This is a genomic window from Photobacterium sp. Hal280 (genome assembly GCF_037162255.1).
GTDB lineage: Bacteria > Pseudomonadota > Gammaproteobacteria > Enterobacterales > Vibrionaceae > Photobacterium.
In genome coordinates this window covers 633493-691163 of the sequence record NZ_JARLUO010000005.1, presented here as the reverse complement: position 1 = coordinate 691163, position 57671 = coordinate 633493, and the positions used below count along the sequence as shown (strand labels likewise).

42 protein-coding genes, 3 tRNA genes, 3 rRNA genes, 3 pseudogenes and 1 other annotated feature (2 of these 52 only partly in view) are annotated in these 57671 nt (G+C 53.5%); of the genes and pseudogenes, 22 read left to right on the top strand and 29 right to left on the bottom strand.

The annotated features are described in order from the left end of the window. From P4S53_RS12465 to P4S53_RS12450, 4 genes are all read left to right on the top strand, one after another. Positions 1-326, top strand: partial view of a DUF3549 family protein gene (locus P4S53_RS12465; RefSeq protein ID WP_337112915.1) — the end only. 721 nt of this gene lie to the left of the window's left edge; the window shows 326 of its 1047 coding nt (coding positions 722-1047); its start codon lies beyond the left edge, outside the window; it ends in the stop codon at positions 324-326. 35 nt (positions 327-361) lie between these two features. Beyond that, positions 362-664, top strand: a complete 303-nt coding sequence (locus P4S53_RS12460; protein WP_337112914.1) for a DUF3301 domain-containing protein — start codon at positions 362-364, stop codon at positions 662-664. A gap of 1548 nt (positions 665-2212) precedes the next feature. After that, positions 2213-2443, top strand: a complete 231-nt coding sequence (locus tag P4S53_RS12455) for a DUF2789 domain-containing protein (protein WP_337112913.1) — start codon at positions 2213-2215, stop codon at positions 2441-2443. Positions 2444-2474: 31 nt separating this feature from the next. Beyond that, positions 2475-2762, top strand: a complete 288-nt coding sequence (locus tag P4S53_RS12450; RefSeq protein WP_337112912.1) for a hypothetical protein — start codon at positions 2475-2477, stop codon at positions 2760-2762. An 88-nt stretch (positions 2763-2850) separates the two neighbouring features. Here P4S53_RS12450 and P4S53_RS12445 read toward each other — a convergent pair whose 3' ends face one another. Together P4S53_RS12445 and syd are read right to left on the bottom strand one after the other, a co-directional pair. Next, on the bottom strand, positions 2851-3621 hold the full coding sequence (locus P4S53_RS12445) for a Zn-ribbon-containing protein (RefSeq protein WP_337112911.1): 771 nt from the start codon (positions 3619-3621) through the stop codon (positions 2851-2853). 3 nt (positions 3622-3624) lie between these two features. Next, positions 3625-4179, bottom strand: a complete 555-nt coding sequence (gene syd, locus P4S53_RS12440; RefSeq protein WP_337112910.1) for a SecY-interacting protein — start codon at positions 4177-4179, stop codon at positions 3625-3627. 67 nt (positions 4180-4246) lie between these two features. Between syd and queF the strand changes: the two genes are divergently transcribed. From queF to xni, 5 genes and pseudogenes are all read left to right on the top strand, one after another. Then, on the top strand, positions 4247-5092 hold the full coding sequence (queF, locus tag P4S53_RS12435; RefSeq protein WP_337112909.1) for an NADPH-dependent 7-cyano-7-deazaguanine reductase QueF: 846 nt from the start codon (positions 4247-4249) through the stop codon (positions 5090-5092). A gap of 107 nt (positions 5093-5199) precedes the next feature. Next, positions 5200-7464 carry a tetratricopeptide repeat protein gene (locus P4S53_RS12430; protein ID WP_337112908.1) on the top strand — a complete coding sequence of 755 codons (2265 nt, stop codon included), beginning with the start codon at positions 5200-5202 and terminating at the stop codon, positions 7462-7464. Positions 7465-7693: 229 nt separating this feature from the next. After that, complete coding sequence (locus P4S53_RS12425; protein WP_337112907.1) at positions 7694-9220, top strand: GGDEF domain-containing protein; 1527 nt, start codon at positions 7694-7696, stop codon at positions 9218-9220. A 226-nt stretch (positions 9221-9446) separates the two neighbouring features. Beyond that, positions 9447-10819: pseudogene (gene ppnN, locus P4S53_RS12420) on the top strand (nucleotide 5'-monophosphate nucleosidase PpnN). A gap of 59 nt (positions 10820-10878) precedes the next feature. Beyond that, positions 10879-11652: a flap endonuclease Xni gene (gene xni, locus P4S53_RS12415; protein WP_337112906.1), complete on the top strand. Its 774-nt coding sequence runs from the start codon at positions 10879-10881 to the stop codon at positions 11650-11652. A 23-nt stretch (positions 11653-11675) separates the two neighbouring features. Here the strand turns inward: xni and rlmM are convergent, their stop codons facing one another. The 4 genes from rlmM to P4S53_RS12395 all read right to left on the bottom strand — a co-directional run bounded on the left by rlmM (position 11676) and on the right by P4S53_RS12395 (position 14890). Further along, positions 11676-12758 (bottom strand): 23S rRNA (cytidine(2498)-2'-O)-methyltransferase RlmM, encoded by a 1083-nt coding sequence (rlmM, locus tag P4S53_RS12410; RefSeq protein ID WP_337112905.1) that lies wholly within the window; start codon positions 12756-12758, stop codon positions 11676-11678. A gap of 9 nt (positions 12759-12767) precedes the next feature. Further along, a complete protein-coding gene (locus tag P4S53_RS12405) occupies positions 12768-13142 on the bottom strand; it encodes a DUF423 domain-containing protein (RefSeq protein WP_337112904.1) in 375 nt (124 codons plus the stop codon). 39 nt (positions 13143-13181) lie between these two features. Further along, positions 13182-13847 (bottom strand): alpha/beta fold hydrolase, encoded by a 666-nt coding sequence (locus tag P4S53_RS12400; protein WP_442958661.1) that lies wholly within the window; start codon positions 13845-13847, stop codon positions 13182-13184. Between the two features lie 110 nt (positions 13848-13957). Then, positions 13958-14890, bottom strand: coding sequence for a transcriptional regulator GcvA (locus P4S53_RS12395; RefSeq protein ID WP_337112903.1), 933 nt, complete (start codon positions 14888-14890; stop codon positions 13958-13960). A gap of 380 nt (positions 14891-15270) precedes the next feature. Here P4S53_RS12395 and csdA point away from each other — a divergent pair, with 380 nt between their 5' ends. Further along, positions 15271-16485: a cysteine desulfurase CsdA gene (gene csdA, locus P4S53_RS12390; protein ID WP_337112902.1), complete on the top strand. Its 1215-nt coding sequence runs from the start codon at positions 15271-15273 to the stop codon at positions 16483-16485. 15 nt (positions 16486-16500) lie between these two features. After that, a complete protein-coding gene (gene csdE, locus P4S53_RS12385) occupies positions 16501-16941 on the top strand; it encodes a cysteine desulfurase sulfur acceptor subunit CsdE (RefSeq protein ID WP_337112901.1) in 441 nt (146 codons plus the stop codon). A gap of 25 nt (positions 16942-16966) precedes the next feature. Here the strand turns inward: csdE and tcdA are convergent, their stop codons facing one another. Together tcdA and mltA are read right to left on the bottom strand one after the other, a co-directional pair. Then, positions 16967-17773: a tRNA cyclic N6-threonylcarbamoyladenosine(37) synthase TcdA gene (tcdA, locus tag P4S53_RS12380; protein ID WP_337112900.1), complete on the bottom strand. Its 807-nt coding sequence runs from the start codon at positions 17771-17773 to the stop codon at positions 16967-16969. A gap of 54 nt (positions 17774-17827) precedes the next feature. After that, on the bottom strand, positions 17828-19024 hold the full coding sequence (gene mltA / locus P4S53_RS12375; protein WP_337114475.1) for a murein transglycosylase A: 1197 nt from the start codon (positions 19022-19024) through the stop codon (positions 17828-17830). 339 nt (positions 19025-19363) lie between these two features. Here mltA and P4S53_RS12370 point away from each other — a divergent pair, with 339 nt between their 5' ends. After that, positions 19364-19591: a hypothetical protein gene (locus P4S53_RS12370; protein ID WP_337112899.1), complete on the top strand. Its 228-nt coding sequence runs from the start codon at positions 19364-19366 to the stop codon at positions 19589-19591. A 24-nt stretch (positions 19592-19615) separates the two neighbouring features. On the opposite strand, the gene P4S53_RS12365 is transcribed toward P4S53_RS12370, so the two are convergent. After that, positions 19616-19999, bottom strand: coding sequence for a DUF2850 domain-containing protein (locus tag P4S53_RS12365; RefSeq protein ID WP_337112898.1), 384 nt, complete (start codon positions 19997-19999; stop codon positions 19616-19618). A gap of 217 nt (positions 20000-20216) precedes the next feature. Here P4S53_RS12365 and argA point away from each other — a divergent pair, with 217 nt between their 5' ends. Further along, positions 20217-21542: an amino-acid N-acetyltransferase gene (gene argA / locus P4S53_RS12360; protein WP_337112897.1), complete on the top strand. Its 1326-nt coding sequence runs from the start codon at positions 20217-20219 to the stop codon at positions 21540-21542. A 52-nt stretch (positions 21543-21594) separates the two neighbouring features. On the opposite strand, the gene recD is transcribed toward argA, so the two are convergent. The 4 genes and pseudogenes from recD to P4S53_RS12340 form a co-directional block, all read right to left on the bottom strand. After that, positions 21595-23736, bottom strand: coding sequence for an exodeoxyribonuclease V subunit alpha (recD, locus tag P4S53_RS12355; protein WP_337112896.1), 2142 nt, complete (start codon positions 23734-23736; stop codon positions 21595-21597). Then, on the bottom strand, positions 23736-27386 hold the full coding sequence (gene recB / locus P4S53_RS12350; protein ID WP_337114474.1) for an exodeoxyribonuclease V subunit beta: 3651 nt from the start codon (positions 27384-27386) through the stop codon (positions 23736-23738). Before recB ends, recD begins: the two co-directional genes overlap by 1 nt. A 330-nt stretch (positions 27387-27716) precedes the next feature. After that, positions 27717-31159 (bottom strand): annotated as a pseudogene (recC, locus tag P4S53_RS12345) (exodeoxyribonuclease V subunit gamma). Between the two features lie 104 nt (positions 31160-31263). Further along, complete coding sequence (locus P4S53_RS12340) at positions 31264-32235, bottom strand: TDT family transporter (RefSeq protein WP_337112895.1); 972 nt, start codon at positions 32233-32235, stop codon at positions 31264-31266. Between the two features lie 137 nt (positions 32236-32372). Here P4S53_RS12340 and P4S53_RS12335 point away from each other — a divergent pair. Then, a pseudogene (locus P4S53_RS12335) lies at positions 32373-33310 on the top strand (LysR substrate-binding domain-containing protein). Here the strand turns inward: P4S53_RS12335 and P4S53_RS12330 are convergent. After that, positions 33257-33940, bottom strand: a complete 684-nt coding sequence (locus tag P4S53_RS12330; protein WP_337112894.1) for a DNA-3-methyladenine glycosylase I — start codon at positions 33938-33940, stop codon at positions 33257-33259. The pseudogene P4S53_RS12335 and the gene P4S53_RS12330 sit on opposite strands and share 54 nt — an antisense overlap. Positions 33941-34036: 96 nt before the next feature. Here P4S53_RS12330 and P4S53_RS12325 point away from each other — a divergent pair, with 96 nt between their 5' ends. Together P4S53_RS12325 and dapD are read left to right on the top strand one after the other, a co-directional pair. After that, complete coding sequence (locus tag P4S53_RS12325; RefSeq protein ID WP_337112893.1) at positions 34037-34339, top strand: YebG family protein; 303 nt, start codon at positions 34037-34039, stop codon at positions 34337-34339. 257 nt (positions 34340-34596) lie between these two features. Further along, a complete protein-coding gene (gene dapD, locus P4S53_RS12320; RefSeq protein ID WP_337112892.1) occupies positions 34597-35628 on the top strand; it encodes a 2,3,4,5-tetrahydropyridine-2,6-dicarboxylate N-succinyltransferase in 1032 nt (343 codons plus the stop codon). A 63-nt stretch (positions 35629-35691) separates the two neighbouring features. On the opposite strand, the gene P4S53_RS12315 is transcribed toward dapD, so the two are convergent. From P4S53_RS12315 to rluD, 13 genes are all read right to left on the bottom strand, one after another. Next, positions 35692-35886 carry a hypothetical protein gene (locus P4S53_RS12315; RefSeq protein WP_337112891.1) on the bottom strand — a complete coding sequence of 65 codons (195 nt, stop codon included), beginning with the start codon at positions 35884-35886 and terminating at the stop codon, positions 35692-35694. Then, complete coding sequence (locus P4S53_RS12310) at positions 35853-36017, bottom strand: hypothetical protein (RefSeq protein ID WP_337112890.1); 165 nt, start codon at positions 36015-36017, stop codon at positions 35853-35855. The genes P4S53_RS12315 and P4S53_RS12310 overlap by 34 nt, the downstream gene beginning before the upstream one ends. 86 nt (positions 36018-36103) lie before the next feature. Continuing rightward, positions 36104-37306, bottom strand: a complete 1203-nt coding sequence (locus P4S53_RS12305) for a multidrug effflux MFS transporter (RefSeq protein WP_337112889.1) — start codon at positions 37304-37306, stop codon at positions 36104-36106. A gap of 139 nt (positions 37307-37445) precedes the next feature. Continuing rightward, the gene (locus P4S53_RS12300; RefSeq protein WP_337112888.1) at positions 37446-37763 is read right to left on the bottom strand and encodes a hypothetical protein; all 318 of its coding nucleotides are present in this window, start codon (positions 37761-37763) and stop codon (positions 37446-37448) included. A 220-nt stretch (positions 37764-37983) separates the two neighbouring features. Next, positions 37984-38060, bottom strand: a tRNA-Asp gene (locus P4S53_RS12295). A 41-nt stretch (positions 38061-38101) separates the two neighbouring features. After that, a 5S ribosomal RNA gene (rrf, locus tag P4S53_RS12290) occupies positions 38102-38217 on the bottom strand. Positions 38218-38457: 240 nt separating this feature from the next. Continuing rightward, a 23S ribosomal RNA gene (locus tag P4S53_RS12285) occupies positions 38458-41347 on the bottom strand. A gap of 293 nt (positions 41348-41640) precedes the next feature. Further along, positions 41641-41716, bottom strand: a tRNA-Ala gene (locus P4S53_RS12280). A gap of 45 nt (positions 41717-41761) precedes the next feature. Then, positions 41762-41838 (bottom strand) — tRNA-Ile (locus tag P4S53_RS12275). A 71-nt stretch (positions 41839-41909) separates the two neighbouring features. Continuing rightward, positions 41910-43474 (bottom strand): 16S ribosomal RNA (locus P4S53_RS12270). Together the 16S, 23S and 5S rRNA genes with 3 tRNA genes alongside form the textbook arrangement of a ribosomal RNA operon. Positions 43475-43889: 415 nt before the next feature. Continuing rightward, positions 43890-46463: an ATP-dependent chaperone ClpB gene (clpB, locus tag P4S53_RS12265; protein ID WP_337112887.1), complete on the bottom strand. Its 2574-nt coding sequence runs from the start codon at positions 46461-46463 to the stop codon at positions 43890-43892. 135 nt (positions 46464-46598) lie between these two features. Next, positions 46599-47327 (bottom strand): peptidoglycan editing factor PgeF, encoded by a 729-nt coding sequence (pgeF, locus tag P4S53_RS12260; protein WP_337112886.1) that lies wholly within the window; start codon positions 47325-47327, stop codon positions 46599-46601. A 1-nt stretch (position 47328) separates the two neighbouring features. Further along, positions 47329-48303 (bottom strand): 23S rRNA pseudouridine(1911/1915/1917) synthase RluD, encoded by a 975-nt coding sequence (gene rluD, locus P4S53_RS12255; RefSeq protein WP_337112885.1) that lies wholly within the window; start codon positions 48301-48303, stop codon positions 47329-47331. A 140-nt stretch (positions 48304-48443) separates the two neighbouring features. On the opposite strand from rluD, the gene bamD reads away from it, so the two are divergent. From bamD to pheA, 3 genes are all read left to right on the top strand, one after another. Next, positions 48444-49169 carry an outer membrane protein assembly factor BamD gene (gene bamD / locus P4S53_RS12250; protein WP_337114473.1) on the top strand — a complete coding sequence of 242 codons (726 nt, stop codon included), beginning with the start codon at positions 48444-48446 and terminating at the stop codon, positions 49167-49169. A gap of 362 nt (positions 49170-49531) precedes the next feature. After that, the gene (gene hpf / locus P4S53_RS12245; RefSeq protein ID WP_192015694.1) at positions 49532-49891 is read left to right on the top strand and encodes a ribosome hibernation-promoting factor, HPF/YfiA family; all 360 of its coding nucleotides are present in this window, start codon (positions 49532-49534) and stop codon (positions 49889-49891) included. A gap of 122 nt (positions 49892-50013) precedes the next feature. After that, positions 50014-50134 (top strand) — a sequence feature (Phe leader region). A gap of 38 nt (positions 50135-50172) precedes the next feature. Next, positions 50173-51351, top strand: a complete 1179-nt coding sequence (gene pheA, locus P4S53_RS12240; protein WP_337112884.1) for a prephenate dehydratase — start codon at positions 50173-50175, stop codon at positions 51349-51351. A 75-nt stretch (positions 51352-51426) separates the two neighbouring features. On the opposite strand, the gene tyrA is transcribed toward pheA, so the two are convergent. Next, positions 51427-52554 carry a bifunctional chorismate mutase/prephenate dehydrogenase gene (gene tyrA, locus P4S53_RS12235; RefSeq protein ID WP_337112883.1) on the bottom strand — a complete coding sequence of 376 codons (1128 nt, stop codon included), beginning with the start codon at positions 52552-52554 and terminating at the stop codon, positions 51427-51429. 15 nt (positions 52555-52569) lie between these two features. Continuing rightward, positions 52570-53640 (bottom strand): 3-deoxy-7-phosphoheptulonate synthase, encoded by a 1071-nt coding sequence (locus P4S53_RS12230; RefSeq protein WP_337112882.1) that lies wholly within the window; start codon positions 53638-53640, stop codon positions 52570-52572. A 217-nt stretch (positions 53641-53857) separates the two neighbouring features. Between P4S53_RS12230 and P4S53_RS12225 the strand changes: the two genes are divergently transcribed. The 3 genes from P4S53_RS12225 to P4S53_RS12215 form a co-directional block, all read left to right on the top strand. Then, on the top strand, positions 53858-55537 hold the full coding sequence (locus P4S53_RS12225) for a sensor histidine kinase (protein WP_337112881.1): 1680 nt from the start codon (positions 53858-53860) through the stop codon (positions 55535-55537). Continuing rightward, positions 55534-56247 (top strand): two-component system response regulator BtsR, encoded by a 714-nt coding sequence (gene btsR / locus P4S53_RS12220; protein WP_337112880.1) that lies wholly within the window; start codon positions 55534-55536, stop codon positions 56245-56247. The genes P4S53_RS12225 and btsR overlap by 4 nt, the downstream gene beginning before the upstream one ends. 269 nt (positions 56248-56516) lie before the next feature. Beyond that, a protein-coding gene (locus tag P4S53_RS12215; RefSeq protein WP_027253531.1) for a carbon starvation CstA family protein crosses the window boundary here: on the top strand, positions 56517-57671 show its 5' portion. 333 nt of this gene lie beyond the right edge of the window; 1155 of the gene's 1488 nt are visible here — the first part of the coding sequence; its start codon is at positions 56517-56519; its stop codon lies beyond the right edge, outside the window.

Here is a 57671-nt window from a genome sequence, read left to right as displayed (position 1 = left end):
TGCTGCGCGCCCTGTCCGGGGCCGAGACGGCAATGCTGAACCGTGAGATCCAGAACATACTGGCAAAACCTGAACTCTGCCACCCTGAAATGCTGGTCGCCATTGCCGGCCGATGCTGGAAGGGCTTGGCTGACACCGATACAGCCAGTCAGTTTTTACTGCGCCTGGCCCAGACGCAGGATCAGACTTTATTCAACCAGCTGTTTGCCGATCTCGTCATGCTGCCAGCGCTGCGCGGGACCATGCTGCAGGTGCTGCACAGTTCAGCCAATGCCGAGCTGACCGAGGCCATTACCCGGTTGCAACAAGCCACTCGCGGCCAATAAAAAATGAAACGGAACTGAAGAAGGAAATCCCACGGATGGATAATTTACTTGGCATACTGGCGCTGGCCATACTGGGCTACCTGTTCTGGCAGCAGAGGCGCCAGAGCGAGCTGGCCCAGCAATTTATTACCCAGCGCTGCCAGCAGTTAGGATTGCAGCTGCTCAGTGTGGCCAGAGGATCGCACCGCCTGAAAGATGACGCAGGCAACTGGTGCTGGCAAACCCTGTACTTATTTGAGTTTTCAGCGGACGGTGCTGATGCCTATGAGGGCTGCGCCACCTTCAGAGGACTGCGTCCGGTCCAGTTTTATGTGCCGCCGCATCATATGCCGGGCTGAAGGGTTGCCCGCGCCGGTTTTATACCAATCAAAGTAAGTAAATGATCAGAAATAGCGCAGGGAAAATGTTTGAGAGCAAGGCAGATTTTTTAGATCAGTAGTGATTCTACAATCAAAAAATCTAACGCAGTTATCGAATATTTGAACAAGCTAGGATGACCAGTTATTTACTGCGATTGGTATTACCACACCACAAAATAAAACGGGCGCAACTTTCGTTGCGCCCTTAGGTCTTACTTGCAGCTATCCTGCTACGCATAGGCTCCCTGCCTCAATCCTTTGATGCGCCGGAATCCGTCGGCGATTTTCCATTGAACGCTCATCCTGAACGTGTCCGTTGATCTCCTGATCCGTTACTTCATCCTGAAATAACTCACTTCGACCTTCCTGGCGGTGTCCCTGCTTTCGTTCTGAAAGTATCCCTGTCTCTTCCTGAGCAGTCTCATCCTGAATACTGCAGCCGGCATCCCGCCATGTCCTGAACTGTCCTTAGCGTGAAAGCTATCCTCGCCTTCACTATCATCCCTAACCGACCCTGCTCCCTGGCCGTTATCCTGTTCCGTATGTCAATTCCTTCGACACTTCTAAGACTACGATAATTACGCGCCAGGCACAGTACCGTCTTTCACTTGCACATTGCCCGAAGATCAGGCCGCGAGCAATCGAGAGCATAATTAATTGAATTTAAAGTTAAATTTATCTATTTGTGCGTCGGGATAGATAACAGAAAACGCATATTTCTCACGATTTTGTGAGAGATCACTTACAAGATGACAGGCAAAATATGAAGCAGGGTTAATCGTAAACCGCCGTCGCAACTCAGAACAGCCGATACAGGGGATGAGACAAGGGCGCAGAAATGAGCTGGCTGTCAGCTTGCGGGCGCACAGCCGCCAGATTGCCACAGAACAGATATAAAAGAATGGGCGCAACTTGCGTTGCGCCCTTAGGTCTTACCTGTAGCTTCCTACTACGATGGTGCTCCCTGCATCATTCCTTTGTATGCTGTATCCTTCAGCGCTTCCCTTGTTGAACTTCATCCTGAAGTGTCCTGGTCTCCTGACCCGTTACCCATCCCGGGTGAACTCTCAACAGCCATCCTGGCGGTGTCCCTGGCTTCTTCCTGAAGCGTCATCCTTGTGTCATCCTGACGGCAAACATCCTGCTTGCACTGACTCCATCCTGCAGTCTCCGAACTGTCCATGTCAGCCCTCATCCTGAAGACCGTGTCTCTTCCTGAGACTGCCAACTCCGTGGCTCATGTTCCTGTTCCGTGTCAGCTCCTTCCGACAGGGTTAAGATTACGCGATATCCCGATGCGAACAAGCGCACATTGAGCCTCAGTGATCGCGCCGCATTGAGTCCGGCACGACAAAATAACATAAGCACTTGATAATAAGGAGTTATTTTTATGTTTTTAGGCTAACTGCCATAGCAAGACTTCAGTATGTCTTACAGGCTTGTAAGCGATCTCTCACAAACCACAGAGACGAATTGACGACTATTCCCCACTATACTTATGGCAAACACCAATTGGGGGATAGCAAAATGGAAACATTCAGCCACGACTTACACAGTTTATTCAATCAGTTAGGAATGAATTCGTCCAAGGAATCGATAGAAGGCTTCATTCGCGAGCATCACCTCAAACAGGACGAAACCATCGCCCAGGCTGATTTCTGGCAACCCGCCCAGCGCCGTTTTCTCAAAGAATCGATTGCGGAAGATGCCGATTGGTGCGAAGTGATTGATCAACTGGACGCTTTGCTACGAAAATAAGTGAACCCGAGCCACACTTTCAGGAAGAAGTATGTCATCTGCCATTACCGATGCGCTGGAGCGCGCCATATCCACACTCATCGCCGAAGGGAAAGAGCCCAGTGTCGCGCTGGTGAAAGCCCGCCTGCGCGAGCCTTTGCCTATGCCTGTGATCATTCAGGCCCTGAAAAGCTGGAAACAGCATGCCAAAGTGCCTGACATTAAAGCCAGTCAGGCTGCACCGGCCAGAGACAGCGAGCGCATTGCCGCGCTGGAGCAGCAAGTCGCCAGCCTGACCGCACGCCTTGCCGCCCTGGAACAGGCCCAGCAAGATAAATAACCTGTCTTGATCAGCAGTCACCGCCCGTTGCTTTGTGGTCACAGGCGGTGACTGCGTCGAACGGCGCATGGCGCCAACCGAGATTGAGCTACTGATAATCCCAGGACAAGTTAGACACCAGCCGGCACGGGTCGCATTTAAAATGGAAAATACCGTGGATCGGCTCATCCACCCGCCAGGCTTGGCCGCATTTAGGGCAAGGACGATCCGCCTCATCTGCCAGACTGATTCCCCCCACCCTGTACTGATAATAATAGGTAGGTACTTTGGTCAGGTATTCAACCCTGCCGCGTAAATCCCAGCCACGACGGAACAAATCACTGTCAGCATCACGGATTTCATGCAAAGCCGCGTGTTCAGCCTTACAGCCGCCGGCCATCTGTATTTCATCACAGGCTTGCCATTCAGTCTGCCACTTGACCAGGGCTTTATGATCCCCGTTAAAGGTCGCCGGTATCCGGTACAAAGGGATCGGCAATAAGCTGTCACCGCTGCGCAGCGGCGAGCAGGTGTGCACATAAGTGGTATACAGCACCTGCCAGTCCGGCGCTTCTTCGGCCGTGGCTTCCGAATTGATATCCCGTCCCAGCACTTTGATTTTCGGCGCCAGCAAACTGGCTTGTGTCAGCCGGTTGAGACCCGCTTTGACCTGCGGGCTGTGAAACTGGCTGTGCAGACTGGTTTTCTCCGGACACACAGCCCGTACTTTAAACACAGCTTCATCCATCACAACGGGGAATTCCCGCCCCAACACCTGACCGTTGTAGCGCAGCGCATCCATCAGGCCATTGATCGCCTGCTCCACTGCAGCAATCGTGGTGTTGTCAAAGCATTCAAATTGTAGCTCAACGACATACATGGCTTAACTCACCTTCACAACCGGTTCGAGCTGACGGATAAAAGTCTCGACATCGTACGCCAGCACCTCCCGGTCTGATTTGCCCAGCGTCTCGAGAATGACGTTGCCGGTCAGATTACAGATCGCAATCACCTGATCTTCTGCATCCATGACCCCGATAAAGACCGTCGGCTTGAGTTTCAGCCGGCGCTGAGTGACCAGATGACCCAGAATGTTCTCCTGCAGGCGCTCATGATCCGACTCGCTAAACACCTGCAGCAGGTCAAATTCCAGCGCGTTAAAGCGGGCAGCCATATCACCACTGAAAAAGCTGCCGTAAAACGCGGTAATATCCGGATGCAGGCGAAGCTCAATCCCCGTTTCAACGGCATCAAAACGGCCAGCAGGCTCACGCGCGACCGGCTTCCAGCTCACGGTATCGCCATTATCCTTTTCAATACAAGGGGATGTAAGGCCAATCAGATCGCTGCTGCAGGGCAGACTAGCGCGCTGATCGTGCCACACGTGAATAAAACGGGAAGAAAATTCAGCCAATGCGGCCGTTACAGGATGATTCATTCGCAACCTCAAGCAAGATTCAGTAAACTTTGCCTATTCTAATCCAAGTGTGTGTGTCCAGGACAATATGAGCAAATACAAAGACGCGAAAGAACTAGCCGGTTTAACTCTTGGCCAAAAAAGCGAATACAAAGATCAGTACGATCCCACGCTGCTGCAGGCCGTGCCGCGTAAGCTGAACCGTGATGATCTGTCGCTGGGCGACGACCTGCCATTCACCGGGTATGACATCTGGACCCTGTACGAGCTGTCCTGGCTCAACAGTAAAGGACTGCCTCAGGTGGCAATTGGTGAAGTGCGTCTGCCCGCCAGCAGCCCGAACCTGATTGAATCCAAATCTTTCAAACTCTTCCTGAACAGCCTGAACAATACCCGTTTCAGCAGCTGGCAGGAAGTGGCAGATATTCTGCAGAAAGATTTATCCGCCTGCGCCGGGATGGATGTGGATGTGACCATTCAGCCACTGAGTGACTTTACCGATCAGCCTATCGTGGATTTTGCCGGCCAATGCATTGATGAGCAGGATATTGAGATTACCAGTTTCGATTTTGAACCTGAGCTGCTGAGCAATGCCGCCCGTGGCGAGGTGGTTGAGGAAGTGCTGCACAGCCATCTGCTGAAATCGAATTGCCTGATCACCAGTCAGCCAGACTGGGGCAGTGTGCGGATTGCCTATAAAGGCAAGCAGATCGATCGTGAGAAACTGCTGCGCTACCTGGTCTCTTTCCGCAATCACAATGAATTCCACGAACAATGTGTTGAGCGGATCTTCATGGATCTGATGCGTTTTTGTCAGCCGGAACGACTGACGGTTTACGCCCGCTACACCCGTCGTGGCGGTCTGGATATTAACCCTTACCGGACCAATCAGGGCAAGACACCAAGCAACAACGATCGCATGGCACGTCAGTAAAGGCTCGCCTGCTTCGCAGTCAAGTCCGGCAAATCGCTTTACTTTGCTGGACTTGACGTCATGAGGCAGTAATATGAGGGCCGTGTTTCCTGATGGATAAGTGCGCTATGAACTGTCGTGACTGGCTCTTCAGCATCCTGCTTTTGTTTCTCACCGCCCTGCCGGTTCAGGCGAAGATTTATGCCACCCCAATTCTGGCCGATGCCGATCTCCTGTTGGAAACCAGCCCGGAAAAAGCGCTGGAAATCACCGAACGCTACCTGAACCAACGACGGCTTAGTGTGCCTTCCGACAGCTCTCGCGTCCATGTCAATGAAGAAACTGACCATTCTGTCCGCACGCCGCTGAGCACCATCAATGCGCTGCAAATCAAAGCCAGAGCGCAGTCTTTGCTCAATGCGCAAAGCGACGCCATTCGCACCATTAACCAAGCCGAAGCATTGGCGGTTGAAAACGCGTTCAGCTATACGCTGCTCGAAACCCAGCTCATTCATGCCGATATTCTCTGGCAAGGGATGGGCGATGCCTCCGCCGCGGCGGCCCGGCTGGATAAAATCGATCAGGTCATCGCCGGTGATGAAAAACTGCAACGCAGTGAACAGATCAAAACACTGCAGTATCAGTTGCTGATGCTGCGTGCCGATATGGAATCGACCCTGGGCGATGAAAAACAGGCAGAGAAAATGTATATCCGTGCCAAGCGTGATCTGTCTGAACTTGAGGATAGCAAAGAGGAAATCAACTTCCTGCTCAGTCACGGGATCCATTATTTGCGGCACCAGCACTATGATCTGGCCCTGGATCGCCTGCTCAGCGGCTACTGGCTGGCACAGGAAAAAGACGATCACGGCAAAATGGCGATCGCCAATCTGGAGCTGGCTACGCTCTATGATGAACGCAAAGTCTTTGACAAGGCACTGGAACACGCGACGCAGGCAGGGGAGTTTTTCGAGCACTTCAATCGCACCATCCCGCTGGCCCGCACGCTGGCGCTGATCGCCAATATTTACGAACAGCAGGGCCGCTACAACCTTGCACTGGTGCATTACTTCAATGCACTAGATCTGGAAAACCAGCTGCGCCTACCCACGCGTTCCTCCAAGCTACGCCTGAGTATCGCCCGCGTTTATCTCAAACTCTATAACTACCCGAAAACCGAACAATATCTGCACCATGCCCGTCAGCTGGCGCAGGAAAGCGATGATGACATCACGCTGATCAAGACACAGCTGCTCCAGGGACAGCTTGAACTGGCAGAAGATAAAACCGAGCAGGCGATCTCGACCATTCAGGCGGCCCTGCTGGCGGCCAGCCGTTTGCCCAAAGCACAACCAGCTCTGCAAATGCAGGGAGAAATCAGCCTGTCGGCCGCGTTTGAGAAGCAGAAAGACTATTACAACGCTCTGCTGAGCCAACGCCGCTATGAGCAGTTGTATGCCTCTTTGCAGGAAAATCAGGTGAAAAGTAATGCCGAAGTGTTCCGCCAGCAGCAACGCATGATGGCGCGGGCGCTGCAGTTGGAAGAACTGGAACGGCAGCAATTCACCCAGGAAAAAGCCCTTTACCAGCAAAAGAACATCTCCACAGTGCTGTTCATCGGTCTGCTGCTGGCCCTGCTGGTGCTCTGGTACCGTCACCGTTCTGCACGCAGCTGGCGGGAGCGCCTGACACTGCTGCGGGATGAATTCTACACCCACCCCCGCAGCGGCCTGCGTAACCTGAGAATGCTCAATGCCAGACTCTCCAGCTCACTGCAACAGAGCAGCGCGCATTTCGAGCAGTGGCACCTGGGGGAAATCATCAACGAACCCCTGAGCGACCGATTACGCTTTGCCCTGTTTGAAGTCCCGCTACTCAAACATGTCTATCTGGAACATGGCTACCAGCAGGGACTGGCGCTGGAACGCCAGTTTGGTGATTACCTTAAAGCCCAGATTTGCGAGCCGGCCCGTCTGTACCATTTTTCCGATGCCATGTTCCTGTACATAGAACCAAACTCGCGCCTGGAAAGTGCGCCTCAGCAGCTGGCAGATTCCATCAAACAACTGGTGGACAATTTCATGAACGACAGGCAGCTCGACAGCCGGGTACGCATCGGGATGGCCGAGTACCCTTTCCTGCCCCGGGCCTGTACCGCCATCAATGATCAGGAACTGATCGACATTCTGCTGATGGCTACCCATGCCGCCCGTCAGATAAGCAAAACCGAAACCGGCAGCCAATGGGTGCATCTGAGTGCCATTGAAGCAGCCCCGGCCGCCAGTTTCGCCGGCGAGAATATTCGCCGCGCATGCATACTGGCGATGGACAAAGGGCTGGTCAGGGTACAAACCTCCTCCCATCAGGAATATGACTGGCGTCGGCACCTCTGAGGAAAAAACGCTCAGTATTTCCGCTGTTTAGAGGTACAAAGATCACGAAATCGCATAAAAAGCACGCGAGCGTTTGTGTCTGGGAAAACAAGCCGTTAATAATGTTCAACTCATCAGAACATTTTTGCTAACATCCGAGCTTGCACAGCGCCTGGCGCTGGGTGTAACGGATGTTTAGATAAGGTAATCATTAGTCGACGTGACTGCGAAATATAATGCAGCTTCTGATGTGAGTGAATTGAAGCTGCGTTTGGATCAGGCTCAATTGTCCTACCGTGATGTGTCATTAAAATCGCGTCGTGAAATCGTTATATTAAAACGCCTGATTGCCCGTATGTCTGTCGCCTGTAAAGGCTTGGATAGCGAGCTGGACAAGCGGCTTGATACCCTGCGTACCGATCTGGAACAAAACAAAGATATCAGCAAGATTGTGCCGCATCTGGCCCAGGTCGAACGGTTATTGCTCCGGCAAACGTCAACCCATTCGACCATGGAACGCCTGTCTGATCTGATCCGGCAAAGTTCTGAAAGCCTGAAACGCATCCCAGCCCTGCCGGTTCAGCTCAAACGCGACATCCATGATCTTCTGTCGCAGGCGCCTGATTCACTTCACCACAGCCACCAGCAAATCACCCAACTGTTCGGTCTGTATGATCGCGCCCTGAAATTACTGACAGTGCCGGTCAGCATCGAACGTGAATCGCGCTCAAAAGACAATGATTTACAGCATAAGCTCTGCAACGAGCTGCAACAAATCATCACAGAGCTGGATGCTGAGGGGGAATCCGGCGAACAGTTACTGGCCATACGGCACCAGTTGCTCGCCGGTGTCGAGCCCATTGCACTGGTCGAGCTGTGCCTGGAAGTGTTGCGGTTGGCGCTGGACAGCTTTATTCACGAACGCCGCCATTCGCAAAAATTTCTGGATGTCATCAGCGGCGATCTGGCGGCACTGGAACAGACGACACGCCAGACCGCCGATCAGGGACAAGCACTGCACAAGCACCGCGCTGAACTGACTGCCGAGCTTGGGCAACTGTCCGACCGCTTCCACCACGCGCTGAGGCAATACACCAACCTGGAGAGCTGGCGCGGCGCCGCACATACTCTTGATACCTCACTCAGACAGCTGGTCGAGCGCCAGCGCTCGCTGGAAAACCGTGAACAGGCGCTGCTGGAGCAACTGCATTATCACCAAAACCGTGCCGAGCACCTGTATCAGCAAACGCAGACCCAGCATCGTCAGATTGAAGATCTGCAACGCCGGATATTCCTTGATCCACTGACCCGCGTTTACAACCGGGCAGCGTTTCATGACCGGCTGGAGCACGAATACCGCCGCTGGATTCGCTATCAGCACCCGCTGTGCCTGGCCGTGGTTAATATTGATCACTTCGGGGAGCTCAATGACAACTACGGCTTCCAGGCGGGCGACAAAGTGCTGAAGATTATCGCCCGTACCCTGCACCAGCATCTCAGAGATACGGATTTTATCGCCCGGGTCAGCAATGACGAGTTCATGCTGATCCTGCCTGATATTGCCGAAGATGAGCGTCATCGCCGTTTGTCCGGTATTCGTGAAGCCATTTTGCAGCTCCCCTTCCGGTTCAGGGAAAAGAACGTCACGATTTCGGCTTCTATCGGCGCGACGCTGTTTGATGATACGGACACGCCGACCAAAGTCATCGAACGGGGACAAAAGGCCCTGTCCAGCGCCAAACACGCTGGCCGCAACCACCTGATCTGGATCGCTTAATCACTGATAATTCACTCAGTCAGCGGTTCTTCCAAGCTCTAACTCACTGCTACACAACCTCTTTTTTCATCCAACCCTAGGCAAACCTGAGAAGCCTGTGTATGTTCAATAATACGGGCCAGGAAAAATGCCCGGTATTTCCATCCGCGGTCAATTTTTTATCCGCCAGGAAAATCGCTTACATACAGAAGCATCAGCGTCTGTATTCGTCTCCAGGGAGGTAAGCATGATTACACACATCAGCCCGGTTGGTGCGATGACACTGCTGTCGCAGCTCGAAGTGGACAGTCTGAAGGCCACAGCGGCCAGCGACCTGTATCGCCTGTACCGCAACTGCTCACTGGCTGTACTTAATTCAGGCAGTAACAGTGACGATTCCAACGCACTGCTGGAACTCAATAAGTCATTTGATATCAATGTTCTCAGAAGAGAACGCGGGATAAAACTCGAACTCAAAGATCCGCCCGATCACGCTTTTGTCGACGGTAAAATTATTCGCGGTATCCAGGAGCACCTGTTTGCCGTGCTGAGGGACATTATTTACGTCAACGTCCACGTCAACCAGCGCAACGATTTAAACCTGACCAGTGCACCGCACATCACCAATTTCATCTTCAGCATTCTGCGGAACGCCCAGACCGTCCGCTCACGGGAAGATCCCAATATCGTGGTCTGCTGGGAGGCCACTCCATTAACCCGGAAGAGTATCAATACACCCGGGATGTCGGCCACCAGCTGGGGCTGCGTGAGATGAATATCTGCACCGGCTGCGGGCCCGGCGCCATGGAAGGGCCAATGAAAGGCGCGGCCATCGGCCATGCCCAGCAAAGATACGGTAAAAGCCGCTTTATCGGCCTGACCGAACCATCGATCATTGCCGCCGAGCCGCCCAACCCTATCGTCAATGAACTGGTGATCATGCCAGATATTGAAAAACGGCTGGAAGCCTTTGTCCGTGTCGGCCACGGCATTATCATCTTCCCGGGCGGCGCAGGGACTGCCGAAGAGCTGTTGTACATCATCGGGATTCTGATGCATCCGGAAAATCAGGATCAACCTTTGCCCGTGGTGCTCACCGGCCCGAAAAGCAGTGAACCATATTTCCGTACCCTGGACAGCTTCGTGCGCGATACTCTGGGTGAAGAAGCAACCAAACATTATCAGATCATCATCGATGACCCGGCGAAAGTAGCCCGCATCATGAAAGCGGCAATGCCGCAAACCAAAGAATACCGTCAGGAAACCGGGGATGCGTATTGTTACAACTGGTCGTTGAAAATCCCGCCGGAATTTCAGCTGCCCTTTGAACCCAACCATGAGGCCATGGGCAGTCTGGATCTGCACTTCAACCAGCGGCCGGAACAGCTTGCCGCGAATTTACGCCGTGCATTTTCCGGGATTGTCGCCGGCAACGTCAAAGAAGAAGGGATCAAAGAAATTGAACGCAAAGGCCCTTTCCTGATTAACGGCGATCCTTCCCTGATGAAGCGTATGGATAAGCTGCTCAAAAATTTCGTCGCTCAGCGACGCATGAAACTGCCGGGCAGCGAATATATTCCCTGCTACCGGATCCTCACTCACCCGGACATGGTGAAATAATTTGCCATGCAACGTAGAATACAGGGCCAGCAGGCCCTGTTTTACGATTGTTGATCTATATGTCCATACACCTAGTCGTCATTGATGCCCTCAACCTAATCCGCCGTGTCCATGCCGCCCAGCCGGGCGAGCCCGATATCGCCAGCACCAGTAAAGTGTGTTGTCAGGCGCTGAGTAAAATTATTGCCATCAGCCAGCCAACCCATATCGTGGCGGTGTTTGACCATCATGGCGATGACAGAGGTTGGCGGGCTGAGCTGCTGCCCAATTACAAAGAGGGGCGCAAACCGATGCCGCCGGAACTGCAGGCGGGGATGGATCAGATCCAGGATGATTTCATGGCGCTGGGCGTCGACTCCCTGCTGTCGGACGGCGATGAAGCCGATGATCTGATTGCTACCCTGGCGCTCAAAGTGGCCGACCATGGCGGTCAGGTCACCATAGTGTCAACCGACAAAGGCTACTGCCAGCTTCTGCGCCCGACTGTGATGATCCGTGATTACTTCCAGCAGCGATGGCTGGACAGCCCCTTTATTGCAAAAGAATTCGGGGTCCGTCCTGAACAACTGCCCGATTACTGGGGACTGGCGGGGATCAGCTCAAGCAAAATTCCGGGCGTACCGGGCATCGGCCCGAAAGCGGCGTGTGAATTGTTGCAGCAGTACCCGGATCTCGACAGTATTTTGTCCGCGGACAATCTCCCGGAGAAATGGCGTAAGAAAATCGAGCCCAACAAAGACAGCGCAAGAGCCAGTAAAGCGGTTGCCCGGCTGAAAACTGATTTAGAGCTTGGCTTTAATTTACAGGATATCCGGTTTCAGACGGCGGGCTGAGCTGCCCGCCGCTCATTGTTCGGCTAGTGAGGACTGCGGTTATCCAGACTCTGGATATGGACCGTGATTTCTTCACGATCATGGTAGAGGTGCTTGGCCTGCAGACGGAATTTCAAGCCATTCTGAATCAGAAAAACTTTCAGGTTTTCGATATCCTGCAGCACTTCTTCATAACGGCCTTTCATCGGCAGCTTCAGGTTAAAGATAGTTTCTTTCGCCCAGCCCTTAATCAGCCACTGCCCCATCAAGTGCGCAACGCGGGCCGGTTTTTCAACCATGTCGCACACCAGCCAGGTCACATTCTTACGCGGCGGCTCAAATTTAAAGCCATCCACCATGTGATGCTTCACCTGGCCGGTATCCATCAGGCTCTGAGCCATCTGGCCGTTATCGATAGCATGTACAAACATGGAGCGCTTCACCAGCTGATAGGTCCAGCCACCCGGGCATGCCCCGAGATCCACACCCCACATCCCCGAGGCCAGTCGCTCATCCCACTCTTCGCGCGGAATAAAGACATGAAATGCTTCTTCCAGCTTGAGGGTAGAACGGCTCGGCGCATCCGCCGGGAATTTCAGCCGTGGGATCCCCATGAAAAATGGCGAGTTGTTATGAGTGTAGGAGTAGCCGATAAAACAGCAGCCCGGTGCCGTAAAGCACAAGTGTAACACCGGCTTTTTCGGGTTATCTTTCGCATACAAAGCCCCCTGCTTACGAAAGGCCTGACGCAATGGCACAGTAAACTTGCGGCAGAACTTCAGCAGCTCTTTGGCTTCGTTGGTGTCCGGCGTTTCAACCCGCAGATCGCCACAACGCGGCAAGGCTTCCGCCTCAGCCAGAATAGGACTGATCCGATCATCGGTCGGTAAATCTTCCAGACGTGCTGTCACGACCAGCATCTGACGGGCAAAAATCAGCTCAGAAAACGGCTGTAGTTGCACGAACTGATCAGCATCCCCGGCCTGATAAAATTCAAACAACACATAACCGGTATTTTTCTTCGCACGCGGAAAGCCAAACAATTCGAGTTTATTGGCTTTATCCTGCACCTCTCCGGCACATTCGTTTTCAAATCCCTGACGGCAGTACAACAGAACCTGATTCACCACGAGTCCTCACGCAGAACGCCAGGCCGCCACAGCAAGTGACAACCAGGCTAGAATAAAACACAGTCCCCCCAGTGGTGTTACGGGACCAAGCCACTTCATCCCCGTCAATGCCAGCAGATAAAGGCTGCCACTGAACAGACAGATCCCCACTGCAAATAACAGGGCCGCGTATGATAGCGCTTTTGCAGAAAAATTGCGTGCCCAAATACCGCAGCCCAACAATGCCAGACTGTGCCAGAGCTGGTAATCCACTCCTGTCTTAAAAACATCCAGTAAATTCGGGCTCAGTTGCCCTTTCAGTCCGTGGGCGGCAAAGGCTCCCAAACCTACCCCAATGGCACCGCTGATCGCGGCAAAAACAATCATACTCCGGCTCTGCATTCACTCTGTCCTTCTGTGGTCTGTATTCATGGATTGCTCTCAGTTTGATACGCACTGACGAATAAACCGGGCCAGCACATCGACAGCCTGGGTCAGGTTGCCGGCTTCACTAAAGCCCGAGGCTTTGCGTGGTTTGAAGCTGTGGTCACCGTCCGGCAGAAAAGACAGCGTCACTGTGTCGGCATAGCTCCACCCTTCCGCCTCACTTCGGGTACCAAAAGTATCGCGCTCCCCCTGCAGGATCAGGGTCGGCACTACGATTGTTTTCAGATGATCGCCGCGAAAATTCTCCGGTTTACCCGGCGGATGAAACGGAAACCCCAGACAGGCAACGCCGCAGACTTTGTCCTGACAGTTGCGCACATCCGGCGTCGATTCGGCAGCTTCAGTCACCATCAGGCTGGCCATGCGACCGCCCATCGATTTGCCGCCGATCACCAGCGGCCCATCCTGACTGAAATGCTCAATATGACGCTGAAAGTCCGCCAGCAGCTTTGGCTGCCGGTCCGGTGGGCGCTTTTTGCCGTCTTCCCGCCGTTTCACCATATAAGGGAAATCAAAACGCACCACGCGAATCCCTTCAGCAGCCAAGCCTTGGGCTATCGCCGCCATAAACGCATGATCCATCCCGGCACCGGCGCCGTGGGCAAACAGAAAGGTGGCCGCAAACTGGCCGTTTTCTGGTGTCGTGATCAGGTATTCCACTGATTTCCTCTCATCCTCTATTGCCAGGCTGTGCCAGTATTACTGGCACAGCCTGATTGTTAATCACTCGTCGGCCGATGCAGATTCGGGCGAACGCTGTTGATATCAAGCTATCGCTTCAGCCTGATATTCAGGCTGGGGAGCGGCCCTTCTTCCTGCTCTTTGCGGGCTTTCTCCAGCACCCAGTCACGGAAGATCTGAATCCGGCCGGTCTCGGCCTGCTTTTCCTGGCACACCAGATAAAAAGCATTTTTACTCAGCAACGCCTCATCAAACGGGCAGACCAGTCGCCCGGCTTCCAGCTCAGGCTGCGCCAGCACATTATTGGCCAGTGCAATGCCCTGGCTGTGAATCGCAGCCTGCAACACCATAGTCGAGTGACTGAAAATCGGCCCCTGGTTGACATTGGCGCCCGGAATATCGAACTCACGCATGTAGTTTTTCCATTCCTTGCGCGAGCCGTCGTGTAACAGGGTATGTGTTTGCAGGTCAGCCAGAGTATCCAGCGGTTTAGGACCACTGAGCAGCATGGGGGAACAGACAGGCACCAGAAATTCCTGATACAACCGGTCGCAACGCAGCCCGGGCCAGTTGCCGCGGCCATAATAAATGGCCACATCCACATCATCAGTCAGCGAACCTTCATCCAGATCCACCGCTTTGATTCTGACATCAACATCAGGATGCTGCTGATTAAAGTCGCTCAGCCTGGGCACCAGCCACTGGATGGCAAAACTAGGAGATAAACTAATGGTCAGTGCCCCTTTTGAACCCCGTTCCAAAACTTTGTCGGTGGCATCGGAAATAGCACTGAAGATATCTTTCAGATCGAGAAAATAGCCTTGCCCCTCTTCGGTCAGCAGCAAGGATCGATTACGCCGGCGAAACAGCTTCAGGCCCAGAAATTCCTCCAGCGCTTTAATCTGGTGGCTGACAGCGGCCTGAGTTACAAACAGCTCCTCCGCCGCCCGGGTAAAACTCAGGTGCCGGGCGGCAGCCTCAAATACTTTCAGCGAATTAAGTGGTGGGAGTCGTCTTGACATAATGTCCTGCCATACTGGTTGCATTAGTTTTTTTATCCACGTCATTATAAATTGTCGATTGTTCAAGTACCACAGAAACCCTAAGATTGGCGCCGCAATCTCAAGGGTAACACGCTGTAATTTTGCTTCATCGCAGAATTGTTTATCAGATTCCCTTACCCCTCAGATTGCAATGTTGTGTTTGCATATTGCCCGGTCTCTTCTGGGCGGGTAGCCGGAGTGCTACCGATTTACTTCCTGTTTTTTGACCTGTCTGTCAAAATTTCTTTATGGCACTGCGCCCCAACGCGGTGCCATTTTTTAGATAATCCCCCCGCAACCCTTGCCTCAGTGACGGATAATAAGGAAGATCGTCCCATACACCAGACAATGAGCTCAGTATGACCATCCCATTTGATATTCAGGCGATCCGTTCGCAGTTTCCGGCATTACTTGATGCACAGCACCCGATCACTTTCCTCGACAGTGCTGCAACCACGCAAAAGCCGCTGGCCATGATTCAGTCTCTTGACAGCTTTTACCGGCAGCACAGTGCCAATGTGCACCGGGGAAGTCATCAGCTGACAGCAGGTCTGACTCAGCGTTTCGAACAGGCCCGTGATACCGTCAGAGCACTGCTCAATGCCAGAGACAGGAAAGAAATCATCTGGACCCGCGGTGCAACTGAGGCACTCAATCTGATCGCACAGTCCTGGGCGCGCAGCATTCTGCAGCCAGGGGATGAGATCCTGGTCAGCGAGCTGGAGCACCATGCCAACATAGTGCCCTGGCAGATGGTCGCCGAACAGACAGGCGCCACTGTGGTGAAAATCCCGATGAAACACGACTGTACGCTGGATATGGATGCGTTTCATCAGCGACTCGGCGCCAAAACCCGCATTGTCGCGGTTGCTCACATCACCAATGTCACCGGCACCCGGAATCCGATTGAAACCATGATCGCCGCAGCTCACGCTCACGGTGCCATTGCCGTGATTGATGGTGCTCAGGGTATAGTGCATGAAGACGTCGATGTGCAGGCGCTGGATGCCGATTTCTATGTATTTTCAGGCCATAAGCTGTACGGCCCTTCGGGCATTGGTGTGTTATACGGCAAACAGGCGTTGCTTGAAGCCATGCCGCCCTGGCACGGCGGCGGCAAGATGGTCGAAAAAGTATCCTTCGAAGGCACTCGCTACACCGGATTACCGGGCAAGTTTGAAGCCGGTACACCGAACATATCCAGCACTATCGCGCTGGCAGAGAGTATTCACTGGCTCAACCGTATTGACCGTCAGGGTGCTGAACGCCATATTCACGCGCTCCGCCAAAAAGCACTGGATGGGATAAAGGATATCGACGGCTTGCGGATTATCGGCCTGCAAGCTGACGCCAGCCTGTTTTCGTTTGTAGTTGAGGGGATTCACCATCAGGATATCGCCACCCTGCTCGATGAACAGGGCGTGACGCTGCGTGCCGGCAATCACTGTGCCCATCCGATGCTGGATGCGCTGGGGTTAACGGGGACTTTGCGCGTTTCTTTTGCCCTCTATAATACCGAAGAAGACGTCGCCTGCTTTGTCGCGGCTTTGCATAAAGCCTGTGACCTGCTGTAACCAGAGAGAGTGTCCATGACCCTATTCACCGATTTACCAAGCCATCCATTCGGCACCACAATTACTCCTGAAGACATTCTGGCCAGGATGCAGGCGAGCAGCGGCTGGGAAGACAGATACCGCCACGTGATTCAGTTTGGCAAGCAACTGCCCGCCCTGCCTGAAACGCTGAAAAGTGAGAACGTGAAAATCAGTGGCTGTGAAAGCCAGGTGTGGTTGCTTCAGCGCTGTGAAAACGGTCATTACCATTTCGCCGCCGACTCCGACGCCAGAATTGTCAAAGGGCTGATTTGCCTGGTGCTGGCCGCTTATGAGGGAAAAACCGCTGAGCAGATTCTGGGGTTTGACATCGACGGGTATTTCGAACAGCTGGGATTACTGGCGCACCTGAGCCCGTCACGCAGTAACGGCCTGAAAGCCATCGTCGACGCCATTCTCGCTCACGTGAGCCGCTGACACACGGCTCACGCAGCGGCGGCTGTCAACGGTGTTTTTCGATCAGTTTTTGTACAATGCGGGAAACCGCCACAAAACCAAAGGTTGCGGTGACCATAGTTGCCGCGCCAAATCCGGTTGCACAGTCCATCCGTTTCGGCCCTTCCGCGGTCGATTTGGCCTCGCAGACGCTGCCGTCCGACTGAGGATATTTGAGCTGCTCAGTCGAGAACACACAGTCAATCCCGAATTTACGGGCCGGATTTTTGCTGAAATTGTAAAACCGGCGCAGCATATTGCGGATTTTTGCCGCCAGCGGATCCTGAATGGTTTTGGCCAGATCAGCGATCTGAATCTGGGTCGGATCGATCTGGCCGCCCGCACCGCCTGTGGTAATCACCTTGATTTTATTGCGTTTGCAGTACGCCAGCAACGCCGCTTTGGGCTTCACACTGTCGATCGCATCCAGCACATAGTCAAACTGACTGCCGATGTACTCGGGGATGTTTTCCGGGGTAATGAAATCATCAATCAGGTTCACTTTGCAATCCGGATTGATCAAGGCAATGCGCTCGGCCATCACCTCAATCTTACTGCGGCCGACCGTCCCCGACATGGCATGGATCTGACGGTTGATATTCGTCACGCAGACATCATCCATGTCGATCAGCGTCAGCTGGCCGATACCAGAACGGGCCAGCGCTTCAGCTGCCCAGGAACCCACACCGCCAATCCCGATCACACACACATGCGCCGCTCTCAGGATCTCAACTTCCTGATGCCCGTACAGTCTGCGGGTACCACCAAAACGCTGGTTATAATTGTCTGATGCTGGAGTGTCGGGATGCTGCATAACGGCCTGTCAGAGTGTGTTGAGAATGAGCGCGTTTTTATACGCGCTCTGGGGTCAGTTGTCCAGTCCCTGCGCCTGTTGAGCCGGCTGGGCCACAACGGCTTCCTCATTGAAGGTCAGCGTGGTATCCACCGGCGATACCACCGCTTTCTGGCTGGCTTCGATTCGCTGTTCTGTCAGCTCAGCGTCGGTGTCCGGCGTCAGTCCCAGTTTCCATACCCGGCCAAAATGCTTGTAATGACCGGCATCAATGCCGGCCTGAGCGCCCATACCATGGTAGAGATCCAAATGATTGCGCTTGACTGCACCGCCGGTATCGAGCGCCATCAGCAAGGTTAACACATGCTGGCCATTCCAGTTGCCGTCCGCATCCAGCTGAGGCACTTCCGCCAGCAGCACGCTGCCCATCGGAAAAAATTCGCGATCAGCCGCCACCGAGGCCATAGGTAACAGCGGAATCCCCGCCGTGCCTAAGACATCCAGCTCGTCGCGCGGGCGGAAGAAAACATAAGACGGATTCTGCTCCAGCAGTTCACGTACTGTGGCATCATCATGCTGGCTGACCCACTCGGCGATCGCTTTGAGCGACATTTTCTCCCTCGGTACCTCACCGCGCTCAATCAGCACTTTACCAATGCTGACATAAGGATGGCCATTCTTACCGCCATAAGCGAAATACTGCAGCTCGTCATTGTCCTCGAAATGGACAAAACCACTGCCCTGCACTTCCATCATGAACACATCCAGCTTGGAGGCCGAATAACCCAGCTCCAGGCCCAGCCCTTCCAGGGCGCCGTTATAAATCTCGGCACGGGTCGGACATTGGCCGTGACATTCCGGCATCGCGTATACCGGGTATCTGAACCTGTCGTCCTGCTCGTGCCGCAATTCGATCACCGGCGAGAAATAGCCGGTGAACATCACATTACCGTAACCGTCACCGCCGCCCATCTGCTCAGTTGTCAAACCGTACTGAGCGAACGCTGTCGGATCGCCACCGTTTGCTGCCCAGTCTTTCACCTGCTGATACAAGTTCTGATAACGCAGCGTCATAGACGGAGACCGGCTGAGCACTTGCTCTGCCTGGGCCTCGAAGCGGCTGTAATCACGCGGTTTATCCGAGACCACATTGGTAACCGGGTTCAGCAGATGATCAAACTCGCCATCCAGGTATTGCTGGCCGCGATCAACCGGTCTGGCACACGCAGCCAGCCCGAACACGCAAGAAACGAGAGTCAGTTTTCTTAGCAGGGAAAATTGTTGGAACACAGAAATGCCTTAGTAGTATCGACAGGTTAACGTATGGCAGGTCTCATCAGACATACCATGTCTATATAAAGCCACAATGTTAGGCCTTTTTATCATAACCAATGTCAAAGTCTTGTTTTGATTGTCACGAAAGATTAATAATACGCACTGATTGTCATATAAGTGTCACAATAGAACGGTTTAATAAAAACGTCATATAAACGACACCATTGACCACAGGACCCAAAGGTCGGTGTAGATACAAAACAAAAAGACAGACCGCAATGCGAGCACCTTTACGGGCCTTAAGCCCCAGAACATGACTTTTCAGGAAGGACTGGCATGAACAATCAGTTTAAAGTTGGCAAAGAAACCTTACTTGATCCAAACGCTATCGAATATCAGTGGATTCGCAATCTGGCCAGTGACGGCAATTCTGCGCAACAAATCAATACGGTGATCCAGCGTTGTCTGGGAGGCACAGCCCAGACCGCCGATACGCTGCGCAAAGTGGCGCTGAATAAATTGCCGGTCCATCAGCTGTTTTCCCGGCTCAGGGAAGAAGAATAAATTCGGGGCAGCCCGCTCTTGATTTTAAGAGCCCTGTTTCGTCCCCTGGCGTGAGAACGAAGACACATAATGTGCCGGCTGCTGGCGGATAAACTGCCCTTCTTCAAAGGTATACCGGTAAGTATCATCCCCCATGCGATAGCGCAACTGGCTGCCATCCCATTCATAGGTCGTACTGACCAGACGGCCTGACACATAGACACCATTGGCTCTGAGTTCGAACTGATCGGCGGCGTATGGGGCCACGTCCTGCTCTATCCAGGTACCATAAATGCTGGGCTCAGGTGTCGGGGTAAACCAGTCTCCTTTGGCTGCTCCCACTGCAATAAAGCCACTTAATGCAAGACCGCTCACCAAAATAAACAGTACTGTGGCTGCCTGCCACCGGGTGTAATTCTTGAATGCCATTAACATTGCCAGTCATCCGCACGTCCTACAACTATACGCTTATCTGGCGTCCCTTCTCCTTACCGAATAAGTACGCTATGTCAGAATGGGATCTCGACTCAATATTTTCCTCCGGACACAGCGTGTCCTGAGTGATTTTCATGCTTGCTGAGCAGAGGATAAACAGGCAACATGCAGGCATGCTTGTTCCCTATTAATTTTTGTAACGGAAGACAGAGTGAAGCTCAGAAGCACTGCGCTGGTGAAAGGCTTTCGCCAATCAGCGCCTTATGTAAATGCCCACCGCGGCAAGACACTGGTCATTATGCTGGGCGGCGAAGCCATCGCCGATAACAACTTTCGCAATATCGTGAATGATATCGCCCTGCTGAACTGCCTCGGACTGCGTATCGTCCTGGTGTATGGCGCCCGTCCGCAGATCTCCCACCTGCTTGATGTACACGGCTACAGCACCCCGTACCATAAAAGCGTCCGGGTGACCGATGAGCGTTCACTGGAAATTGCCAAGCAGGCCGCAGGTCAGCTCCATTTAGATATCACAGCCCGTTTCTCTATGGGCCTGAACAATACGCCCATGGCAGGCTCGCAGATCAATGTGGTCAGCGGCAATTTCGTCATCGCTCAGCCTTTGGGGATTGATGACGGTATCGATTACTGTCACAGCGGCCGCATCCGCCGCATCGATGTCGACGGCATCAGGCGCCAGCTGGATCAGAACAGCATTGTGCTGCTTGGCCCGATTGCCAGTTCGGTCACTGGTGAGTGTTTCAATCTGACCTCGGAAGAAGTGGCGACTCAGGTGGCGATCCGGCTGGAAGCCGATAAACTGATTGGCTTTTGCTCTCATCAGGGCGTGCGGGATGCACATGATCAGATTGTTTCTGAAATGCTCCCCGCTGAAGCCGAAGCCACATTGCAGCGACTGACAGAACAAAACAAAGCCGATTCAGGCACCGCGCGCTTCCTGCGTGGCGCGATGACCGCCTGCCGGGCCGGTGTGCCGCGCAGCCACCTGATCAGCTATAAAGAGGATGGCGCCCTGATCCAGGAGCTGTTCTCTTTTGACGGGATAGGGACGCAAATCGTCATGGCCAGCGCGGAAAAAGTCCGGGGCGCGAACATCGATGATATCGGCGGGATTCTGGCGCTGATCCGCCCGCTGGAGCAGGATGGGATTCTGGTTCGCCGCTCCCGCGAACAGCTGGAGCAGGAAATCAAACAATTTACGGTGATCGAACGGGACGGCCTGATCATCGGTTGTGCGGCGCTCTATTCCTTTATGGAAGAGCAGATGGGCGAGATGGCCTGTGTGGCCGTGCATCCTGACTACCGCGACGGTGACCGCGGCTCCCTGCTGCTCAACCGTATTCGCCATCAGGCGCGCACTCAGGGGCTGAAACAGCTCTTTGTGCTGACCACCCGCAGCCTGCACTGGTTCAGGGAACACGGTTTTATCGAAATCGATGTGTCTGACTTACCGATGGCGAAACAGGCGCTTTATAACCTGCAACGCCGCTCAAAAATTCTTACCCTGGCACTGTAAGCCGCGACCGCCAGTCCATGACTGGCGGATCAGCTGTTATTCGCCTAAGCCGTTATTCGCTCAGGCTGGCTTCCAACCCACTGGCCCGCTCAATACAACGCTGAATGCTGCGTTGCAGCACCTCCGGCTGAGTATACAGATACAGGCGTTCCCTGGCCCGGGTCACGCCGGTATACACCAGTTCCCGCGTCAGGATCGGACTGAAATCCGGCGGTAGGATCATCAGAGTATCGGCGAATTCCGAGCCTTGTGATTTATGGATGGTCATCGCATACACCAGCTCATGCTCCGGCAGACGGCTGGGTAAGAAGCTGCGAATGCTGCCGTCCGGCATGTCGAAATACACGCGAAGGGCCAGGCGTCCTTTGCTGTCGGTCCGGCCGTCAGGATCCGGCATCGCAATCCCGATATCCCCGTTGTACAACCCCAGACCATGATCGTTGCGGGTGATCATCACCGGCCGCCCGACATACCAGGTTTCCTCACCGGGGGCGATCAGCCCCTCTTTGGCCAGTTGCCGTTCAATGCGGGCATTGAGTCCTTTCACGCCAAAATCCCCTTCCCTGAGTGCGCACAGCAGCCTGACGCTGGCAAACGCCTGCAAGACCTCTCCGGGTGCTTGCCCCTCCGCAATCGCTTCCAGATAGCGGCGATAAAAAACGGACATCTGTGTGATCAGACGCTGGTAATGCTCGGCGCTGAGCGGGTACTGATGAATATCGGCAAAGTTCTGTTGCCACACGGCGGCCAGCCTGTCGGGCAGACCACTATTGATGGCTTTCGCCAGTTGCCCGATGCCTGACAAGGCATGAAAACGGTAGCTTTTCTGCAGGACACACAAACAATCAGCGACCGGACTTTGCCCGCCTGACGGCCCGGCCGGCAGCACAAAGCCCGTCATTTCACTGAGCTGCCTGGCTTGATTGGCACTGTAACCCTGGCTGGAAAACGCACAGATATCCCCCAGCACTGCGCCCGCCTCCACCGACGCCAGCTGATCTTTGTCTCCCAGCAGAATCAGCTTGCAGTGCGCAGGCAGGGCTTCCAGCAGGCGGGCCATCATCGGCAAATCGACCATAGAGGCTTCATCCACCACCAGCACATCGGCGTGCAGCGGATTGGCGGCGTGATGCCGGAAAGCGGCCCGGCCCGGAATGGCGCCGAGTAAACGGTGCAGCGTGCTGGCCTGAGTGGGAATGGCCGACTGAACCGCCGGCGGCACAGGTAACGACTGAACTGCCTTACCGATCGATTCGGTCAGACGTGCAGCCGCCTTTCCGGTCGGCGCCACCAGCACAATATGGGGCACACGGGCTAAATCCAGTGTTTCAGTATCGGGTTGCTCCTGCATCACCAGTGCCGCCAGCAACTTAGCCACTGTGGTGGTTTTCCCTGTCCCCGGCCCGCCGGAGATCACAGCAAACTGACGACTGAGAGCAGTCGCGGCCGCCACTTTCTGCCAGTTCAGACAAGCGGCATCCGGGATCAACCGATCCAGCGGCGCCAAATCGGAAAAGCGCTGCGCCTGACACAATACACGGTCGATCGCCTCCCAGTTCAGCGACTCCGGCGCCACCACATCCAGTTGATCGCACACCATCATCCGGTGCTGTTCCGCACTGTCATTGCCGCTTTGCCGCAAGGCTGCCAGCGCGTCATACACAGCGCGGTAATGGCGTGAAAACAGAGTATCCAGCATGCTGGCCTGCCGCGCTCCCCGGACAGTTCCCTGCCCGGCGGATGCCAGCAGCCGCTGCGCGACAGTCTGTTCATACTGCCAGTAACGATGCAGATACAGCCGGTTGTCAATCAACACCAGCGGCGTGGGCTGAGAACCATCCGAGACGGCGGCGGACTGGCGCAGCACAGACGACCAGCTGGCGGGCAAACGCCAGGCGGCAGGCAATGCCGCCAACAGCGATTCAGCCATCTCTCTCGGCAGCCCCAGAGGCGCGCTGCTCGCCGTCGCCAGCGGCAGGCAAACATGGCCGCGTCCCAGTTCCTGGCTGAGCCAGGCAGCCGCCACCGCCAGCACCTGTTGCGAGGCTTCATCATCGTGTCCGCTGACCGACTGGCAAATAAACTTGGCAAACTGACTGTCCAGCGGCCGTAACACGCCCTGACGGGTCAGGCGATCAAGCTGAGCGATGACCGTCGCCGGTCCGGTATCTGTGGCAGGATTGAACATCGTCATCAGGCAGGCTCTCCCTGGCTGATCTGACCATCAATCAGTTGTTCCAGTTCGTTCAGCAGTGCATGGCTTGGCCGGGCATGAAAAATACCACTGTGATCTTCGGCCCGTATGCCCCGTAAAAACAGGTAATACACACCGCCAAAATGCTGCTGGTAATCGTAATCGGCTTTTCTGCTTTTCAGAAAGCGGTGTAACGCCAGCGCATAGAGCTGATATTGCAGATCATAACGGTGCTCGCGCATCGCCGTATCCAGCGCCTCACCCCGGTAAGCCTCATGCGTGTCGCCCAGCCAGTTCGATTTCCAGTCCAGCACGTAATATTTCCCCTGATATTCAAACACCAGATCGATAAACCCTTTCAGCATCCCGCTGACCGTTGTAAATCCCAGCTCCCCCGCTTTGGCCGACAAGGCATCATGCCGGGCCAGCGTTTTATTCAACAAGGCGGATGACAGCAGGTGAATCGGCAGCATAAATTCCATCTCGACCAGACGCTGCGGCGGCTGAAGGTCGCCAAGACGCAGATCCTGACCATCCAGGGCACAGTTCAGTACCTGGTTCAGCAATTGCTGCAATACCGGCAGCCACTCGGGATCGTAATTTTCCTGCCGCAGTAAATCCGTAATCACTTGGGTGGTGGCTGCGCTGTCGGCTGCAGCCGTAAATTCAATATTCTCGAACAGGCTGTGCAGGAAGGTGCCCGGCCGGGCGCCTTTCGGAAAGGTGAACACAGAGCGCTCCGGTTCGGCAATGACCATATCTTGGTCCGGATCATCCAGCAGGCTGTCTTGTGATGAATCGGTATCAAAGCCGGGCAGCTCACTGGTGGCATCCAGTGCAGCGTGGCCCTGTTTCACCAAGGCGGAATAGCTGGTGATCCACCAGTTGTGTTCAACGGGATGTAAAAAGCGGGCCGCTTGCGGCACAGGCTGCTCGGTAATCGCCGGCTGCCAGAGCGATTCAGGCAGCGAGGGCGGTGCTTCCACACAGATATCCTCACTCTGCGCCAGCCTGGTGAGCGCCTCAGACAGCTCGGCGAGCCCGCCTTCTTTGCCGTTCTGAATCAGATACCCCATCGCAGACAGATGCAGCCCGGTCGGCTCCTTGGTGCTGCGGCCATTGCGCAGCGGTGCCATGCCGACATAACAGCCATACACGGCCCGGGTCAGCGCCACATAAATCAGACGCAGATCCTCGGCCAGTCGCTCTTGCTCGGCCAGCGCCAGACTGTGCGCTTCACCGCTGACATCCAGCACCGCCTGCTGAGACTGGGGATCATGATACAAGGCGGTTTCCGTACTGCGGTAGCTGCAGACAAACGGCAGAAAAACCAGCTCATATTCCAGTCCTTTGGATTTGTGGATGGTGACGATTTGCACCAGATTCCTGTCGGACTCCAGCCGCAGTTGCTGTTCGTCGCTGTTCCCGTTGGGCGAGGCCATATGTTCAGCCAGCCAGCGGATCAAGGCCTGATCACTGTCCAGCGTCTGACTGGCCTGCTGCAACAGCTCGCCCAGATGCAGTAAATCCGTCAGTCTGCGCTCCCCGCCGTTTTCGCCCAGCAAACGCTCGGCAATCTGGCGCCGTGTGAACACATGGCGCATCATCGGCAGCACGCCGCGGCGCAGCCACAGGCTGCGATAGTCACGAAACTCCGCAATCCAGCGCTCCCATTCGTCCTCCTCGTTATTCAACCGGTCGAGCTGAAAAGCGCTGAGCGCAAACAAAGGAGTGGCCAGCGCAGCCCGCAAGCTGGTGTCCTGCTCCGGATGCAGCACGGCCACCAGCAAGCGCAGCAAATCTGCCGCTTCCTGACTGGCAAACACACTGTCGCGGTTCGACAGATACACACTGGGGATACCCTGAGCAGCCAGCGCCTGACGCACCAGTGCCGCTTCCGAGCCGGTCCGCACCAGCACAGCAATATCACCGGCCGACACCGGCCGCTGCTCGCTGCCTTTCACCAATAACGCCTGGTGATCCTGAGCCTGGGTCAGAATGGCCTGGATCTGCGCGGCCGTCGCGGCCGCCATCGCCTGTTGATACTCCCCTTTGCTGACCGGGGCGTCAGCGTCCATCTGCCAGAAACACAGCGCTGGCTGACGCTCACCCTTAAGCTGCCAGTGCTTGCTCTGGGCATTCGGGCTGGGATGAACGGGCAAAAACTGAATATCGCTGTCATAAATAAACGGACTGTCCGGCAGTGCAAACACCCGGTTTGCCGCTGCAACCATGCTGGCGGTCGAACGCCAGTTGGTGCCCAGCGTATAGTGGGCGCTGACCTGCCGCCTTGCCCGGATATAAGTAAAAATATCCGCACCGCGAAAAGCGTAAATCGCTTGTTTAGGATCGCCAATCATGAACAATCCCGAGACCGTCGCGGTATCACCGGGTTCGGTCTGATCGCCGGGCATATAAACCGTGCTGAAGATCTGGTACTGGAGCGGATCGGTATCCTGAAACTCATCAATCATGGCAACCGGATACAAATGACGGATCCGGGCAGCCAGTGCACCTTCGCCCGTGTCTTTGTCTGTCAGTAACGCGGCCGCCAGCTGGGTCAGCAGATCATCAAATGACAGCCACCCTTTGCGCAGCTTGGCCTCAGCCAGCAGTTCCCGGCAGGCCTGAATGGCATGGGCCAGAACCGGCTCTCTGACGCTGGGCCTGGCGGCCAGCAAGTCATGAATGGCGGCAAACACCGGATGTCGCGGCACCGCGCCCTTGGCGGTTTTCTCTTCCAGCACCGTCTGATCAAATTTTTCCAGCGCTTTGGGCAAGCTGTAATCCAGCGTTGGCTGGGTCGACCACTGTCCGACTTCATCGAGGGCTTTAGGCAGACTGGTTTTGGTATAGCTGCGTTTATTCACCCCTGAGTCACTGATCAGCGCCAGAAACTCTGCCGCATGCTCGCGCCAGCCCTGCTTTACCGCCTCAATCCGCTGCAGATTCTGCTGATGCAGTTGTTGCAGATCACCCGACAGCGGCGGAGCCAGCAACGTCACCGGCGCGCCGGACAGAAACCCATTGATGTCTTTGAGCAGTGCTGCCGGTGCCGGCCAGCAACGCCGGATTTCGTTCGCCAGTTCGCGAGGCAGCGGATAAAAATACCGGCGCCAGTAATCCGCCGCCACCTGGGCCCGCAACTGGCTTTCTTCGGTGATGAATTCATTGGAAAACAGGCTGCCAGACTCGAAGGCGTTTTGCGTCAGCATACGCTGGCAGAAACCATGAATGGTGAAGATCGCCGCTTCATCGATTTGTCTTTCTGCCTGCAGCAGCAAGGCGGCCGATCGGGCATGATCCGGCAGATCATGCAACAGGGCAGCCAGCACAGGATCCTCACTGGTGCCGCGACTGAAGGCGATCCTGGCATCATGAATGCGGCGGCGGATCCGGTCACGCAGCTCCGCTGTTGCCGCTTCGGTGAACGTCACCACCAATATCTTATCCACCGTCAGTGGCTGCGGATACGCCGTCTTGGCATCACCGTGTCCGAGCAGCAAACGCAGGTACAAGGTCGCGATGGTAAAGGTTTTCCCTGTCCCCGCTGATGCTTCTATCAGTCGCGTGCCGTGCAGCGGAAACACCATAGGTTCCAGTGTTTGCGGCAAAATGGCAGATACCTCTGTTGATGGGGTTAAAGTCATGGTCGTCAACCGCTTCCTGTTGTCAGGCTCGCTGCGGCTCATGCACTCAATCCATCAGCCGCAGCAACAATAATTTAGGTTTCAGGCAGCATCAATGATGGAACGCTGCCGCTGGTTTCAAAGCACTGTGTGATCGCTGACTGATTGGCGCTCAGCCAGCGTATTTTATTCTGATTCATCTATCACTATGGGATACGTTTCACATTTTCGGTGCCGGCCTTTCGGTAGTATCGCTGCCAAGAAATTTGGTCTACCTCTGGACCTTGTGGCCGACCGGTGAACACCCTACACCTGATAACGATTTTGCCGGCGGCCACCTCGCACCTTTCCCTACTCGATCTCTTCAAGATGCATCAGCACAGGCTGCAGCACGCGCTGCGCCCAATCCATGGCCTCAGTAGCAAGCTCGTCCTGCCAGTCCGGCCAGACCCGGGCAATGTAAGCATTGCTGCCTTCACCGCTGAACAGATAACTGTCGTGAAACACCCCGGCCATTTTGGTCAAGGCTTTTTCCAGACTCTCTTCATCCGTCAGCCAGTGGCCGCTTTTGTCCTGTAGTGCATCCAGCCCGGCCTGCGCCGTGCGCGGGAAATAAGGTAAAGGGGAAGACTGCCCGGCCAGATAGCCTTCGGTGAGCACACTCAGTTGCTCTCTGGCATACTCAGCTTCGACCGGCCGCAGGCGGACATGCTTATCAATCCCCAGTACATGGCTATCGGCGGTTATTCCCTGTACCGACATCGCCAGATGCTCGAGCCAGGCATGGAGCAGATCTTGCGTCCGCACTTTGCCGGGCCGGAAGTGAATCACCCCTGCCGCAGTATGATGGCGGATCCAGCCCTGCAACCGACACTGACCTGAGGGAATGACCATCGTCAGATCAATTTCCGGATCCTCAAGCGGCGAGGCAAGTAAAGCGGCAACCCGCTCAGCCAGCGGGGCGATCTGCTGTTGTTCCTGCGCCAGAGTCAGCTCACCAAATGCCGCGATCGGCAAAGTGCCGGCAGCTTGCTGCATCGCCTGAAATTGGTGCATGGCGTCGGATCGGGGCTGTGCTTCGAGCAGCGTGGTCAGTAAATGTGCCCGCAGCTGATAACTCTGCAGGCCATCCAGTGCAAAGGGTTCTTCATCCGCCATCGCCCCTGCGGCGGCATCAAAATAGACCTTGAGACGCCGGTTAAAAAAGTACTGCACCGGCAAACGCCAAAAGCGCTGCAGCTCTGCCATTTCAATCACAGGCAGTGAAGCGGACGACTCCGCCAGATCCATAAGAACAAACGGGGACAGCCCTTGCGACAGGAAATCCACCTTATCCACAGTGAGACGTCGTGCCGCGGGCAGCCATTCGGCCGCATAACTGGGTGAGCTTCCCAGAAAGGCCTGCGGGCTGAATGGCGTCAGTGGATGGTGGTGGATCAGCCATCGGGTCAGACGCTCCGCCGAATCCTCAGGAGACAGCGCGCTGTCCTCTTGCAGGCAAAATCCCTGCTGGCAGTAATCCAGTAACTCACTGAGCAGAACGGACGGCATTTTTTCGCTGTTATCCTGAATCGAGCGCCCGACATAACTGATGTACAGCTGCTGCTGGGCAGACAAGAGCGCTTCAAGAAACAGGTATCTGTCATCGTCACGACGCGAGCGATCACCGGCCCGCTGGCGACCCACCATCAGATCAAAGCCTTCCGGAGCAATGGTGCGCGGATAAACCCCATCATTCATGCCCAGCAGGCAGACCACTTTGAACGGGATAGAACGCATTGGCATCAGGGTACAGAAGTTGATCTGGCCTGCCAGAAAACGCTGACTGACACGCTCGCCGCTCAGCTTGTCATTGAGGTAATCGCGCATGACCGCGGGCGTCAGCGCTTGCTGATAACCGGCATCATCCAGTTGCTGCTCCAGTTGCTGCAGCTTTTCGCGGATCAGACGCAGGACCAGTTCGCCTTCGGTATCGACGCTGAAAAAATCATCCAGCAGCTGGTTCAGCACACTGAACCACTCGCGCGCCGAATGCGGCTGATTGAGCACCTGCCGGTAATGGATTAAGTGCTCGACAAAGACACTGAGCTGACCGGCCAGCTCGGCATCCATACCCTGCACTTCATCATAGGCCAGTATCCCCTGATACAGCCCCGCCTGCGCAGGCATCGCATAGCCAAGCAACATTCGCTGCAGCCCGAACAGCCAGGTATTTTGCTGCTGCACCGGCAGTGCAAACTCGCTCGCCGTGTCTGCATCCAGCCCCCAGCGAATGCCGGCTTCCTCAATCCAGCCCTTCACCTGCATGAAACGGTCACTGTCGAGATGAAACCGCTTCATGATGGCCGGTACTTCCAGCAACTCCGTCAGCTCAGAGGCATGGCAACGGCTATTGGGTAAATCCAGCAAGCGCAGGCAGGCCAGCAGCACAGGGTTTTCCTGATCGGCACTGCGGTCAGAAATGGAAAATGGCAGGTAGCGCTCCGTCGGCGCATTGCCGAAAACAGCCTGAATATAAGGGCTGTAGGCATTGATATCGGCGACCATAACCACGATATCGCGTGGCGACAGATCGGGATCGGCATCCAGCATCGCCAGCAAATTATCGTAGAGAACCTCCACTTCCCGCATCGGCGAGTGGCAGACGTGCACCGACAACGAGCGATCTTGCTCGTCAACCGGCTGTTTGTGTCGGCTGTCGGTCAGCAGCTGGTCATTCACTTTGTCTTCCAGATTCAGGATATCCGACTGAATGCTGTGCAGCAGGCTGTCCGGCGAAATATCGACAAAAGCGTCCACCTCGAAAGCCTGTAATTCAGACAGCAGATACAGATTGTCCCGCCCCAGCTTCCCCAGTGACGCTAACAGGGTGTTGCCCACCGCCGCATCCTGATGGGTCTCGTCAATCAGATTATCTTCCAGCGAGCCTTTGAGTATGCCCACGGCACCGGCCTGCTCGCTGTGTGCATCCCGCCAGATTACCTGCTGACGCTGCTGTGCTGCCAGCCGGGCCAGGTATTTGCGATCTCTGACCTCCCCCCAGTAATGGCGGCAAGGATTGGTAAACATCAGGTGCACATCAATGTGCTGCCCCAAGGCCGCCAGGGCGTCCATATAGCGTGGCGGCAGCGCTGAGATCCCAAACACAAACAAACGCTTGGGTAATCCGTCCGGCAATTGTGTCCCGGACTGCGCGTACTGCGTCAGTGTTTCAATAAAGTGTTGATACAAATTCGCGCGGTGATAAGGCGATTGCCCCTGCGCCAGAATGTGGTCATACAGCGCCTGCCATAACACCGGCTGCCAGGGATGTTCATCCGCCAGCTCAGGATCAATGCGCCCCGCTTCCCATGCCTGGATCCACTCCGGCCGGTACACCAGATACTGGTCAAAAATATCCGCAATTTTCCCCGCCAGCTGAAAGCGGCGCTGCTGATGAGGATCCTCTGCAAGGTAGCGCGCCAGGGGGAAAATTCCGGCTGTTCGAGCAATCCGGGCAGTACCTGCATCAGCGACCAGGTCATGGCGTCTTTATTGAAAGCACTGCGTGCCGGCACATCCGGCAGCACTTTGGTGAACATGTCCCAGATGAAAGTTGCTGGCAGCGGAAAATCAATATTGGCGGCCACGCCCAGCGACTGCGCCAGTTCGAGTTTGAGCCATTGTGACATGCCCGGACTCTGCACCAGAATCTGCTCGGGGATAAAGGGATCTGAAAGCGGATCCCGGCGGATCAGCTCAACCAGCAAAGACTTCAGCAGGTCCAGCTGGTTGGAATGGTAGACAGTAAACACGCATCAGGCTCGCAGGCAGAGAATCATGCCATGATTGTCTACCAAGGCACGCAGGGTGTAAACAGCAGTGCCTGTGATGACCGCCGTCCTTTGGCTTCAACGCGTTACATCGTCGCTCTGCGGTAACCAATCTCAGCGGCGCAATAATGAGCCAGATAGCGCACGATGACATAACTGACCACCCCACTGGCGATGAGCAGCTCCGCCAGAGCCAGCCTCTGAACCTGGTGCGCGTAATCGGCCAGCAGGGGCTGAGAACTCATCCAATGGGCCGTTTTGTACAAGGCGGTCGCCCCGATCACCACAGGAAACGTAAACGCGGCATAAGCCGGACTGAAGGGTAATCGCAACAGTCTGAAGAAGGCCAGATAAATCACCAGGGTCATCAGCAATCCGATACTCGCCAGCAGTGCCACGATCAACACGGAAGGCTGCGCCGTTACTGTCAGATAACCTGCCAGTGACAAACTGGCTGGCGCCGCCAAAATCGCAATGGTCGGCTTGGCGGCATCCGGGACCTGGTGACAGAAAATCAGGCGGTATAACATCACAGGCAGCATCAGGGCGTAAGCACTCAGGCCAAACATCAGCAGAACCTGTGCTAACGGTGCCAGCACACCGCCTGGAAAAGTAACATCAGCCACGATGATCCCCACAGGCGGCACAAACCAGCTAGGCACCATATGGTGCAACTCAAACCGGCTCAAACGATGAAAAACGAAGCAGGCTAAAAACACCAGATGCAAAACCACGGCGACCAGCCATAGTCCCCACCCGGCATGCGGCAGGTATCGCGCCAGCGCAGAGGAAACCACCATCAGTGCCATCGAAAACGTCGGCACGACACTGCCGACCACAGGGTGCTTCAAATCCTGCCACAGTAACTGAGGATGTAAGACAAACTTCACTGCCAGCCCCAGCAGCATCACAGCGGCAATCATAGCGCTGCCGCTTTGTGCCATACCGTGCAATGGCGCCGCGTTTTCCCAACACCAGCCCAGACTGGCAATCGCCAGTGCCAGCCCGGCCATTGGCGTCGGCATCAAGGCAAACAGGTTTTTCAAGACTTGATTCATGATTAGCTCTCCATCACATCCGGTACGTTTTTTTGTTCTTTTTGTCGATAGAGGCAGTGTACTCCTCTGGCATTGTTTAGAATAATTGAATAAATTTAACCAAAGGTTCAATTCAACTTAACCCAATAAGAGTCACGATGAACATTGCGCTGAAACAACTGAGAGTCTTTGTGGCCGTGGCACAGGAGAAAACCATCACGGCTGCCGCGGAACGCCTGTTTCTGACCAAACCGGCTGTCAGCATGGCGCTGGCCGAGCTGGAAAAACAACTCAGCCAGCCGCTGTTCGATCGCCATCACAACCGGCTGACCCTCAACAGTGAAGGCAAACGCCTATTACCTCTGGCTGATGAGCTGCTCCAGCGCACCCAGAGTATTGAGCAACTCTTCGCCCAAACCGGGACGTTGTCCGGCAGCTTGGCCCTGGGTTGCAGCGATACCGTGGGCAATCAGCTCACCCCTTTTCTGCTGCGGGATTTCAGGGCACAGACAGCCCATACCGACCAGTCCCTTCTGATCGGCAATACCGCGGCAATCGTGAAAAAGTTAGGTGATTTTGAGCTGGATATCGGCCTGGTCGAAGGCCGGGTCACGGAAAAACACTTGATAAGCCAACCCTGGCTTCAAGATGAAATGGTGATTATCTGTCATCCTCTGCACCCGTTGCTGACCCAAAACAGACTGTCTCTGACGGATCTGGAACACTCGGAATGGGTCCTCAGGGAAGCCGGATCCGGTACCCGGGATTATTTCCTGCATCATCTCGCCCCCGGTATCGAACACTGGCAGCTGGCCTTTGAACTCAACACCACTGAAGCCATCATCAACAGTGTCAGCGCCGGACTGGGCCTGACCTGCTTATCCCGGCGCGCTGTCTATCATGCGGTACAGGAAAAAGGGTGGCAGAGTTGCCCATCACGCTGAGCAAGCAAAGACAATACTGGCTGGTGTATCACAAAGATAAATACACCAGCCCGCTGTTATCTGCCTTTATTGCATTCTGCCAGCAATGGCAACCAGGCTCAGATCCGGTTATCGCCACCGCTGAAGGCAATGATCTGGCTGATCTGACATAAAGGCCGGCCCGACTCCTGCTGCCAGTCGTTAAACGTGGCCTGTGCCGCCGCCAGGGAGCGCTGGGTGTCCCGACCGCCATCAATGATTCCGGTACTGCGCAGGTAAGCTTCAACATCCTGGCTGAGGATAAAAGTATCTTTGCCCATCACCCGCAACGTATAGGGGCCGGTATTGCCGCCCAAACGTTTCCCTTTGCTTTTCAGATAGTGCCATAAGCCGATAATGTCATCCGAGGGCCAGGCCGCGACCATCGCGGCAAACGAGCCATGCTCTTTCGCGGCTCGGTGGATCATGTATGCATTTTCCGGAATCGTCATAACTTTGCCGAGATGACGGATAATGGCCGGATCTGTGGCTTTGCGCTCCCACATTTCGTTCGGCACCAGCAGCAACTTTTCGATATCAAAGCCAAAAAAGACCGACTCAAAGCCGTCCCACTTACTGCGGACCACTTTCCAGCTCATCCCTGACTGGAACACTTTCTGCGTAAAGGCGGCCAGCCAGCGATCATCGCCAATGGTCGCCAAGGCCTCTTCGCTCAGCGGGGCCGACAACAAGCTTTCCAACGCCGCTTCTCCCCCTTTGCGATCAGCTGCACGGGTATAAATTTGTTCAAATTTTTCTCTCATGCTCACAAGAACACCTTCTGTCAGAACTCAGCACTGGACTATGCCTTTATCCTACTGTATAAAAAACCAGTTAATCAATATCTGGAGAGGGTGACCATGGCTGTTATCGTCAAATATGTAGTAGAGCGCAACGGAGAAGAGAAGATGACTTTTACCTCTAAATCTGAAGCTGATGCCTACGATAAAATGTTGGATATGGCTGACGAGCTGTTTGCTGTTCTGAGTGAAAGCAAACTGCTTGAAGACGAAGCCAAACAGGAAGAATTAGCGCTATTCCTGGCACAAGAGCGTGAAAAAGTCCTTGTCGCTCTGGGGGCTAAAAAAGCCAAACCCGCCGCGAAAAAGAAAGCGGTACAACCCGAAGCCGTGCAAGACGATACTGACAGCGAAGCCGCTTAAGTCCGTCCCCTTTGCGATAAATCATAAACCTCCGCCGGGAGGTTTTTTTATTTCCGGGTTTATTCACAAAGACTGACTTTATATGTGGTTAAGTGCGGATTTTCGTCATTTCTCAGTCATTTTGCCATGAATGGCAGATTTCCCCTTCAATATCCTGCTCAGTCTCTTTATGATGGACCCATCTAACTTTTTCATTATCAGACAGACTGCCCAAACATTGCAGTCGTTATCCCTTTTGACATGGAGACCATTTCATCATGGCGACATTTTCTCTAGCCCTGGGTACCGCGACCAAGAACCGTGACGGTAAAATCATTGAAGCTTTCTTCCCGACCCCGCTGCTGAATCCGGCTCAGTCTCTGGTTGATGCTATCGCAAAAGTTGTTGATTATCAGGAAGGTAATCAAGCTATCGAGGTTACCCCGGCTCAGGCGGCTGAACTCGCCGGCGCTTTCGCAGCGAATGGCGAGCAAGCCAGTGCGGGATTTGCTGAAAAAGCAGCGCAATCCAGCCAGCCTCTTGTGGTGGTTATTCTGGCTGCTGATTCGGCCCCGGCTTCTGTGGCTGAAGGCTTCCTGAAACTACAATTGATTTCTCAGCGTCTGGTTAAACCTCACGGTCTGGTACTGGACGGCATCTTCGGTTTGCTGCACAACATTGCCTGGACCAATCAGGGCCCGATTGATCTGCCTGAACTGGCAGAGCGTCAGATTGAAGCTCGCCTGAACGGCGAGGTGCTGAGCGTCGATTGTGTTGATAAATTCCCGAAAATGGTCGACTACATTGTGCCGGCTGGCGTGCGGATTGCCGATACCTCCCGTGTTCGCCTCGGTGCTCACGTCGGTGAAGGCACCACAGTGATGCACGAAGGTTTCATCAACTTCAACGCCGGCACCACAGGTGTGAGCATGGTTGAAGGCCGTATTTCGGCTGGTGTAGTCGTCGGTAATGGTTCTGATATCGGCGGCGGCGCTTCTATCATGGGTACCCTGAGCGGCGGCGGTAAAGTGGTGATCTCGATTGGTGAAAACAGCCTGCTGGGTGCCAATGCCGGTCTGGGCTTCCCGCTGGGTGACCGCTGTACACTTGAGTCAGGCCTGTATGTTACCGCAGGAACCAAAGTGACGATGCTGGACGCAGACGGCAATGTGGTCGACACAGTCAAAGCGCGCGATCTGGCAGGAAAATCTGACCTGCTGTTCCGTCGTAACTCAGTGACCGGCACGATTGAGTGTCTGACCAACAAAACCGCCGTGGAACTGAACAGCGAACTACACAGCAACAACTGATTTTCATCAATCAGTCTGCATCAACTCAAAAGGCTGCCGCTGGCAGCCTTTTTCTTTACAGTATCAGTAACCTCTTTCCGCCAGCCCGAACTGACTGGCATCTTGTCGGCATTCATCCGGGTATCCCGGGTTAAGCGCAGTCGTCACTGTTTTCTTGCCTGTGCAGTACTCATACCGCCCCTGCAGATAGCCCGCGCGGTACTTTTCATAATCAGATTCAGACATCACGCCAAGTCGGTCCAGGCGTTTTTTTCCCATTCCTGATAACCGTATTCACCATGATACGCTCCCAGCTCTTGCCACTCTCCATGCTGAGATAACTCAGCTTCATATTGGCTGACACAAGCCGAGAGCAAAATCATCATCACCAAACAGATCAGCTGACGCATAAAACCTCCCAGCCAACTGCGATCCGGTGTCTTAAGTATGGAAGAATATCTCTGGCGTGAGAAAGTTTCTCATCTGACGCTATGAATTAAGGCTGGTTCAGATCCAGCGATGCCTGGCGCCCTGATTCGCTTCTGACTCCCAGGTTCACCAATACGATTCCAATAAAAGAAGCGCTTAGTAAGACGCCCCCAAGATGCCAGGGCTCGCTGATCCCCAGCTGTAACAGGAAGTGGCTAATGACAGAAGCCGCGACCATTTGGCAGGCCCCCGACAACGCAGACACAGTCCCGGCTTTTTCAGCGTATGGCACCAATAGCATCGACTGTGCGCACGGAAACGCAATGCCATTTGTCATTGCCAGCAGAAAGTGGGCCACCGACATCCACACCGGATCCAACGGGGCCAACACATACACAGCCGCCGAGACCAATTGCATCAAAGGCGCCAGCTGCAGCATTTTTGCTGTCCCCAATTTTGGCCGTAAACGCTGACACAGCACACCGCCAAAAAGCAGTCCGCACGCCGGGACCATCGCCCACATCGCATACTGGTCAGAACTGATTGCTAACTGAACTTGCATAATGTAAGGCATCATGGAAATTGCCAGTACGACCATGGCAAAGTTGATCCAGCCGATACCGGCAAATGTCAGAAAATGGCGATCTTGAAACAAAGACAGGTAATTACCGGCTAGTTGCTTGACTGAAGGTGGCACGCTCGCTGCATTTAAGGTTTCGCGAAAGCGAAAGACAAGCATGAACCAAACCAATGAAATATAAGCAATCAGCAACACAAAAACTGAAAGCCAGCCCAGATAATGATTGACCATACCGCCAATCACAGGGGCCATAATGGGTGTAAACGCGGCAACAATGGCTAACCAATTCATGGCTTTTGCCAGATTCTGCTTCTGGTAGCTATCCCGGATTGTCGCTCTGGCCAGTACAGACACACTGCCTGCGCCACAGCCCTGAATAAAGCGTCCAAGCAATAATCCGGCAAACGATTCCGCTTTGAAAATCACCAGCGCAACACCGAACAAAGCGATCATCACCCCAGCCAGCAATACCGGCCGGCGACCCAACACATCAGAAAGCGGGCCGTAAACCAGTTGTGAAGGGCCAAAACCTAACAGATAGACGGCAACCAGAAGCTGTGTTTGATCTGAGGTCAATGTCAGATCCTGTCCAATCCAGGGTAATAATGGAAACACCAGGCCAAGACTCAACTGGCCAATACTGACAATCAAACAAGCAAATAACAGGGGTTTCCAATTGAATGCTGGCATACATTTCTCTATCTCGATTACAACACAGATAGTATGCCTGCAAAATGGCCAGGAATAAGCCATCATTGGCAACAGGAGCTATGTCCTGACAGGAAAGAATAGCCGCACTGTTTGACGGCTATGTCATGAAATGAAAGGCTTAGGCGTCGGAATTCTGTGCTTTTTGAATCACATACCGAAACGGATTTGTGAAGGAGAACTTACTGCCCTGAGTCGTAACCCGGCCCTGCTTCATTGCAAGCAGCACTTCACGCTGTATTCTGACTAACGAAAAGAAACGTATCACCATAAACACAATAAATATCGGCATGATAATTTGCGCTATCGGCGCTGATTTTAACAAGAAATCATTACCTAACCAGACTGCAAGCATGACCAGCATCAGGTACAAGGAATGCGGTTTCAGCGTAATCGTGACAGAATCAGCGGCTTCTTGCCGCTCATAGAATAAACTCATGGCAAATTGTCTTTCATCATCCCAGAAAAATTGCTCTAACCCTCTCACAGCCTTATACCTAAGGCAAGCGCTTAACCAACCAAATTGTAACCAGTTTCTCCCCGCTATAACGAGTTCAGGGGCAGGTCATGAGATTTCAATACGTGACGAGCAGTCGAAGAAATGACAACCACTAAATAGCAAAAAACCCAGCCATTACTGACTGGGTTTCTTTAATAAGTGGCGGAGCGGACGGGACTCGAACCCGCGACCCCCGGCGTGACAGGCCGGTATTCTAACCAACTGAACTACCGCTCCACACGGCCGAAACCAGATTGACTCTGATTTCTAAATAGGAAGCCTGGCGATGTCCTACTCTCACATGGGGAGACCCCACACTACCATCGGCGCTGCTGCGTTTCACGTCTGAGTTCGGCATGGGATCAGGTGGGTCCGCAACGCTATGGTCGCCAAGCAAATTCTGTTTGAAAATATCCCGCTGGTTATAAAGCCCGCTATCAGCGTTAAGTTGCTCTCTCGTTCGGTCATTTAGCGAACTAAACTCCCTCTCTCGACTCACAACTTACCTTGCTATCGAACTTTATCCCGGCGCTACCTGAGCAGATGGGATATTTTCACAATTCCGGAAAGTAACTAGTGTTCTCAGCACAACATTCAAGTGCTTATGGAGTCCGTAAAACCCCTTGGGTGTTGTATGGTTAAGCCTCACGGGCAATTAGTACAGGTTAGCTGAGCGCCTCACAACGCTTACACACCCTGCCTATCAACGTTCTAGTCTCGAACAGCCCTTCAGGAGGCTTAAAGCCTCAGGGATGACTCATCTCAGGGCTCGCTTCCCGCTTAGATGCTTTCAGCGGTTATCGATTCCGAACTTAGCTACCGGGCAATGCGTCTGGCGACACAACCCGAACACCAGCGGTTCGTTCACTCCGGTCCTCTCGTACTAGGAGCAACTCCCTTCAATCATCCAGCGCCCACGGCAGATAGGGACCGAACTGTCTCACGACGTTCTAAACCCAGCTCGCGTACCACTTTAAATGGCGAACAGCCATACCCTTGGGACCGACTTCAGCCCCAGGATGTGATGAGCCGACATCGAGGTGCCAAACACCGCCGTCGATATGAACTCTTGGGCGGTATCAGCCTGTTATCCCCGGAGTACCTTTTATCCGTTGAGCGATGGCCCTTCCATTCAGAACCACCGGATCACTATGACCTGCTTTCGCACCTGCTCGAACCGTCATTCTCGCAGTTAAGCGGGCTTATGCCATTGCACTAACCTCACGATGTCCGACCGTGATTAGCCCACCTTCGTGCTCCTCCGTTACGCTTTGGGAGGAGACCGCCCCAGTCAAACTACCCACCAGGCACTGTCCGCACCCCGGATAACGGGGCGACGTTAGAACATCAACACGACAAGGGTGGTATTTCAAGGACGGCTCCACAGATACTGGCGTACCTGCTTCGAAGCCTCCCACCTATCCTACACATGTAGGGTCAATGTTCAGTGCCAAGCTGTAGTAAAGGTTCACGGGGTCTTTCCGTCTAGCCGCGGGTACGCAGCATCTTCACTGCGATTTCAATTTCACTGAGTCTCGGGTGGAGACAGCGTGGCCATCATTACGCCATTCGTGCAGGTCGGAACTTACCCGACAAGGAATTTCGCTACCTTAGGACCGTTATAGTTACGGCCGCCGTTTACCGGGGCTTCGATCAAGAGCTTCTCCGAAGATAACCCCATCAATTAACCTTCCGGCACCGGGCAGGCGTCACACCGTATACGTCATCTTTCGATTTTGCACAGTGCTGTGTTTTTAATAAACAGTTGCAGCCACCTGGTATCTGCGACTCTCAGCAGCTCCATCCGCGAGGGACTTCACCGCCAAGAGCGTACCTTCTCCCGAAGTTACGGTACCATTTTGCCTAGTTCCTTCACCCGAGTTCTCTCAAGCGCCTTGGTATTCTCTACCCGACCACCTGTGTCGGTTTGGGGTACGATTGCTTATTATCTGAAGCTTAGAGGCTTTTCCCGGAAGCATGGCATCAATGACTTCATCACCGTGGTGACTCGACATCGGGTCTCAGCCTTAGTGCAGAACCGGATTTGCCTAATTCTGCAGCCTACACCCTTGAACCAGGACAACCGTCGCCTGGCCCACCTAGCCTTCTCCGTCCCCCCATCGCAATAATAAGCAGTACGGGAATATTAACCCGTTTCCCATCGACTACGCCTTTCGGCCTCGCCTTAGGGGTCGACTTACCCTGCCCCGATTAACGTTGGACAGGAACCCTTGGTCTTCCGGCGAGGGGGTTTTTCACCCCCTTTGTCGTTACTCATGTCAGCATTCGCACTTCTGATACGTCCAGCATGCCTTACAGCACACCTTCAACCGCTTACAGAACGCTCCCCTACCCAATACGATAAATCGCATTGCCGCAGCTTCGGTGTATCACTTAGCCCCGTTAAATCTTCCGCGCAGGCCGACTCGACCAGTGAGCTATTACGCTTTCTTTAAATGATGGCTGCTTCTAAGCCAACATCCTGGCTGTCTGAGCCTTCCCACATCGTTTCCCACTTAGTGATACTTTGGGACCTTAGCTGGCGGTCTGGGTTGTTTCCCTCTCCACGACGGACGTTAGCACCCGCCGTGTGTCTCCCGGATAGTACTTACTGGTATTCGGAGTTTGCAAAGGGTTGGTAAGTCGGGATGACCCCCTAGCCTTAACAGTGCTCTACCCCCAGTAGTATTCGTCCGAGGCGCTACCTAAATAGCTTTCGGGGAGAACCAGCTATCTCCAGGTTTGATTGGCCTTTCACCCCTAGCCACAAGTCATCCGCTAATTTTTCAACATTAGTCGGTTCGGTCCTCCAGTAAGTGTTACCTCACCTTCAACCTGCCCATGGCTAGATCACCTGGTTTCGGGTCTAATCCCAGCAACTGTACGCCCAGTTAAGACTCGGTTTCCCTACGGCTCCCCTATACGGTTAACCTTGCTACTGAAATTAAGTCGCTGACCCATTATACAAAAGGTACGCAGTCACACCACGAAGGTGCTCCTACTGCTTGTACGTACACGGTTTCAGGTTCTTTTTCACTCCCCTCACAGGGGTTCTTTTCGCCTTTCCCTCACGGTACTGGTTCACTATCGGTCAGTCAGGAGTATTTAGCCTTGGAGGATGGTCCCCCCATGTTCAGACAGGATAACACGTGTCCCGTCCTACTCGTTTTCACGCTTAAAGCATCGTCGGTTACGGGGCTGTCACCCTGTATCGCGGCCCTTTCCAGGGACCTTCACCTGACACTAAAAACGCTTAAGGGCTAATCCGGTTTCGCTCGCCGCTACTGCCGGAATCTCGGTTGATTTCTCTTCCTCGGGGTACTTAGATGTTTCAGTTCCCCCGGTTCGCCTCACCAGGCTATGTATTCACCTGATGATAACTGCTTATGCAGCTGGGTTTCCCCATTCGGAAATCGGTGACTCAAGTGGCTCTTACTGCCTCATCACCGCTTATCGCAAGTTAGTACGTCCTTCATCGCCTCTGACTGCCCAGGCATCCACCGTGTACGCTTAGTCACTTAACCATACAACCCCAAGAGGTTTCGTATGTTCAAACAACCAAGGTTGTGTCTCTGACAAAGAGACAATTGGTTTATTCGCCGGACTCATGTTGTCTTCACCGCAGTGAACACAACGAACACAAGACACTTGAATGTGTATTGCTTGAGAACTCTGTTTCTCTCGAAACAGTTTGTATCCAATCTCTAGGATTGAATTTACTAGTCAGCTTTCCAGATTGTTAAAGAGCATGTGAATTATCGACAGATAACCACTTTGTAACCACACTCGCCCTGTGCAGGGGAATGTACTTAAAGAGTGGTGGAGCTAAGCAGGATCGAACTGCTGACCTCCTGCGTGCAAGGCAGGCGCTCTCCCAGCTGAGCTATAGCCCCATCGAGTATTGCAAGAGTGTTGAACCACTGCATTTGGGAAGACAGTGGTGGGTCTGAGTGGACTTGAACCACCGACCTCACCCTTATCAGGGGTGCGCTCTAACCACCTGAGCTACAGACCCTTCTCTTGCGCTCTTAACGATTTCGACCAGGCAATCTGTGTGGACACTGCGTCAGCGACACAGTCTTTAGGTAAGGAGGTGATCCAGCCCCAGGTTCCCCTAGGGCTACCTTGTTACGACTTCACCCCAGTCATGAACCACACCGTGGTAAACGCCCTCCCGAAGGTTAAGCTATCTACTTCTGGTGCAGCCCACTCCCATGGTGTGACGGGCGGTGTGTACAAGGCCCGGGAACGTATTCACCGTGGCATTCTGATCCACGATTACTAGCGATTCCGACTTCATGGAGTCGAGTTGCAGACTCCAATCCGGACTACGACGTACTTTGTGGGATTCGCTCACTATCGCTAGCTCGCAGCCCTCTGTATACGCCATTGTAGCACGTGTGTAGCCCTACTCGTAAGGGCCATGATGACTTGACGTCGTCCCCACCTTCCTCCGGTTTATCACCGGCAGTCTCCCTGGAGTTCCCACCCGAAGTGCTGGCAAACAAGGATAAGGGTTGCGCTCGTTGCGGGACTTAACCCAACATTTCACAACACGAGCTGACGACAGCCATGCAGCACCTGTCTCAGAGTTCCCGAAGGCACCAATCCATCTCTGGAAAGTTCTCTGGATGTCAAGAGTAGGTAAGGTTCTTCGCGTTGCATCGAATTAAACCACATGCTCCACCGCTTGTGCGGGCCCCCGTCAATTCATTTGAGTTTTAATCTTGCGACCGTACTCCCCAGGCGGTCTACTTAACGCGTTAGCTCCGAAAGCCAGTGTTCAAGACACCAACCTCCAAGTAGACATCGTTTACGGCGTGGACTACCAGGGTATCTAATCCTGTTTGCTCCCCACGCTTTCGCATCTGAGCGTCAGTCTTTGTCCAGGGGGCCGCCTTCGCCACCGGTATTCCTTCAGATCTCTACGCATTTCACCGCTACACCTGAAATTCTACCCCCTCTACAAGACTCTAGCCTGCCAGTTCCAAATGCGATTCCGAGGTTGAGCCCCGGGCTTTCACATCTGGCTTAACACGCCGCCTGCATGCGCTTTACGCCCAGTAATTCCGATTAACGCTCGCACCCTCCGTATTACCGCGGCTGCTGGCACGGAGTTAGCCGGTGCTTCTTCTGCAGCTAACGTCAAAGATGGCATCTATTAAACACCAACTCTTCCTCACTGCTGAAAGTGCTTTACAACCCGAAGGCCTTCTTCACACACGCGGCATGGCTGCATCAGGGTTTCCCCCATTGTGCAATATTCCCCACTGCTGCCTCCCGTAGGAGTCTGGACCGTGTCTCAGTTCCAGTGTGGCTGATCATCCTCTCAGACCAGCTAGGGATCGTCGCCTAGGTGAGCCGTTACCCCACCTACTAGCTAATCCCACCTGGGCCAATCCTGACGCGAGAGGCCCGAAGGTCCCCCTCTTTGCTCCCATCTCGTAAAAGACAGGAGATTATGCGGTATTAGCCATCGTTTCCAATGGTTATCCCCCACATCAGGGCATGTTCCCAGGCATTACTCACCCGTCCGCCGCTCGCCGCCCATCAACGCACCCGAAGGATTGTTGATGTCGCTGCCGCTCGACTTGCATGTGTTAGGCCTGCCGCCAGCGTTCAATCTGAGCCATGATCAAACTCTTCAATTAAAGTTTTGTTGCCTTCCCGAAGGAAAGCGGCTCAGTGATTACTGATGTTTCAACCGAAGTTGAAACGAATTGACTGTGCCGGTAACCCTTTTATAAAAAGTGCTACCAATTGGTCACTCAGTTCACTAATAAATCTTTGATGACTGTATCATTGTCGAGTGCCCACACAGATTGCATGGTCAAATTGTTAAAGAGCTTCTGACATGGCCTTGGCTGTAAGCGCCGTTCTCCGTGTCAGTGAGGCGGCATTATAGAGAGTTCGCGCACCTTGGCAAGCGTAAAATCACAAATAAATTTCAATAGGTTTCTTTTTGAACAAACATCGAGTTTACGATTAAAAAACGCACAAAACAGAAACGGGAGATACAAAAAAGCCTGCAATCGAGCAGGCTTTTCTTACTTTAGTATCACGATTTTATTGGCTGGCAGAGATATGCTCATCCTTGGCGGCCAGCACAATTGGCTTATCAACGGTTAATTTCCCGGAAAGAATATCCTGCGCCAATGGGTTTTCAATGTATTGCTGGATTGCTCGTTTCAGTGGTCGAGCCCCATAAACCGGATCGAAACCTGCACTTGCAATCAAATCCAATGCAGAATCTTCTACTTTCAGTTCAAAGCCTTTTTCCTCCAGCCGATCGCTCAGGCGACCAATCTGAATTCGTGCGATATCTTTGATGTGTTTATCACCCAGAGGGTGGAACACAACGGTTTCATCGACACGGTTAATGAACTCCGGGCGGAAGTGATGACCCACAACGTCCATCACCAACTGTTTGATGCCGTCATAATCAAGCTCACCAAAGTGCTCCTGAATCCGATCTGACCCCAGGTTCGATGTCATGATGATGACGCTGTTACGGAAGTCGACCGTTCTGCCCTGTCCGTCAGTAAGACGGCCATCATCAAGCACCTGCAGCAAAATGTTGAACACGTCCGGATGCGCCTTTTCTACTTCATCCAGTAAAATGACGGAATAAGGACGCCGGCGAACCGCTTCGGTCAGGTATCCGCCTTCTTCATAGCCAACATAACCCGGAGGTGCACCAACAAGCCGGGCAACGGAGTGTTTCTCCATGAACTCTGACATATCAATACGCACCATGGCGTCATCACTGTCGAACATGAAGTTAGCCAGCGCCTTGCACAACTCTGTTTTACCGACCCCTGTCGGACCGAGGAACAGGAATGAACCAATCGGCCGGTTCGGATCAGATAATCCAGCCCGGCTGCGGCGGATCGCATTGGCCACCGAATTCACAGCTTCGTCCTGACCAATGACCCGCTGATGCAGTGCTTCTTCCATTCGCAGTAGTTTATCGCGTTCGCCTTCCAGCATACGAGATACCGGAATACCGGTCTGGCGTGACAACACCTCGGCAATCTCAGCATCTGTAACCCGGTTTTTCAGCAGACTCATTTCCTGCATTTCTGCCTGGGCAGCCAGATCGAGCTGTTTCTCCAGTTCTGGTATCTTGCCGTACTGCAACTCAGACATGCGATTCAGATCCCCCGCACGCCGGGCAATCTCCATGTCGGTTCTCGCCTGTTCCAACTCCGCTTTAATATGCTGTGTGCCGGACAGCGCTGCTTTTTCTGCTTTCCAGACTTCTTCCAGTTCAGCGTACTCGCTCTCTTTACCTTCCAGTTCTTCACTGAGTACGGCTAAGCGCTTCTGACTGGCATCGTCGTTTTCTTTCGACAGGGCCTGCTGTTCGATTTTCAGCTGAATGATTCGGCGCTCAAGACGATCCAGAGATTCCGGTTTGGAATCAATTTGCATACGAATACTGGAAGCCGCTTCATCGATCAGATCGATCGCCTTGTCAGGCAACTGGCGATCAGAAATATACCGGTGCGACAGGCTGGCCGCCGCGACAATCGCCGGATCGGTAATTTCGACATGATGATGCAGCGCATAACGCTCTTTCAGGCCCCGCAAAATCGCGATGGTATCTTCAACGTTTGGCTCTTCCACCAGCACTTTCTGGAAACGACGCTCCAGTGCGGCGTCTTTTTCGATAAACTGACGGTACTCGTCTAATGTGGTTGCCCCCACACAATGAAGCTCACCTCGGGCCAGCGCAGGTTTCAGCATGTTACCGGCATCCATGGCGCCCTCACCTTTACCGGCGCCAACCATGGTATGCAGCTCATCAATAAAGAGGATGACACTGCCCTCTTCCTGCGCCAGTTCGTTCAAGACTGATTTGAGGCGCTCTTCAAACTCGCCACGGTATTTGGCACCCGCAATCAGTGCCCCCATATCCAAGGACAGGACACGCTTATTGCGCAGCCCTTCAGGCACTTCGCCATTGACAATACGCTGGGCAAGACCTTCAACAATTGCGGTTTTACCCACCCCCGGCTCACCAATCAGGACCGGATTATTCTTTGTGCGGCGCTGCAAGACCTGAATCGTCCGGCGGATTTCTTCATCACGGCCGATCACAGGATCCAGCTTGCCTTGCTCGGCGCGCTCGGTCAGATCTATAGTGAACTTTTCCAGCGCCTGACGGTTTTCTTCGGCATTGGGATCATCGACTTTCTGACCACCGCGGATTTTCTCAATTGCCTGTTCAACTTTTTCTGCACTCAAGCCAAACTTACGCAATAGCTCACCCAGCGGACCTTTGTCGTCCACCGCCGCCAGAATGAACAGCTCGGAAGAGATGTATTTGTCTTTGCGTTTCTGGGCCAGTTTGTCGCACATGTTAAATAACACGCCCATGCCATGGGACAGTTGAACATCACCGCCGATACCGCTGACTTTAGGTAAACGGTCGAGCTGTTCGGACAGACTGGAACGCAATTGGGTAATATCTACATTCAGCAGAGTCAGCAGCGGGCGCGTGGTGCTGCTGTCCTGATTCATCAGTGCCATCATCAAATGCACAGGTTCGATGTACTGATGGTCTCGTCCTAAAGCCAGCGACTGCGCATCAGAAATCGCTAATTGAAATTTGCTTGTAAACCGGTCAAGACGCATAAGTCCTCCACTCTAGATATGACCTTGTCATTATCTTTGTATATGGTTGCGCGCTTTGTGCTTTTCAAGCATAAAATGTGGGGATATTAGAAAGCGACGCATGGCCGCTGCATTGAAAGAGAGTATGGGATAAGTTTATTTTTCCAGCCAGATCAAACTGGCCTGACGTCCGGTGACGCCATCCCGGCGATAAGAAAAGAAACGGGAAGCGTCACTGACCGTACACTCGCTGCCACCAAAAACCTGAGTCACACCCAGACGGTGTAAACGTAATCGGGCCAGCTGATAGATATCCGCCAGCCATTTGTCACCTTTTGGCAGGAATGCAGATTCTGCGGCCGAATCATCGGCCAGAAATTGCGCCCTGACTTCCCCGCCGACCTCAAAAGCTTGCGGCCCAATCGCGGGTCCCAGCCAGGCCAGTAATTGATTCGGCGCTTGCGCAAAACAAGCCACCGTTTGTTCAATAATACCGTCAGCCAAACCTCGCCACCCGGCATGCACAGCCCCCACTTGGGTGCCCTGTCGATCGCACAGCAATACCGGTAAGCAATCTGCTGTCATCACAGTACAGGCAATACCATTTTCCCGGGTCACGCTGGCATCCGCATGCGGGATCTGGGTGAGTGGTCCCTGCAGATCCAGCACTATGGTGCTATGAGTTTGCGACAACCAGGCGGGCGCATGCGCTAAACCCAGTTGCTGCTGTAGCCATTGACGATTATGCGCAACAGCTGCCGGCTCATCACCCACATGATCCCCCAGATTGAGACCCGCATAGGGCCCCTGGCTGATCCCCCCGAAACGGGTGGTACTAATGGCTTTGACATTCGCAGGCGCTGGCCAGTCTGGGGTCATCCACATCTCAGTAATCGTCCTCGGGATGGTCAAGCTTGTCCTGACGCAGGATCTCAACGAGAGCCACCATATCTTTCGGTGTCTCTGCGTGCCATTCCATTAACTCACCGGTGATTGGGTGATCAAGCCGCAGCATACGAGCATGCAGCGCCTGACGATCAAAAGTCCGGAGCGCTTGAATCACTTCCTGAGAAGCATTTCTTGGCGGACGCGGACGACCGCCGTACAGGGTATCCCCCACCAGCGGATGCGACAGATAGGCCATGTGAACACGAATCTGGTGAGTACGGCCTGTTTCCAGACGCAGCACCAGGCTGGTGTGTTCACGAAAGTGCTCCGCGACACGATAATGGGTGATCGCCGGTTTGCCCAGCTCATGCACTGCCATTGATGTGCGCTTGGTGGAGTGACGGCCAATCGGCTTTTCAACCACGCCACCCCCGGTCATTTTGCCCATGGCAACCGCTTCATATTCACGGGTAATTTTACGTTTTTGCAGCGCACGAACCAGTCGGGTCTGAGCCTGGATCGTTTTCGCCACGACCATCAGGCCCGTGGTGTCTTTATCAAGACGGTGCACAATACCGGCTCGCGGCACTTCGGCGAGAGACGGGCAGTGATGTAACAGTGCATTGAGCACAGTGCCGTCCGGCGTGCCGGCTCCCGGATGGACCACAAAATCACGTGGCTTGTTAATCACCAGCAGGTGTTCATCTTCATACACAATGTTGAGCGGAATGTCTTGCGCTATCCAGCGCTCCTCATCTTCAATCTCAGCCACAACCGTGAGTTTTTCACCGCCCATCATTTTCAGGCGGGGTTTAGTCACCACTGCGCCATTGACGCAGACGCTGCCATTGAGAATCCAGTCTTTAATCCGCGAACGGGAATAATCGGAAAACAGTTCAGCCAGCGCCTGATCAAGGCGTTGACCAAGCTGACTATCGTTTACTATGTTGCTTAACTCTATTTGCTGTGCCATAAAGAACTTTTTCAAAAAGCGTGAGACTAAAGCCTAAACGCTGCGTAAAATGACAGATATTAGTTGTCATTGTATCTGTTAACGGCGCTGACCGTAATGGATCACAGAAATAAATTATGACCAAGGAAACTGACGCCGCAATGAAACGCCTGATAATCACGACATTTCTTGCCGCCGCTATTGTGTCTGGTTGCTCCAGTACAGAGGAAGTGGTACCGGATATTCCGCCTTCTGAGCTGTACGGCAGTGCTCAGCAAGCCTTACAAAGTGGTAGCTGGGTCACAGCCATTGAAAGATTAGAAGCTCTGGATTCTCGTTATCCGTTCGGCGCTTATTCGGAGCAGGTGCAGCTTGATCTGATTTACGCCTATTACAAGAACGATGATCTGGCGCTCGGCGAAGCCACCATAGATCGCTTTACCCGATTAAACCCCACCCATGAAAAAGCAGACTGGGTGCTCTATATGCGTGGTCTGACGCACATGGCCCAGGATCGTTCTTTCATGCACGATGTGTTTGACATTGATCGCCACGACAGGGATCCGGAACCGGCTCGTCAGGCATTTCGTGACTTTAAGCGCCTGCTGGATCGCTACCCGGCCAGCCAGTACGCCGCAGATGCCAAAGCAAGACTGGTTTACCTGAAAAACCGTCTGGCCAATTACGAGTTAGCTGCTGCCGACTTTTATATCCGCCGTGAAGCCTGGGTGGCCGCCGTCAACCGCTGCCAGCAAATTCAGCGTTTATATCCGGATACGGAAGCGGCACGTCAATCGCTGCCGCTGATGCAAACCGCGTATGAAAAGCTGGGCCTGGAAAAGCCGGCCGAACATGCTCAACGACTGATTGATCTGAATCCGGCATAATCACAATACAGATCAAACGACAAACGGCAGCCAGATGGCTGCCGTTTTTTATGCTTGCAGATGACCGCACTCAATCTGATTTCAGAGGTTCCCGACATTCATGGCGAAACACGCTGCTTCAGGCCGAAAAACGCCCCTGAGCAGCACTGGCCGCCAGTCATCAACTCACTCCATACTGCCGCATTCATCATGCCCCCGACAAGGGGTTTTTATTCATTTTCTTGTCACAAAGCAGAACAAGTCACAGAAATAAATTGGTGAATTATTTTACTCATCAAAGTTGATCCAGATCACTTTATTCGCGATTGAGAAGAGTAATCTGAAGTTAACCCACCAAGGGGTAGCAAAACAGGAGAGAGACTATGCAAGTAGAAGTCACAGGCAAAAACATTGATGTCACCCCTGCTATCCGTGAGCGCATTGAAGAAAAATTCAGTAAGTTAGAGCGCTTTCAAGTCCCGCTGATCGGCAAACATGCTGTTATCAGCCAAGAACCTAACCGGCACTTCAAGGTGGAAGCAACAGCCGGCATTCCAGGGGGGAACATTGTGGCATCCTCTGAACAGGAAAATATGTACGCCGCCATTAAAGACATGTATCAGAAACTGGAGCGACAGCTGAGCAAGCAATCACACAAATCGGAAGCACGTCGAGCCAGTCACAGCCAGAAGCCTGTGTTGACTGAAGCCGAAATCGCAGAAGAAGAAGACTTCGAAGCCTGAACCCTTCCTATCAAGCCCTGCCGCATGGCGGGGCTTTTTATTCTTGACAAGATCATCGACTCGCCATAGGGTGATTCCTAGACAGTATTTAGCCAGCATATTCACGAGACAGCCTGACACATGATTCAATACGCAATGTTTTTCTTTCACTTCTTTTTTCGCTCACCTTAAGTGGGGGCTATCGTTACGCAAGAAAGCAGCGAAAGACGAACAGCAAGCCTCCCAATCGGGGGGCTTTTTTGTAAGCATAACTATAAAATACGCACAGACAGGGAACCAGAATGACCAAAAGCTATCACTCACTGGACGAGATCCGAACCCATGTCACTCGGATAGACAATGAAATTCTGGCGCTACTGGCAGAACGGCGTCAGCTGAGCCTGGAAGTCGCCAAAAGCAAAATCAAAACCACCAAACCTGTCCGGGATCAGGAAAGAGAGCAAGCGCTGTTACTGAGGCTGATTGATGCAGGTAAGCAACATCAGCTGGATGCCAACTATGTTACTCAGATCTTTCATACCATTATTGAAGACTCTGTGCTTTTCCAGCAGGCTTATCTGCAAAAGCTGACCAACCCTGACAGCCTTCAGCCTGTGGTTCGCGTGTCTTTTCTGGGCGCCAAGGGATCCTATTCCAACCTGGCCAGCCGTCAGTACTTCAGCCGAAAGCAAACCAAACTGGTTGAGATGAGCTGTTCCAATTTCCGTGATGTGGTGAATGTGGTAGAAACCGGTCAGGCTGACTACGGCGTCCTGCCGATTGAAAACACCAGTTCCGGTTCCATTAACGAAGTTTACGATTTGCTGCAGCACACCAGTTTGTCGATTGTGGGCGAAATTACCCAGCCGATTGAACACTGTCTGCTGACAGCCGTGCCGACCTCGCTGGATCAAATTGATACCCTGTATTCCCATCCGCAACCCCACCAGCAATGCAGTGAGTACCTTCGCACCATGGGGGACATTAAGCAGGAATATACTTCCAGCACTGCGGATGCCATGCAGCAGGTCGCTGAGCTCAAGCAGCCGAACGTTGCCGCGATTGGCAATGCGTCCAGCGGTGAGCTGTATGGTTTAACCCCGCTGAAAACCGGTATTGCCAACCAGCAGGAAAACTTTACCCGCTTTATTGTGGTTGCCCGAAAAGCAGTCGATGTCACGCCGCTGATCCCGGCCAAGACCACACTCATCATGTCGACCGGACAGAAACCCGGTTCGCTGGTTGAATGTCTGCTGGTGCTGCGCAACCTCAACATCAATATGGCCAAGCTGGAATCACGGCCGGTGATCGGCAATCCATGGGAAGAAATGTTCTATGTGGATGTTGAAACCAATTTGAAATCCGAGGCCATGCAGCAGGCACTGGAAGAGCTGACCCGACTGACACGATTTATTAAGGTGTTAGGCTGTTATCCCAGCGAAAACGTCAAACCGACCGAAGTCGATTATCTGGAAGAATAAACAGAGTAAGGCCAGCAAACGCTGGCCTTCTTTTTAGGTAAACAGAAACACATAGAGCGACAGCAACGAATCCGATCAGCCTCTGTGGGTCGCATCGTTTGCCTGTCGTAATAATGACTGGCTTTCTTTCAAAAAGCGTCCGGCGTAATCACCAAACCAGCTTTCCACCTGATCAAATGCCTGCTTGAACGCCGCTTTATCTTTGTTTTCCAGAATGGCGATGGCGTCACCAAAGCGCTGGTGAAAACGCTTAATCATGGCCAGGTTTTGCGGCGAAGACATGATGATATCGGCATAGAGCTGCCCGTCCTGAGCAAACAGCCGTCCGACCATCGCCAATTCCAGACGGTAGATTGGTGAGCTGAGAGACAACAGCTGATCTAAACGCGGATCTTCTTCGGCCAGATGAACACCATACACAAATGACGTGAAATGCCGCAGTGCCTGAATCAGGGTCATCCCCTGATCATGCTCAATGGCACTGATCCGGTTCAGGCTCGCACCCCAGATCTGGATCTGCTCCAGCAACCACTGGTAGCTTTCCGGGTTACGCCCGTCACAGTAAACCACCACTTGTTTAGCCAGGCTGCTGATGTCCGGTCCGAACATCGGATGCAGCCCCACCACAGGTCCCTGGTGCGCTTCCAGCATTGCCTGCACCGGCCCGCTCTTAATTGAGGTCAGATCCGCCAGAATGCAATCATCCGGTAGCTCAGGCAGACGGCGGATCACTTGCTCAGTCAGATGAATCGGCACAGTTACCACAACCATGCCGGCATCTTTGAGCAATTCATCCGCTTTGTCCCAGTCCTGACTCCCCAGGATACGTACCTGATAACCCGATAACTCAAACAGACGACAGAACAGGCGGCCCAGCTGACCATGTCCCCCAACGACAACGATCGGGCGCAATTCCGGCTTCAGGCATTTAAAACCTGAATCATTTTCACTGGCATAAGATTCACGCATGGTGCGGCGCAGAATATCTTCGATCAGATCGGGCGGCACGCCCTGATCAGCGGCTTCCTGTCGCCGAGAGGCGAGCATGGCGGCTTCACGATCCGGGGCATAAATCGGCAGACCGTGCTGGCTTTTTACATGGCCGACTTCTTCGACCAAAGCCAGGCGGCGCGCCAACAGCGCGACCATCTGCTTATCGACTTCATCAATTTGATCTCGTAATGTGCTCAGTTCCGCAACCATTCGTCTCTTATTCCATTATTTAATACGTTGTTGTAGGAAAGGGGTTAATTCCTGACGAGCGCGACGCAGCAGGCTTTCGGTATCTTCCCAGTTAATACAGGCGTCTGTAATCGACACACCGTACGCCATTTCGCTGCGATCCAGATCGGCACTCTGATTGCCGCCATTGAGATGGCTTTCCAGCATCAGGCCAATGACGGAATGATTCCCTTCCCGGATCTGATGAATCACATCTTCGGCCACCAGCGGCTGACGGCGGTAATCCTTGCGAGAGTTGGCATGGGAACAGTCTACCATTAAGGCTGGATTAAGACCCGCCGACTTCATCTCAGTTTCGCATTCAGAAACCGACACTGAATCATAGTTGGTTTGTTTGCCACCACGAAGAATAACATGGCCATCCGGGTTGCCCTGAGTATTCAGCAAAGCCACCTGGCCTTCGCGGTTTATCCCCATGAAACGGTGACCGGAAGCGGCCGCCTGCATGGCATTGATCGCGGTTCCCAGGCTGCCATCGGTGCCATTTTTGAACCCCACCGGCATCGAAAGACCGCTGGCCATTTCACGGTGGGTCTGTGACTCCGTGGTACGCGCACCAATCGCAGCCCAGCTGAACAAATCGCCGATGTACTGCGGGCTGATCGGATCCAGCGCTTCTGTGGCCAGCGGGATGCCCATTTCCACCAGATCAATCAGCAGTTGGCGTGCAATATGCAGCCCTTCTTCAATCTCGAAAGAACCATCCAGATGCGGGTCGTTGATCAGGCCCTTCCAACCGACAGTCGTCCGTGGTTTTTCAAAGTACACTCGCATGACCAGGTACAGCTGATCGTCCAGTTCAGCTGCCAGTTCTTTAAATCGACGGGCATAATCTTTGGCCGCTTCGACATCATGAATAGAACAAGGGCCGCAGACCACCAGTAAACGGTGATCCCGTTTGTGGATAATGTCGGCAACGGTTTTGCGCGATTGTTCGATGAAAGACAGCGCTGATTCACTGACAGGTAATTTATCTTTTAACTGTTGCGGCGTAATCAGGACTTGTTCATCCTGAATATGGACATTATTCAATACATCTTTCTGCATAGGGCCATCCTGATTCTGCTATACCTGGGTGTAAATTTTTAGTTACAACAGGATTTCCCCTGTCAATAAACAGACAATAACAACTGGTATTTCACGGGGCAATAGCATGTAAAGAAAAAATACCATTCGTAAATAAAAATTTACACACATGTATGTTATTGCCTTTCATACAAAGACAGCTACCATAAACATCCATTTAGCTTATTCCGATACCGCCATGGAACTCATCCTCTCCCTGCTGCAACAGCTCAGTGTTTACCTGGTTTTGGCTTACCTGTTAAGCAAGACACCGCTGTTTATGCCGATTACCACGGTATCTGGCCGTTTATCACAACGCTTTGCCTGCTATGTGCTGTTTTCTCTTTTCTGTATTTTAGGCACATATTTTGGTCTGCACATCGAAGATGCCATCGCCAATACCCGGGCCATCGGCGCTGTCATGGGAGGGTTGCTGGGTGGCCCGGTGGTCGGCTTTGCCGTGGGTCTGACCGGCGGTATGCACCGCTACAGCATGGGCGGGTTTACTGACGTCGCCTGTGCTATCTCCACCACGGTTGAAGGGCTGATCGGCGGTATCATGCACAGCTATTTTGTCCGCCGCAGTAACTTTGATGCCATTTTCCGGCCGCTGACCGTATTCGCCATTACCCTGGTGGCGGAGATCCTGCAGATGCTGATCATTCTGGCAGTGGCCGAGCCTTTTGATAAAGCCTACAGCCTGGTCAGCGCCATTGCCTTGCCTATGGTCATCGCCAACTCAGTGGGCGCCGCCCTGTTCATGAGCATTATCCGCGATAAAAAAACCATTTATGAGAAATACTCGGCCGCCTTTTCCAGCCGGGCACTGAAAATTGCCCAGCGATCTGTGGGCATACTCAGCCAGGGGTTTAACCAGGAAAACTCTAAACAGATCGCCCGTATTGTGTATGAAGAAACCGGGGTTGGCGCGGTCTCTATCACTGACAGAGACAAGATCCTTGCGTTCATTGGGATTGGTGATGATCATCATCTGCCGGGCACCCCGATTTCATCCAAACATACCAAGCAGGCCATTGAGCACTGCGAACTGGTCTACGCCGACGGGTATGAAGTGCCCTACTGCTGTTCACTCTACGACAAATGCAAATTAGGCTCTGCGCTGGTCATTCCGCTGATTGGCGGCAACCATGAGGTGATCGGGACCATTAAACTCTATGAACCCAAGCATAAGCTGTTTTCCACCATCAACCTGACACTGGGAGAAGGGATCGCCAAACTCTTGTCGAACCAGATCCTGACCGGTCGCTATAACCGCCAGCAAACCCTGCTGACTCAGGCAGAACTGCGCCTGCTGCAGGCACAGGTGAATCCGCACTTTCTGTTCAATGCGCTCAATACCATCAACGCGGTGATCCGCCGAGATCCGGATAAAGCCAGGCAGCTGATTCAGCATTTGTCACAGTTTTTCCGTCGCAATCTGAAGCAGAATATAGAAACTGTCACTCTGGAAGAAGAATTGCAGCATGTGCATGCCTATCTGGAAATTGAACGTGCCCGGTTTGCCGATCGGCTGCAGGTTGAAGTCAACATCGATGATGCCTTATTGAAGATCACGATTCCGACCTTTACCTTGCAGCCATTAGTGGAAAATGCCATCAAGCATGGTACGTCAAACTTGCTGGCCAGCGGTAAACTGACCATTAACGCGTACCAGAATGATGAGCGGATTGTGCTGGAAGTGCGCGATAATGCTGGCTTATATCAGCCGGTGGGTGAAGAGAGCGGTCTGGGCATGAAAATTGTCGATAAACGATTGAAAAACCGGTATGGCAAAGCATACGGTCTGCAAATGAGCTGGGAAGCCAATCAATGGACGCTGGCCACCATAAGTCTGCCAAAGGAGCACGGAGAAGCATGATCAAAGCGCTTGTCATCGACGATGAACCCTATGCCCGCGAGGAACTGATGGAGCTGCTGCATGACAGCGGCGACGTTGAAATCATTGGCAGCGGTGCCAACGCCATCGAAGGTTTGAAGATGATTCATCTGCTCAAGCCCGAAGTGGTATTTCTGGATATACAGATGCCGCAAATCACGGGGATCGAACTGCTGAGCATGCTGGATCCCGACACCATGCCCAAAATCGTGTTTGTCACAGCCTACGACGACTACGCCATCAAAGCGTTTGAAGATAATGCCTTTGACTATCTGCTCAAGCCGGTAGAACCGGCAAGGCTCGAAAAGACCCTGGCCAAGCTGAAGCGCGAACTGCGCCAGCCTGATTACACGCCTTTGATCAGCGAAATGCTCGAGCTGATTCCGTGCAGTGGCCATCACCGCATCTTGCTGCTCAGCCCGGCTGATATCGAACTGGCGCATTCTGATTTATCGGGGGTGCACATAGTGACCAAAGACACCAAGGCAACCACACAACTGACCCTCAAAGTGCTGGAAGAAAAAACCCCGCTCATCCGCTGCCACCGCCAGTATCTGGTCCACCCGCAGGCGATTCGGGAGATCAAACTGCTCGAGAACGGACTGGCAGAAATCACAACCCAGCATGGCCAGCAGGTCCCGGTCAGCCGGCGTTACCTGAAAGAAATCAAAGATCGCTACGGGCTGAGCTGATGTATCATCAAGGGACAGGTACACTCCGCTCTGCCTGCTCCTCGCTTTATCGACTCAACCCCGCCATCTGAAACGCCTGACCATTCAGGGTTACAGACAACCGCTCAGTCCCAGCTGCCGCCGCTCAACCTCTTTATCGACCGCTCAATAACGTCATACCGCCACTCAGTCTTTTAGGCCGTGAGTCTTTGCCGCAACCGGTTAAGATGCAAGCCTTGATAAAAGATTCAATAACCCTACAACCTACCTACACTGAGAGAGGCACAGATATGGCCTGGTTTCTGATTTGCGTGGCTGCTTTGATTGGCGGTTACTTTATTTACGGTACCTTTATTGAAAAACTTTTCGGCATTAACGAAAAGCGCCAGACACCCGCCTACACCATGCAGGACGGCGTTGACTATGTGCCTATGTCCAAGAAAAAAGTGTACCTGGTACAGCTGCTGAACATTGCCGGTGTTGGCCCGATTTTTGGTCCAATCATGGGCGCACTGTACGGTCCGGCAGCCATGCTGTGGATTGTGCTGGGCTGTATCTTTGCCGGTGCCGTGCATGACTATTTCTCAGGCATGCTGTCGGTGCGCAATGGCGGCGCCTCGGTTCCGACGCTGTCCGGTCGTTACCTGGGCAATGGCGCCAAGCACTTTATGAATATCTTTGCCATTGTGCTGCTGCTGCTGGTTGGCGTGGTCTTTGTTTCTGCACCGGCCGGCATGATCACCAACCTGGTCAACGAGCAAACCGACATGACGGTCTCGATGGGATCCATGGTCGCTATCATCTTTGCTTACTACATCATCGCCACCATAGTACCGGTTGATAAGATCATCGGCCGCTTCTACCCGCTGTTCGGCTTCCTGCTGATCTTCATGTCGGTCGGCCTGATCACTGCTATTGCCGTTTCCAGCGAATACACCTTGCTGGGCGACTATGAAGTCAGCCAGATGTTCACCAACATGAACCCGAATGACCTGCCATTGTGGCCAGCCCTGTTTATCACCATTGCCTGCGGTGCTATTTCAGGCTTCCACGCAACCCAGTCGCCACTGATGGCACGTTGCATGGAAAATGAGAAAAACGGTCGCTTCGTTTTCTACGGTGCCATGATAGGTGAAGGCGTGATTGCCCTGATCTGGTGTGCGCTGGCGCTGTCTTTCTTCGGCTCTGTAGAGAACCTGTCAGATGCAGTGGCCAACGGTGGCCCGGGCAACGTGGTTTACAGTGCATCCTTTGGTTTGCTGGGCGTTGTCGGCGGCGTGGTGGCCTTCCTGGGTGTTGTGATTCTGCCCATCACCTCCGGTGATACAGCGTTCCGTTCAAGCCGCCTGATTCTGGCTGAATACTTCAACATGGAGCAAAAGAGTCTGCGTAACCGCCTGCTGATGGCCGTGCCTCTGTTTGTGATCGGTGGCATCCTGACTCAG

Excerpts from the sequence above, each read along its gene's own strand:
- P4S53_RS12460 (WP_337112914.1), top strand. The coding sequence starts at position 362 with ATGGATAATTTACTTGGCATACTGGCGCTGGCCATACTGGGCTACCTG.
- P4S53_RS12455 (WP_337112913.1), top strand. The coding sequence starts at position 2,213 with ATGGAAACATTCAGCCACGACTTACACAGTTTATTCAATCAGTTAGGA.
- P4S53_RS12450 (WP_337112912.1), top strand. The coding sequence starts at position 2,475 with ATGTCATCTGCCATTACCGATGCGCTGGAGCGCGCCATATCCACACTC.
- P4S53_RS12445 (WP_337112911.1), bottom strand. The coding sequence starts at position 3,621 with ATGTATGTCGTTGAGCTACAATTTGAATGCTTTGACAACACCACGATT.
- syd (WP_337112910.1), bottom strand. The coding sequence starts at position 4,179 with ATGAATCATCCTGTAACGGCCGCATTGGCTGAATTTTCTTCCCGTTTT.
- queF (WP_337112909.1), top strand. The coding sequence starts at position 4,247 with ATGAGCAAATACAAAGACGCGAAAGAACTAGCCGGTTTAACTCTTGGC.
- P4S53_RS12430 (WP_337112908.1), top strand. The coding sequence starts at position 5,200 with ATGAACTGTCGTGACTGGCTCTTCAGCATCCTGCTTTTGTTTCTCACC.
- xni (WP_337112906.1), top strand. The coding sequence starts at position 10,879 with ATGTCCATACACCTAGTCGTCATTGATGCCCTCAACCTAATCCGCCGT.
- P4S53_RS12405 (WP_337112904.1), bottom strand. The coding sequence starts at position 13,142 with ATGCAGAGCCGGAGTATGATTGTTTTTGCCGCGATCAGCGGTGCCATT.
- P4S53_RS12395 (WP_337112903.1), bottom strand. The coding sequence starts at position 14,890 with ATGTCAAGACGACTCCCACCACTTAATTCGCTGAAAGTATTTGAGGCT.
- csdA (WP_337112902.1), top strand. The coding sequence starts at position 15,271 with ATGACCATCCCATTTGATATTCAGGCGATCCGTTCGCAGTTTCCGGCA.
- csdE (WP_337112901.1), top strand. The coding sequence starts at position 16,501 with ATGACCCTATTCACCGATTTACCAAGCCATCCATTCGGCACCACAATT.
- tcdA (WP_337112900.1), bottom strand. The coding sequence starts at position 17,773 with ATGCAGCATCCCGACACTCCAGCATCAGACAATTATAACCAGCGTTTT.
- P4S53_RS12370 (WP_337112899.1), top strand. The coding sequence starts at position 19,364 with ATGAACAATCAGTTTAAAGTTGGCAAAGAAACCTTACTTGATCCAAAC.
- P4S53_RS12365 (WP_337112898.1), bottom strand. The coding sequence starts at position 19,999 with ATGGCATTCAAGAATTACACCCGGTGGCAGGCAGCCACAGTACTGTTT.
- recD (WP_337112896.1), bottom strand. The coding sequence starts at position 23,736 with ATGACGATGTTCAATCCTGCCACAGATACCGGACCGGCGACGGTCATC.
- recB (WP_337114474.1), bottom strand. The coding sequence starts at position 27,386 with ATGACTTTAACCCCATCAACAGAGGTATCTGCCATTTTGCCGCAAACA.
- P4S53_RS12340 (WP_337112895.1), bottom strand. The coding sequence starts at position 32,235 with ATGAATCAAGTCTTGAAAAACCTGTTTGCCTTGATGCCGACGCCAATG.
- P4S53_RS12330 (WP_337112894.1), bottom strand. The coding sequence starts at position 33,940 with ATGAGAGAAAAATTTGAACAAATTTATACCCGTGCAGCTGATCGCAAA.
- P4S53_RS12325 (WP_337112893.1), top strand. The coding sequence starts at position 34,037 with ATGGCTGTTATCGTCAAATATGTAGTAGAGCGCAACGGAGAAGAGAAG.
- dapD (WP_337112892.1), top strand. The coding sequence starts at position 34,597 with ATGGCGACATTTTCTCTAGCCCTGGGTACCGCGACCAAGAACCGTGAC.
- P4S53_RS12315 (WP_337112891.1), bottom strand. The coding sequence starts at position 35,886 with ATGGGAAAAAAACGCCTGGACCGACTTGGCGTGATGTCTGAATCTGAT.
- P4S53_RS12310 (WP_337112890.1), bottom strand. The coding sequence starts at position 36,017 with ATGCGTCAGCTGATCTGTTTGGTGATGATGATTTTGCTCTCGGCTTGT.
- P4S53_RS12305 (WP_337112889.1), bottom strand. The coding sequence starts at position 37,306 with ATGCCAGCATTCAATTGGAAACCCCTGTTATTTGCTTGTTTGATTGTC.
- P4S53_RS12300 (WP_337112888.1), bottom strand. The coding sequence starts at position 37,763 with ATGAGTTTATTCTATGAGCGGCAAGAAGCCGCTGATTCTGTCACGATT.
- clpB (WP_337112887.1), bottom strand. The coding sequence starts at position 46,463 with ATGCGTCTTGACCGGTTTACAAGCAAATTTCAATTAGCGATTTCTGAT.
- pgeF (WP_337112886.1), bottom strand. The coding sequence starts at position 47,327 with ATGTGGATGACCCCAGACTGGCCAGCGCCTGCGAATGTCAAAGCCATT.
- rluD (WP_337112885.1), bottom strand. The coding sequence starts at position 48,303 with ATGGCACAGCAAATAGAGTTAAGCAACATAGTAAACGATAGTCAGCTT.
- bamD (WP_337114473.1), top strand. The coding sequence starts at position 48,444 with ATGAAACGCCTGATAATCACGACATTTCTTGCCGCCGCTATTGTGTCT.
- hpf (WP_192015694.1), top strand. The coding sequence starts at position 49,532 with ATGCAAGTAGAAGTCACAGGCAAAAACATTGATGTCACCCCTGCTATC.
- pheA (WP_337112884.1), top strand. The coding sequence starts at position 50,173 with ATGACCAAAAGCTATCACTCACTGGACGAGATCCGAACCCATGTCACT.
- tyrA (WP_337112883.1), bottom strand. The coding sequence starts at position 52,554 with ATGGTTGCGGAACTGAGCACATTACGAGATCAAATTGATGAAGTCGAT.
- P4S53_RS12230 (WP_337112882.1), bottom strand. The coding sequence starts at position 53,640 with ATGCAGAAAGATGTATTGAATAATGTCCATATTCAGGATGAACAAGTC.
- P4S53_RS12225 (WP_337112881.1), top strand. The coding sequence starts at position 53,858 with ATGGAACTCATCCTCTCCCTGCTGCAACAGCTCAGTGTTTACCTGGTT.
- btsR (WP_337112880.1), top strand. The coding sequence starts at position 55,534 with ATGATCAAAGCGCTTGTCATCGACGATGAACCCTATGCCCGCGAGGAA.